This is a genomic window from Pseudomonas sp. AC172, assembly GCF_979258595.1.
The window spans coordinates 4,963,926-5,019,715 of the sequence record NZ_OZ409868.1; the positions used below are offsets into that span (position 1 = coordinate 4,963,926).

At 59.7% G+C, this 55,790-nt stretch carries 53 protein-coding genes (2 of these 53 cut by a window edge); 15 read left to right on the forward strand and 38 right to left on the reverse strand.

The genetic code is table 11. The annotated features are described in order from the left end of the window. From ACZ0A4_RS22455 to ACZ0A4_RS22465, 3 genes are all read right to left on the reverse strand, one after another. Window positions 1–86 carry the 5' portion of a putative 2-aminoethylphosphonate ABC transporter ATP-binding protein gene (locus ACZ0A4_RS22455; protein WP_463576410.1) on the reverse strand. The gene continues 991 nt to the left of window position 1, outside the view, so only the first 86 of its 1,077 coding nucleotides appear in the window; the start codon lies at window positions 84–86; its stop codon lies beyond the left edge, outside the window. A gap of 231 nt (window positions 87–317) precedes the next feature. After that, the gene (locus ACZ0A4_RS22460) at window positions 318–1,181 is read right to left on the reverse strand and encodes a LysR family transcriptional regulator (RefSeq protein ID WP_463576411.1); all 864 of its coding nucleotides are present in this window, start codon (window positions 1,179–1,181) and stop codon (window positions 318–320) included. A 13-nt stretch (window positions 1,182–1,194) separates the two neighbouring features. Beyond that, on the reverse strand, window positions 1,195–3,504 hold the full coding sequence (locus ACZ0A4_RS22465; RefSeq protein ID WP_463576412.1) for a heavy metal translocating P-type ATPase: 2,310 nt from the start codon (window positions 3,502–3,504) through the stop codon (window positions 1,195–1,197). 84 nt (window positions 3,505–3,588) lie between these two features. Between ACZ0A4_RS22465 and cadR the strand changes: the two genes are divergently transcribed. Next, the gene (gene cadR / locus ACZ0A4_RS22470; protein ID WP_463576413.1) at window positions 3,589–4,038 is read left to right on the forward strand and encodes a Cd(II)/Pb(II)-responsive transcriptional regulator; all 450 of its coding nucleotides are present in this window, start codon (window positions 3,589–3,591) and stop codon (window positions 4,036–4,038) included. Between the two features lie 124 nt (window positions 4,039–4,162). On the opposite strand, the gene ACZ0A4_RS22475 is transcribed toward cadR, so the two are convergent. The 3 genes from ACZ0A4_RS22475 to ACZ0A4_RS22485 form a co-directional block, all read right to left on the reverse strand. Next, a complete protein-coding gene (locus ACZ0A4_RS22475) occupies window positions 4,163–5,134 on the reverse strand; it encodes a thymidylate synthase (protein ID WP_034153704.1) in 972 nt (323 codons plus the stop codon). Between the two features lie 50 nt (window positions 5,135–5,184). After that, window positions 5,185–6,000: a prolipoprotein diacylglyceryl transferase gene (gene lgt / locus ACZ0A4_RS22480; RefSeq protein WP_007913003.1), complete on the reverse strand. Its 816-nt coding sequence runs from the start codon at window positions 5,998–6,000 to the stop codon at window positions 5,185–5,187. A 77-nt stretch (window positions 6,001–6,077) separates the two neighbouring features. Further along, a complete protein-coding gene (locus ACZ0A4_RS22485) occupies window positions 6,078–6,860 on the reverse strand; it encodes a sulfite exporter TauE/SafE family protein (RefSeq protein WP_463576414.1) in 783 nt (260 codons plus the stop codon). Window positions 6,861–6,992: 132 nt separating this feature from the next. On the opposite strand from ACZ0A4_RS22485, the gene ACZ0A4_RS22490 reads away from it, so the two are divergent. Continuing rightward, the gene (locus tag ACZ0A4_RS22490) at window positions 6,993–7,739 is read left to right on the forward strand and encodes an NRDE family protein (RefSeq protein ID WP_463576415.1); all 747 of its coding nucleotides are present in this window, start codon (window positions 6,993–6,995) and stop codon (window positions 7,737–7,739) included. 224 nt (window positions 7,740–7,963) lie between these two features. Here ACZ0A4_RS22490 and ptsP read toward each other — a convergent pair whose 3' ends face one another. Then, window positions 7,964–10,243, reverse strand: a complete 2,280-nt coding sequence (ptsP, locus tag ACZ0A4_RS22495; RefSeq protein ID WP_463576416.1) for a phosphoenolpyruvate--protein phosphotransferase — start codon at window positions 10,241–10,243, stop codon at window positions 7,964–7,966. A 22-nt stretch (window positions 10,244–10,265) separates the two neighbouring features. Next, the gene (locus ACZ0A4_RS22500) at window positions 10,266–10,745 is read right to left on the reverse strand and encodes an RNA pyrophosphohydrolase (RefSeq protein WP_003229203.1); all 480 of its coding nucleotides are present in this window, start codon (window positions 10,743–10,745) and stop codon (window positions 10,266–10,268) included. 143 nt (window positions 10,746–10,888) lie between these two features. Between ACZ0A4_RS22500 and ACZ0A4_RS22505 the strand changes: the two genes are divergently transcribed. Then, window positions 10,889–11,545, forward strand: coding sequence for a histidinol-phosphatase (locus ACZ0A4_RS22505; protein WP_463576417.1), 657 nt, complete (start codon window positions 10,889–10,891; stop codon window positions 11,543–11,545). A gap of 120 nt (window positions 11,546–11,665) precedes the next feature. Here the strand turns inward: ACZ0A4_RS22505 and ACZ0A4_RS22510 are convergent, their stop codons facing one another. Beyond that, window positions 11,666–12,079, reverse strand: a complete 414-nt coding sequence (locus tag ACZ0A4_RS22510; protein WP_463576418.1) for a DUF2269 family protein — start codon at window positions 12,077–12,079, stop codon at window positions 11,666–11,668. 40 nt (window positions 12,080–12,119) lie between these two features. After that, a complete protein-coding gene (gene ilvA / locus ACZ0A4_RS22515; RefSeq protein WP_463576419.1) occupies window positions 12,120–13,634 on the reverse strand; it encodes a threonine ammonia-lyase, biosynthetic in 1,515 nt (504 codons plus the stop codon). A gap of 147 nt (window positions 13,635–13,781) precedes the next feature. On the opposite strand from ilvA, the gene rpiA reads away from it, so the two are divergent. Further along, window positions 13,782–14,456 carry a ribose-5-phosphate isomerase RpiA gene (gene rpiA / locus ACZ0A4_RS22520; RefSeq protein ID WP_463576420.1) on the forward strand — a complete coding sequence of 225 codons (675 nt, stop codon included), beginning with the start codon at window positions 13,782–13,784 and terminating at the stop codon, window positions 14,454–14,456. A gap of 146 nt (window positions 14,457–14,602) precedes the next feature. Here the strand turns inward: rpiA and ACZ0A4_RS22525 are convergent, their stop codons facing one another. The 4 genes from ACZ0A4_RS22525 to ACZ0A4_RS22540 form a co-directional block, all read right to left on the reverse strand. After that, a complete protein-coding gene (locus ACZ0A4_RS22525) occupies window positions 14,603–15,520 on the reverse strand; it encodes an SdiA-regulated domain-containing protein (protein WP_463576421.1) in 918 nt (305 codons plus the stop codon). 117 nt (window positions 15,521–15,637) lie between these two features. Then, on the reverse strand, window positions 15,638–16,561 hold the full coding sequence (locus ACZ0A4_RS22530) for an SdiA-regulated domain-containing protein (protein ID WP_463576422.1): 924 nt from the start codon (window positions 16,559–16,561) through the stop codon (window positions 15,638–15,640). Between the two features lie 268 nt (window positions 16,562–16,829). Then, window positions 16,830–17,495 carry a fumarylacetoacetate hydrolase family protein gene (locus ACZ0A4_RS22535; protein WP_008085293.1) on the reverse strand — a complete coding sequence of 222 codons (666 nt, stop codon included), beginning with the start codon at window positions 17,493–17,495 and terminating at the stop codon, window positions 16,830–16,832. Window positions 17,496–17,536: 41 nt separating this feature from the next. Further along, entirely contained in the window at window positions 17,537–18,931 is a 1,395-nt protein-coding gene (locus ACZ0A4_RS22540; RefSeq protein ID WP_463576423.1) for an FAD-binding oxidoreductase, read from the reverse strand. A 204-nt stretch (window positions 18,932–19,135) separates the two neighbouring features. On the opposite strand from ACZ0A4_RS22540, the gene serA reads away from it, so the two are divergent. Further along, window positions 19,136–20,365, forward strand: a complete 1,230-nt coding sequence (gene serA, locus ACZ0A4_RS22545) for a phosphoglycerate dehydrogenase (RefSeq protein ID WP_053124806.1) — start codon at window positions 19,136–19,138, stop codon at window positions 20,363–20,365. 119 nt (window positions 20,366–20,484) lie between these two features. Here serA and ACZ0A4_RS22550 read toward each other — a convergent pair whose 3' ends face one another. Then, window positions 20,485–20,910: a DUF4399 domain-containing protein gene (locus ACZ0A4_RS22550; protein WP_397484414.1), complete on the reverse strand. Its 426-nt coding sequence runs from the start codon at window positions 20,908–20,910 to the stop codon at window positions 20,485–20,487. Between the two features lie 135 nt (window positions 20,911–21,045). Here ACZ0A4_RS22550 and ACZ0A4_RS22555 point away from each other — a divergent pair, with 135 nt between their 5' ends. Further along, window positions 21,046–21,609: a transporter substrate-binding domain-containing protein gene (locus tag ACZ0A4_RS22555; protein ID WP_463576424.1), complete on the forward strand. Its 564-nt coding sequence runs from the start codon at window positions 21,046–21,048 to the stop codon at window positions 21,607–21,609. 256 nt (window positions 21,610–21,865) lie between these two features. Here the strand turns inward: ACZ0A4_RS22555 and ACZ0A4_RS22560 are convergent, their stop codons facing one another. Then, complete coding sequence (locus ACZ0A4_RS22560; protein WP_463576425.1) at window positions 21,866–22,351, reverse strand: 2-thiouracil desulfurase family protein; 486 nt, start codon at window positions 22,349–22,351, stop codon at window positions 21,866–21,868. Between the two features lies 1 nt (window position 22,352). After that, window positions 22,353–22,985, reverse strand: a complete 633-nt coding sequence (locus ACZ0A4_RS22565) for a 2OG-Fe(II) oxygenase (protein ID WP_007913869.1) — start codon at window positions 22,983–22,985, stop codon at window positions 22,353–22,355. A 108-nt stretch (window positions 22,986–23,093) separates the two neighbouring features. On the opposite strand from ACZ0A4_RS22565, the gene ACZ0A4_RS22570 reads away from it, so the two are divergent. After that, window positions 23,094–23,825 (forward strand): DUF2059 domain-containing protein, encoded by a 732-nt coding sequence (locus tag ACZ0A4_RS22570; protein WP_122596629.1) that lies wholly within the window; start codon window positions 23,094–23,096, stop codon window positions 23,823–23,825. A 130-nt stretch (window positions 23,826–23,955) separates the two neighbouring features. On the opposite strand, the gene bipL is transcribed toward ACZ0A4_RS22570, so the two are convergent. Beyond that, window positions 23,956–24,903 carry a phospholipase BipL gene (gene bipL / locus ACZ0A4_RS22575; protein ID WP_463576426.1) on the reverse strand — a complete coding sequence of 316 codons (948 nt, stop codon included), beginning with the start codon at window positions 24,901–24,903 and terminating at the stop codon, window positions 23,956–23,958. Between the two features lie 99 nt (window positions 24,904–25,002). On the opposite strand from bipL, the gene ACZ0A4_RS22580 reads away from it, so the two are divergent. Next, complete coding sequence (locus ACZ0A4_RS22580; RefSeq protein WP_463576427.1) at window positions 25,003–25,581, forward strand: DUF6436 domain-containing protein; 579 nt, start codon at window positions 25,003–25,005, stop codon at window positions 25,579–25,581. Window positions 25,582–25,683: 102 nt separating this feature from the next. Continuing rightward, on the forward strand, window positions 25,684–28,095 hold the full coding sequence (locus ACZ0A4_RS22585) for a penicillin acylase family protein (protein ID WP_463576428.1): 2,412 nt from the start codon (window positions 25,684–25,686) through the stop codon (window positions 28,093–28,095). 181 nt (window positions 28,096–28,276) lie between these two features. On the opposite strand, the gene ACZ0A4_RS22590 is transcribed toward ACZ0A4_RS22585, so the two are convergent. Then, complete coding sequence (locus ACZ0A4_RS22590; RefSeq protein ID WP_463576429.1) at window positions 28,277–29,242, reverse strand: GlxA family transcriptional regulator; 966 nt, start codon at window positions 29,240–29,242, stop codon at window positions 28,277–28,279. A 154-nt stretch (window positions 29,243–29,396) separates the two neighbouring features. Here ACZ0A4_RS22590 and ACZ0A4_RS22595 point away from each other — a divergent pair, with 154 nt between their 5' ends. Next, on the forward strand, window positions 29,397–30,035 hold the full coding sequence (locus tag ACZ0A4_RS22595) for an HD domain-containing protein (protein ID WP_463576430.1): 639 nt from the start codon (window positions 29,397–29,399) through the stop codon (window positions 30,033–30,035). Between the two features lie 148 nt (window positions 30,036–30,183). On the opposite strand, the gene ACZ0A4_RS22600 is transcribed toward ACZ0A4_RS22595, so the two are convergent. The 8 genes from ACZ0A4_RS22600 to ACZ0A4_RS22635 form a co-directional block, all read right to left on the reverse strand. Beyond that, window positions 30,184–31,074, reverse strand: a complete 891-nt coding sequence (locus ACZ0A4_RS22600) for an ABC transporter permease subunit (protein WP_064116327.1) — start codon at window positions 31,072–31,074, stop codon at window positions 30,184–30,186. Next, a complete protein-coding gene (locus ACZ0A4_RS22605; RefSeq protein WP_174823987.1) occupies window positions 31,071–31,952 on the reverse strand; it encodes an ABC transporter permease subunit in 882 nt (293 codons plus the stop codon). Before ACZ0A4_RS22605 ends, ACZ0A4_RS22600 begins: the two co-directional genes overlap by 4 nt. Window positions 31,953–31,987: 35 nt before the next feature. After that, window positions 31,988–33,130, reverse strand: a complete 1,143-nt coding sequence (locus ACZ0A4_RS22610) for an ABC transporter ATP-binding protein (RefSeq protein ID WP_007913856.1) — start codon at window positions 33,128–33,130, stop codon at window positions 31,988–31,990. Window positions 33,131–33,196: 66 nt separating this feature from the next. Continuing rightward, a complete protein-coding gene (locus tag ACZ0A4_RS22615) occupies window positions 33,197–34,294 on the reverse strand; it encodes a polyamine ABC transporter substrate-binding protein (RefSeq protein WP_463576431.1) in 1,098 nt (365 codons plus the stop codon). A gap of 188 nt (window positions 34,295–34,482) precedes the next feature. Next, entirely contained in the window at window positions 34,483–35,595 is a 1,113-nt protein-coding gene (locus ACZ0A4_RS22620) for a polyamine ABC transporter substrate-binding protein (protein WP_463576432.1), read from the reverse strand. A 172-nt stretch (window positions 35,596–35,767) separates the two neighbouring features. Then, entirely contained in the window at window positions 35,768–37,132 is a 1,365-nt protein-coding gene (locus tag ACZ0A4_RS22625; protein WP_034151967.1) for an aspartate aminotransferase family protein, read from the reverse strand. 57 nt (window positions 37,133–37,189) lie between these two features. Beyond that, complete coding sequence (locus tag ACZ0A4_RS22630; protein ID WP_034151968.1) at window positions 37,190–38,548, reverse strand: glutamine synthetase family protein; 1,359 nt, start codon at window positions 38,546–38,548, stop codon at window positions 37,190–37,192. Between the two features lie 94 nt (window positions 38,549–38,642). Continuing rightward, a complete protein-coding gene (locus ACZ0A4_RS22635) occupies window positions 38,643–38,999 on the reverse strand; it encodes a gamma-glutamyl-gamma-aminobutyrate hydrolase family protein (RefSeq protein WP_463576433.1) in 357 nt (118 codons plus the stop codon). Between the two features lie 278 nt (window positions 39,000–39,277). Between ACZ0A4_RS22635 and ACZ0A4_RS22640 the strand changes: the two genes are divergently transcribed. Beyond that, the gene (locus ACZ0A4_RS22640) at window positions 39,278–40,654 is read left to right on the forward strand and encodes a glutamine synthetase family protein (protein ID WP_007913842.1); all 1,377 of its coding nucleotides are present in this window, start codon (window positions 39,278–39,280) and stop codon (window positions 40,652–40,654) included. Window positions 40,655–40,926: 272 nt separating this feature from the next. Beyond that, window positions 40,927–41,565, forward strand: a complete 639-nt coding sequence (locus tag ACZ0A4_RS22645) for a TetR/AcrR family transcriptional regulator (RefSeq protein WP_463576434.1) — start codon at window positions 40,927–40,929, stop codon at window positions 41,563–41,565. Between the two features lie 163 nt (window positions 41,566–41,728). Here the strand turns inward: ACZ0A4_RS22645 and ACZ0A4_RS22650 are convergent, their stop codons facing one another. The 8 genes from ACZ0A4_RS22650 to ACZ0A4_RS22685 form a co-directional block, all read right to left on the reverse strand. Further along, window positions 41,729–41,944, reverse strand: a complete 216-nt coding sequence (locus ACZ0A4_RS22650) for a TOBE domain-containing protein (RefSeq protein WP_003229256.1) — start codon at window positions 41,942–41,944, stop codon at window positions 41,729–41,731. Between the two features lie 106 nt (window positions 41,945–42,050). Continuing rightward, the gene (ssuB, locus tag ACZ0A4_RS22655; RefSeq protein WP_463576435.1) at window positions 42,051–42,857 is read right to left on the reverse strand and encodes an aliphatic sulfonates ABC transporter ATP-binding protein; all 807 of its coding nucleotides are present in this window, start codon (window positions 42,855–42,857) and stop codon (window positions 42,051–42,053) included. Further along, a complete protein-coding gene (gene ssuC, locus ACZ0A4_RS22660; RefSeq protein WP_463576436.1) occupies window positions 42,854–43,636 on the reverse strand; it encodes an aliphatic sulfonate ABC transporter permease SsuC in 783 nt (260 codons plus the stop codon). Before ssuC ends, ssuB begins: the two co-directional genes overlap by 4 nt. Window positions 43,637–43,644: 8 nt before the next feature. Beyond that, complete coding sequence (gene ssuD, locus ACZ0A4_RS22665; protein WP_018928626.1) at window positions 43,645–44,793, reverse strand: FMNH2-dependent alkanesulfonate monooxygenase; 1,149 nt, start codon at window positions 44,791–44,793, stop codon at window positions 43,645–43,647. 25 nt (window positions 44,794–44,818) lie between these two features. After that, entirely contained in the window at window positions 44,819–45,784 is a 966-nt protein-coding gene (locus ACZ0A4_RS22670; protein WP_034151972.1) for a sulfonate ABC transporter substrate-binding protein, read from the reverse strand. Between the two features lie 89 nt (window positions 45,785–45,873). Further along, window positions 45,874–46,467, reverse strand: a complete 594-nt coding sequence (gene ssuE / locus ACZ0A4_RS22675; RefSeq protein ID WP_007913832.1) for an NADPH-dependent FMN reductase — start codon at window positions 46,465–46,467, stop codon at window positions 45,874–45,876. Window positions 46,468–46,796: 329 nt separating this feature from the next. Beyond that, entirely contained in the window at window positions 46,797–47,435 is a 639-nt protein-coding gene (locus ACZ0A4_RS22680) for a peroxiredoxin (RefSeq protein WP_402810953.1), read from the reverse strand. 297 nt (window positions 47,436–47,732) lie between these two features. Further along, the gene (locus ACZ0A4_RS22685; protein WP_463576437.1) at window positions 47,733–49,133 is read right to left on the reverse strand and encodes an OprD family porin; all 1,401 of its coding nucleotides are present in this window, start codon (window positions 49,131–49,133) and stop codon (window positions 47,733–47,735) included. A gap of 364 nt (window positions 49,134–49,497) precedes the next feature. Here ACZ0A4_RS22685 and tauA point away from each other — a divergent pair, with 364 nt between their 5' ends. Next, window positions 49,498–50,487: a taurine ABC transporter substrate-binding protein gene (gene tauA, locus ACZ0A4_RS22690; protein ID WP_463576438.1), complete on the forward strand. Its 990-nt coding sequence runs from the start codon at window positions 49,498–49,500 to the stop codon at window positions 50,485–50,487. A gap of 67 nt (window positions 50,488–50,554) precedes the next feature. Here the strand turns inward: tauA and argA are convergent, their stop codons facing one another. Further along, window positions 50,555–51,853 (reverse strand): amino-acid N-acetyltransferase, encoded by a 1,299-nt coding sequence (gene argA / locus ACZ0A4_RS22695; RefSeq protein ID WP_007913824.1) that lies wholly within the window; start codon window positions 51,851–51,853, stop codon window positions 50,555–50,557. 264 nt (window positions 51,854–52,117) lie between these two features. Then, complete coding sequence (argE, locus tag ACZ0A4_RS22700; protein ID WP_463576439.1) at window positions 52,118–53,272, reverse strand: acetylornithine deacetylase; 1,155 nt, start codon at window positions 53,270–53,272, stop codon at window positions 52,118–52,120. 156 nt (window positions 53,273–53,428) lie between these two features. Between argE and ACZ0A4_RS22705 the strand changes: the two genes are divergently transcribed. Beyond that, window positions 53,429–54,799, forward strand: a complete 1,371-nt coding sequence (locus tag ACZ0A4_RS22705) for a CYTH domain-containing protein (RefSeq protein ID WP_463576440.1) — start codon at window positions 53,429–53,431, stop codon at window positions 54,797–54,799. An 89-nt stretch (window positions 54,800–54,888) separates the two neighbouring features. Here the strand turns inward: ACZ0A4_RS22705 and ACZ0A4_RS22710 are convergent, their stop codons facing one another. After that, a complete protein-coding gene (locus ACZ0A4_RS22710; RefSeq protein ID WP_273877318.1) occupies window positions 54,889–55,353 on the reverse strand; it encodes an Lrp/AsnC family transcriptional regulator in 465 nt (154 codons plus the stop codon). Window positions 55,354–55,479: 126 nt separating this feature from the next. Here ACZ0A4_RS22710 and ACZ0A4_RS22715 point away from each other — a divergent pair, with 126 nt between their 5' ends. Beyond that, window positions 55,480–55,790, forward strand: partial view of a hypothetical protein gene (locus tag ACZ0A4_RS22715; protein WP_463576441.1) — the 5' portion only. 28 nt of this gene lie beyond the right edge of the window; 311 of the gene's 339 nt are visible here — the first part of the coding sequence; it begins with the start codon at window positions 55,480–55,482; its stop codon lies off the right edge, out of view.

Genomic DNA, 55,790 nt, shown 5'->3' on the forward strand with positions numbered 1-55,790 from the left:
GTGAACGCGCCGAAGCGTTTCTGCACGCCGCGCACTTTCATGGGTGCGCCGGGGTTGGTCAGGGCAGTTGCGATGGCAGGATTCATGGACAGACCTCATCAAGCAGATGAGGCCAATCCTAGAGTTGTAATGCGTCCGTCATGTGGCAGTGAGGCAAAAACTGGTGATAGTGGTATTCGGGGATTTTGGTTCAGAAGATTCAGGTCTTGGGTTGTTTGAACCGACGCCTTCGCGAGCAAGCTCGCTCCCACAGGGGAACGCATTCCAATGTGGGAGCGAGCTTGCTCGCGAAGAGGCCCAGACATTCAGCACAAGATTCAGGCCGGGGACATCTCTTGGGCCAAACCGAGAAACGCCGCCGGCAACCGCGCGCCCTTGCGCTCTTTCAGGCAATACAGATACTCAGGAATCTGCGGCGCATTCTCGATCGTCAGCACGCGCAACTGCGGGTCATGCGGCACTTCCTGCCGGGCAATGATGCTGATGCCGATATTGCGCAGCACCGCCTCACGGATCGACTCACGGCTGCCAATCTCCAGCAACGGCCCGAAGCTCACCCCGGCAGTCGCCAGCAACTCTTCCGTCAGCCGCCGCGTGGTCGAACCCGATTCGCGCATCAACAACGTATGCCCGGCCAGCGCGCTCAACGCCACATGCTCCTGCGTCGCCAGCGGATGATTGCGATGCACCGCCAGCACCAGCGGATCCGTCCCGAGCACCCGTCGAATCAACCTCGCGTCATCCAGCAACTGCGACGACGCGGCGATATCCACCCGATAATCCTCCAGCGCTTCGAGCACCTGCTGCGAGTTGCCGATTTCCACCGACACTTCCACTTGCGGCAAGCGCTCGCGAAAGGTCTTCACCAGATCGAGGATGTAATACGGCGCCGTCGCGGCGATGCGCAACGTGCCCTGCACCTGACCGCTGTTGCGCAGGAAAAACTCGATGTCGGCTTCCTGCTGCAACAGCGTCTTGACCATCGGCAGCAACCGCGCGCCTTCGTCGCTGACGCTCAGACGCCGGCCGCCACGGTAGAACAGCTCCACCGAATACTGACTTTCCAGATTGCGGATCTGCGTGGTCACGGTGGGTTGGCTGAGGCCGAGTTTTTTCGCCGCCAGCGTGATGCTGCCCAGGCGGGCGACCATGTAAAACGCTTTCAGCTCGGCACTCAGCACAACCTTTCCTCATCTATTTGCGCAGCAGGCGCAAACCGTTGAACACCACCAACAGGCTCACGCCCATGTCGGCGAACACCGCCATCCACATGGTGGCGAGCCCGGCGAAGGTTACCGCAAGAAAGATAGCCTTGATCACCAGGGCCAGCGCGATGTTCTGTTTCAAGATGCTCGCGGTGTTGCGCGACAGGCTGATGAACGCCGGAATCTTGCGCAGATCGTCGTCCATCAGGGCGACATCGGCGGTTTCGATCGCGGTGTCGGTGCCGGCAGCGGCCATGGCGAAACCGATCTCGGCGCGAGCCAGTGCCGGCGCATCGTTGATCCCGTCACCGACCATGCCGACTCGCCGACCCTGCGCATAAAGGTCTTCGATGGCTTGCAGTTTGTCGGTCGGCAGCAAGTCGCCTCGGGCCTCGTCGATACCGACCTGCGCGGCAATCGCCTGAGCGGTGTGGACGTTATCACCGGTGAGCATCAGGGTTTTCACCCCGAGTTCATGCAGTTGGCGGATCGCTTCGCGGCTGGTTTCCTTGACGGTATCGGCCACGGCGAACAGCGCCAGTGGGCCGGAACTGTCGAGCAGCAGCACCACGGATTTGCCCTGTTTCTCCAGCGCGAAGAGTTTTTCTTCCAGCGCTGGCGAGCACAGGCCCAGTTCTTCGACCAGACGATGGTTGCCCAAATGATAGGTCTGGCCGTTGATTTCGCCTTTGACGCCACGCCCGCCCAGCGCTTCGAAGTTATCCACAATCAGCGCGGCGAAGTTTTTATCCACAGCGGCGTTGGCGATGGCCAGCGACACCGGGTGATCGGAACGACCGGCCAATGCAGCGGCGATTGCCGGTGCGGTGGCATCGGCGGTTGGGTCGAGGGACAGGTAATCGGTCTGCACGGGTTTGCCGTGGGTGATCGTGCCGGTTTTATCCAGCGCCAGATAATCGAGCTTGAAACCGCCCTCCAGGTACACGCCACCCTTGACCAGAATGCCTTTGCGCGCTGCCGCCGCGAGGCCGCTGACGATGGTCACCGGAGTGGAAATCACCAGTGCGCACGGGCACGCGACCACCAGCAACACCAGCGCGCGGTAGATCCAGTCGAACCACACCGCACCCATGAACAGTGGCGGAATGATCGCCACGGCCAAGGCAAAGACAAACACCACGGGCGTGTAGATTTTCGAGAATTGATCGACGAAGCGCTGGGTCGGCGCACGCGCACCTTGGGCCTGTTCGACGGCGTGGATGATCCGCGCCAGGGTCGAGTTATTAGCTGCGGCGGTGACCACGTATTCCAGCGAACCGGCCTGGTTGATGGTGCCAGCGAAAACTTTGTCACCGACGGCTTTCTCTACCGGCAGGCTTTCACCAGTGATCGGTGCTTGATCAATGGTCGAACTGCCGCTGACCACTTCGCCGTCCAGCGCAATGCGCTCGCCCGGCTTCACCCGTACGCGGGCGCCGAGTTCGACGTTTTTTACGTCCTGTTCAATCCACGAACCGTCAGCCTGCAACACCGTGGCTTGCTCCGGCGTCATCTGCATCAGACCACTGATCGCGTTGCGCGCACGGTCCAGCGAGCGCGCTTCGATCAGCTCTGCGACAGTGAACAGGAACATCACCATCGCCGCTTCCGGCCACTGGCCGATCAGGATTGCGCCGGTCACGGCGATGCTCATCAGTGCGTTGATGTTGAGGTTGCGGTTCTTCAGGGCGATCCAGCCCTTTTTATAGGTGGTCAGGCCACCGCTGAGGATCGACACCAGCGCGATGATCGCCACCACCCAAGTCGGTGCGGCGTTGGTGAAGTGGATGACTTCAGCGGCGAGCGCGCCGACACCGGACAACGCCAGCGGCCACCAGTGTTTTTTCACTGGCTCCGGGACTGGCGAATCGACCCCCGCCTCCAGCGGCTCGGCGTGCATGCCGAGGGATTTGATCGCCTCAACGATTGGCTCAGTACCCGGCAAGTTATGGGTCACGCCGAGAACGCGGTTGATCAGGTTGAATTCCAGCTGCTGCACACCGGCGAGTTTGCCGAGTTTGTTCTGGATCAGCGTCTGCTCGGTCGGGCAGTCCATCGCCTCAATGCGGAAACTGCTCAGCCGCGCATCGGCGCTGGTTTTCTCGCTCAGTTGTACCAAGGCAGGCGCAGCGGCTTTCGACGAGCAGCAAGAATCTTCGTGCGCATGCACCGGGGCCGGCGCTGCGACTTTCGACCCGCAGCAAGAATCGCCGCCATGTGAATGCTGATGCACAGGCTGCAATTTGTGACTGTGTTCGTGCCCGTCGCCAGGCTTGTGGGTGTGCTGGGAATCGCTCATTGGTCGCGTCCATGAAGGTGCCTGTTGCCAAGTAAAGACCCTGTAGCCACTATAGGGTCAAGCACCCTTTTGGAGATTGCCGTCATGAAGATCGGAGAACTGGCCAAGTTGACCGACTGCGCCGTGGAAACCATCCGCTATTACGAGCGCGAAAACCTCCTGCCAGAGCCGGCCCGCAGCGACGGCAACTACCGCGTCTACACCCAGGCCCACGCCGAACGCCTGACCTTCATCCGCAACTGCCGCACCCTCGACATGACCCTCGAAGAAATCCGCAGTTTGCTGGCCATGCGTGACAGCCCGCAGGATCAGTGTGAAAGCGTGAATACGCTGATCGACGAACACATTCAGCATGTGAGGGCGCGGATTGATGGGTTGCTGGCGTTGCAGACACAACTGCTCGACCTGCGCCAACGTTGTGGCGAAGGGCCGGATGCGGAGCAGTGCGGGATTTTGCAGCGGCTGGAAGTGAGTGGCGGGGTTGTCGCGACGGAAGTTGAGCATTCCCATGTAGGCCGCAGCCACGGCCATTGAGAACACCACAAACACTGTGGGAGCGAGCTTGCTCGCGAAAGCGGTGGTTCAGTCGACACTTCTATCAACTGACACTCCGCTTTCGCGAGCAAGCTCGCTCCCACAGGGGGGTGCGTACTACTTGTCAGACCGCCATTGGCGCGGTCATTGGCGCGTGATGCTCATAGCCTTCCAGCGAGAAATCGCTCGGCTCGACCAGCTCCAGCCATTCCGGCTGGTACACGCCAGTCTTGGCAAACTCCGGCACACGATCCGAGATCTTCAGCTTCGGCATGGCAAACGGCTCGCGCTTGAGCTGTTCGTTGAGCATGTCCAGATGGTTCTCGTAGACGTGTGCATCGCCGATGAAATAGGTGAACCAGCGCGGCGTGTAGCCAGTCAGGCGACCGATCAGGCTCAGCAGCGCGGCGCCTTCGGTGAGGTTGAACGGCGTGCCCAGACCCAGATCGTTGGAACGGATGTAGAGGGTCAGAGAAATCTCTTTGGTCTCGACATTCGGGTGGAACTGATACAGCAGATGGCATGGCGGCAGGGCCATTTCATCCAGCTGGGCAACGTTCCAGCCGTGGAACAGAATACGGCGGCTGCCCGGATCGTTGATGATCGTGTCAACGCACTGGCGCACCTGGTCGATGGCTTTGTACAGCACCACGTAAGCCTGACCGTCTTCTTCGCCTTGAGCGATCTGCTTGTAGCCGTTGCTCAAGGTTTGTTCAATGGCGGCGGTGTTGCTCAGCGGGATCTGCTTGTACGCCGGCCATTTGCGCCATTGCACGCCGTAGATTTCGCCGAGGTCGTCGTCGCCCTGACGGAACGGGTTGGCCAGCCACTGCGCGTTTTCGTTGGCGTTCTGGTCCCAGACCTTGCAGCCCAGCGCACGGAATTCAGCGGCGTTGTTCACGCCACGGAGAAACCCGCACATCTCGCCGATGGCCGATTTGAAGGCCATTTTGCGCGTGGTGATCGCCGGAAAACCTTCCTGCAGATCGAAACGCAGCATCGCGCCCGGGAAACTGATGGTGTTGATGCCGGTGCGGTTGGCCTGTTTAGTGCCGTTCTGGATGACGTGCGAGACCAGTTCGAGATATTGCTTCATGAGTTACCTGTGTCCTTTGAGCCCCGGCGTCGCGCGCCGGGGTTCGTAGTTTAAGCCGTCGGCGCGAGCGGTGCTGCCGGTGCGCGACGATAGGCCAGCCAGATCAGGAACAGCCCGCCGACGATCATCGGCACGCAGAGCACCTGGCCCATGGTCAGCCAGTTCCACGCCAAGTAGCCCAGCTGCGCATCCGGCACGCGGACGAATTCGACGATGAAACGGAAGATGCCGTAGAACAGCGCGAACATGCCCGATACGGCCATGGTCGGACGCGGTTTGCGCGAGAAAATCCACAGGATCAGGAACAGCGCCACGCCTTCGAGCGCGAACTGATACAGCTGCGACGGGTGACGCGGCAGCTGCGCCGGATCGCTGAACGGCGGAAAGACCATGGCCCACGGCACGTCGGTGGCTTTGCCCCACAACTCGGCGTTGATGAAATTACCGATACGCCCGGCGCCCAGACCGATCGGCACCATCGGTGCGACGAAGTCCATCAACTGGAAGAACGACTTGCCGTTGCGCTTGCCGAACCACAAGGCCGCGAGCATCACGCCGATGAAACCGCCGTGGAACGACATGCCGCCCTTCCACACTTCGAAAATCAGCGTCGGGTTGGCCAGATAAGCGCTCAGATCGTAGAACAGCACATAGCCGAGACGTCCGCCGACGATCACGCCCATCGACATCCAGAAGACCATGTCGGAGAGTTTCTCCTTGGTCCAGGTCGGGTCGAAACGGTTGAGCCGGCGCGACGCCAGCAGCCACGCACCGCCGATGCCGATCAGGTACATCAGACCGTACCAGTGGATTTTCAGCGGACCGATGGCCAGGGCCACCGGGTCGATCTGCGGGTAAGGCAGCATTGCGACTCCTCGTTAGAGTTGAAACCAGAATTCCCGGGCGACGCTGCCACCTCAGGATTAAGCCAGGATTGCGACGGTTAAATCAGGAAGCTCACACCCACGCTGAACAGCAAAGCGGCGAACAGCCGTTTCAGCAACCGCGGCGACAATCGATGCGCCAAACGCGCGCCGATGCGGGCGAAAACCATGCTGGTCAGGGCGATGCCCAACAACGCCGGCAAATAAACAAAACCGAGACTATGCGGCGGCAACAACGGATCGTGCCAGCCCAGAATCATGAAACTTAATGCACTGACCAAGGCAATCGGCAGACCGCAGGCCGACGAAGTCGCCACGGCTTGCTGCATCGGCACGCTGCGCCAGGTCAGGAACGGCACGGTCAAAGAGCCGCCGCCGACGCCAAAAATCGCCGAAGCCCAACCGATGATGCTGCCGGCCACGGTCAGACCGAATTTGCCCGGCACCGTTCGGCTGGCCTTGGGTTTGATGTCCAGCGCCAGTTGCACCGAGATGATCAAGGCAAACACGCCGATGATCTTTTGCAGGTGCGGCCCAGAGATCGCTTCAGCGGTCAGCGCACCGAAACCGGCGCCGAGCAGAATGCCAACGGCCATCCACATGAAGATCGGCCAGCGCACCGCGCCTCGTCGATGATGCTCACGCACGGCGTTGACCGAGGTGAAGATGATCGTCGCCAGCGACGTCCCGACCGCCAGATGGGTGAGGATCGACTGATCAAAGCCCTGCAGGGTGAAACTGAACACCAGCACCGGGACAATAATGATCCCGCCACCGACGCCAAAAAGCCCGGCCAGCACGCCCGCACAGGCGCCCAGCGCCAGATAGAGCAGAAATTCCATGACCGTCTCCCCAGACCGCATCCGCAAAACCGGAGCGGCATGGTAACGGATGCACCCCCTCAGGCGGAACTGGCGATGGATGCACGGACGCCGGATGCGTACAGTGGACAAAAAACACACAAGGACCACCTTATGTGCCTGATTGTTTTCGCCTGGCGCCCGGGTCATGCCCAGCCGCTGATCGTCGCAGCCAACCGTGACGAGTTTTACGCCCGGCCGAGCCTGCCCTTGGCGCAATGGCCGGAGGCGCCACATGTGCATGCCGGGCGCGATCTTGAGGCCGGTGGGACCTGGCTGGGCATCGGTGCTAACGGCCGTTTTGCGGCGTTGACCAATATCCGTGATCCGCAACAGCCGCCAGCGCGCAAGTCGCGGGGGGAACTGGTGGCGCGGTTTCTCACGGGTGATGCGTCGATTGATGATTATTTGAGCGATGTGGTCGGGCGTTCGGCGGAATATGCCGGGTTCAATCTGCTGCTCGGCAACAGCCATGAGCTGTGGCATTTCAACGCGCGGATGTCGGAGCCGGTGATGCTGGAATCGGGGATTTATGGATTATCCAATGCAGGTCTGGATACGCCGTGGCCGAAACTGCTCAAGGCCAGGGCGGCGTTGAATGCGGTGCTGGATGATCCGCAGCCTGCGCGGTTGTTGGGGTTGTTGAGTGATGCGCAGGTTGCGCCGTCGGCTGAGTTGCCGGATACCGGGGTGGGCTTGGCGACGGAGACGTTGTTGTCCAGTGTGTTTATTGCCAGCCAGAGTTATGGGACGCGGGCGAGTACGGCGCTGGTGGTGCAGGCGGATGGGACGCGGCGGATGGTCGAGCGGAGTTTTGGGCCGTATGGCGGGCATCTTGGGGAAGTTGAGGTTTGTGTCTAAGAGCAAACCCTCACCCCAGCCCTCTCCCAGAGGGAGAGGGGGCCGACCGAGGTGTCTTGCGCCATACACCGACCTGAAAGACCGAATCGACTATGGATTCGGTAAAGCACTTTCAGGTCGAGTGGATTCAGCAAAGCACTTTCAGGTCGGCGTATCTCTGCAGCATCCCCCAATCAGTCCCCTCTCCCTCTGGGAGAGGGTTAGGGTGAGGGGGCTTTTGATCTTCACAGGGCCTTGATAACCGCCGGCGGATGCATTTTCGACAACCCAAGGTTCTTCAGCGCCAATTGCAGCGAACTGTGGATCACTTGCGGGTTATCAATCGTCATCAGCTCCGCCAACAACTCCTTGGACTTGCTCAGATTGACCTGACGCAACATCCACTTCACCTTCGGCAAGTTGGTGGCGTTCATCGACAAACTATCGAAACCCATCGCCATCAACAGCACTGCCGCCGCCGGATCGCCGGCCATCTCGCCGCAGATACTCACCGGTTTGCCTTCGGCATGGGCATCGCGCACCACGGTTTGCAGGGCTTGCAGCACCGCCGGGTGCAAATAATCGTAAAGATCGGCAACACGCGGGTTGTTACGGTCGACCGCCAGCAAATACTGGGTCAAGTCGTTGGAGCCGACGGAGAGGAAGTCGACCATCCGCGCCAGTTCCTTGGTCTGGTACACCGCCGCCGGAATTTCGATCATCACGCCGATCGGAGGCATCGGCACGTCGGTGCCTTCGTCGCGCACTTCGCCCCAGGCCCGGTGGATCAGGTGCAGGGCTTCTTCGAGTTCGTGAGTGCCGGAGATCATCGGCAGCAGAATCCGCAGGTTGTTCAGGCCTTCGCTGGCCTTGAGCATTGCGCGGGTCTGCACCAGGAAGATTTCCGGGTGGTCGAGGGTGACGCGAATGCCGCGCCAGCCGAGGAACGGGTTATCTTCCTTGATCGGGAAATACGACAGCGACTTGTCACCGCCGATGTCGAGGCTGCGCATGGTCACCGGTTGCGGGTGGAACGCAGCGAGCTGCTCGCGGTAGATCGCCAGTTGTTCCTTCTCGCTCGGGAAGCGCTGGTTGATCATGAACGGCACTTCGGTGCGGTACAGGCCGACACCTTCGGCGCCACGCTTCTGCGCCCGCGCCACATCGGCCAGCAGGCCGGTGTTGACCCACAACGGCATGCGGTGGCCATCGAGGGTCACGCACGGCAGGTCGCGCAGGGTGTCGAGGCCCAGCGCCAGTTGTTTCTCTTCTTCGACGATTTCGGCGAACTGCTTGCGCAGCACTTCGCTCGGGTTGGTGTAGACCTCGCCACGCGTGCCGTCGACGATCATCTCGATGCCGTCGACCTTGGCGTACGGCAGGTCGACCAGACCCATCACCGTCGGAATGCCCATGGCCCGGGCAAGAATCGCCACGTGCGAGTTACCCGAACCGAGTACCGAAACCAGACCGACCAGCGTGCCTTCCGGCACCTCGCCGAGCATCGCCGGCGTCAGCTCTTCGCTGACCAGAATGGTTTTTTCCGGGTAAACCAGGTTCTGCTGGCGCTCTTCCTGCAAATAGGCGAGCAGGCGGCGACCGAGGTCTTTGACGTCCGAGGCACGCTCACGCAGGTAGGCGTCGTCCATCAGTTCGAAACGATTGACGTGTTCCGTGACCACCTGACGCAGCGCGCCCTGGGCCCACTGGCCGGTCTTGATCACCGTGGTGATTTCGCTGCCCAGCGAGGCATCGTCGAGCATCATCAGGTAGACGTCGAACAGTGCGCGCTCTTCCGGGCGCAACTGGGTCGCAAGTTTGGCGGACAATGCGCGCATGTCGGCGCGCACGCCTTCGATGGCGGTCTTGAACAGCGCCAGCTCGGCGTTGATGTCGGTGATGGTCTTGTCCGGCACCACGTCCAGATCGGCAGGTGGCAGCATGACCACCGCAGTACCAACCGCCGCACCCGGCGAACCCGGTACGCCGACGAACTTGGCTTCCTGAATGCCCTTGCCCTGACGGCCCAGACCACGGATCGAACCGGTGGCCTCGGCGTGGGCGATAACGCCGGCGAGCTGCGCGCTCATGGTCACGAGGAAGGCTTCTTCACCTTCATCAAACTGGCGGCGTTCTTTTTGCTGGATGACCAACACGCCGACGACGCGGCGATGGTGAATGATCGGTGCGCCGAGGAACGAGGCGTAGCGCTCTTCACCGGTTTCGGCGAAGTAACGGTAGCGCGGGTGATCCGCAGCGTTTTCGAGGTTCAGGGGTTCTTCACGCGTGCCGACCAGACCGACCAGACCTTCGTTGGGTGCCATGCTGACCTTGCCGATCGAGCGCTTGTTCAAGCCCTCGGTGGCCATCAGGACGAAACGGTTGGTCTCGGGATCAAGCAGGTAGACCGAGCAGACCTGGCTGCCCATGGCCTCTTTGACGCGCAACACAATAATCCCCAACGCCGCCTTGAGATCCTTGGCGGAGTTAACTTCCTGGACGATCTTGCGCAGCGTATTGAGCATGGCTCGGGGTCGAACTCCGTCGTCAGTCGCGCGCTAAAAGGCGCGGGGCAAGCTCTTTGAGGGCGCGGCGATACACCTCGCGCTTGAATGTCACCACCTGGCCCAACGGATACCAATAGCTGACCCAGCGCCAGCCATCGAACTCCGGTTTACCGGTCAAATCCATCCGCACCCGCTGCTCGTTGGAGATCAGGCGCAGGAGAAACCATTTCTGTTTCTGGCCGATGCACAGCGGTTGGCTGTGGGTACGCACCAGACGTTGCGGCAAACGATAGCGCAACCAGCCCCGAGTACAGGCCAGTATTTCAACATCTTCACGTTCCAGGCCAACTTCTTCGTTCAGCTCGCGGTACAAGGCGTCTTCCGGCGTCTCTTCAGGGTTGATTCCCCCTTGCGGAAACTGCCAGGCATCTTGATTGATACGGCGAGCCCATAGCACCTGGCCGGCGTCATTCGTCAGAATGATCCCGACATTGGGGCGGAAACCATCGGGGTCGATCACGGCAACAACCTCGCAAACGCATGTCGCCGCATTGTTCCACAAAGGTTGATAAGGCGGCAACGAAGCTTCCTACCTTATGTGCACTCTTGTGAAAAGACCGTATTCTTGTCGCCTTTTTACAGACTTATCAGCGGGTAACTGCAATGCGCCTGGCACTCTTCGATTTGGACAACACCCTTTTGGGCGGCGACAGCGATCACGCCTGGGGCGACTATCTGTGTGAACGCGGCTTCCTTGACCCGATTGCGTACAAAGCGCGCAACGACGAGTTCTATCAGGATTACCTGGCCGGCAAACTGGATAACGCCGCGTACCTGAACTTCTGCCTGGAAATCCTCGGCCGCACCGAAATGGCCGTGCTCGATCAATGGCACAACGATTACATGCGCGACTGTATCGAACCGATTGTGCTGCCCAAGGCGCTGGAGCTGCTGAAAAAGCACCGCGACGCCGGCGACAAACTGGTGATCATCACCGCGACCAACCGCTTCGTCACCGCGCCGATTGCTGTGCGTCTGGGTGTTGAAACCCTGATCGCCACCGAGTGCGAAATGGTTGACGGCCGTTACAGCGGGCGCAGCACGGATATTCCGTGCTTCCGTGAGGGCAAGGTGACGCGCCTGAACCGCTGGCTGGAGGAGACCGGGTATTCGCTGGACGACAGTTATTTCTATAGCGATTCGATGAACGACTTGCCGTTGCTGGAGCAGGTGGCGAATCCGGTGGCGGTTGATCCGGATCCGAATTTGCGTGCCGAAGCCGAGAAGCGTGGCTGGCCGGTGATTTCGTTGCGCGGCTGATTACGCCATCGCTGGCAAGCCAGCTCCCACAGGTTTTTCGGCTGCCCACAATATCCGTGTTCGCTGAAGATCCCTGTGGGAGCTGGCTTGCCAGCGATTGGCTCGACTCGGTATATAGCCTTAAACAGGCTTGGCACCCATCAACCCGGCAATGGCGAGAAATCCGATGCCGCTGACAATCGCCAGCGCCAACGTGAATTTCCAGTTACCAACCCCGCTAGTCCATTGCCGATTAAGCCGCACCAGCAACCACACTGCACTCAACGTGGCCACGGCATAGATCACGCTGGACCCCAGAATCCAGAACTGCCCCAGTGGCCAGCCGATCAGGTGTACCAACCACCAGCCGGTGAAAGGCATGCTCAGCATACCGATCAGCATCAAACACCAGATAAACAGCCAGGGACGCTGCATCGTGCTGGCCGGCCCTTCACTGCGATTACGCCAGGTCAGAGCGGCGAGCCCCAGCCCGCTCGCGAGTATGACCACGGTCGCCGCGACGTGAAGTACTTTCAGGGTGGTCAGGGTTTCCATGAATTTCTCTTCCTTGGGCCATGCCCATCAGCGTAGCCGTTCAGCCAAGAAACAGCTGATAGGCCGGGTTCTCGCTTTCGTCCCAGTACGGGTAGCCGATTTCCTCAAGCGCCGCCGGCACCAGATGACGCTCGTCGTGCGGTACTTGCAGGCCCGCGACCACGCGGCCATCGGCGGCGCCGTGGTTGCGGTAATGGAACATCGAGATATTCCAGCGCCCGCCCAGCTTATTAAGGAAGTTGAACAGCGCGCCCGGACGCTCCGGGAACTCGAAGCGGAACACCACTTCATCAATCACGTGCGCCGCGTGACCGCCGACCATATGACGGATATGCAGCTTGGCCAGCTCGTTGTCGGTCAGATCGGTGACCGGGAAACCCTGCTCGGTCAGGCTCGCCAGCAATGCGCTACGCGGGTCGTTTTCCGGATGCGTCTGCACGCCAACGAAGATGTGCGCTTCGCTGCCGGTGTTGTAGCGGTAGTTGAATTCGGTGATCTGGCGCTTGCCGATGGCTTCGCAGAAGTTTTTGAAGCTACCGGCCTTTTCGGGAATGGTCACGGCAATGATTGCTTCGCGGCCTTCGCCCAACTCGGCGCGCTCGGCGACGTGGCGCAGGCGGTCGAAGTTGACGTTGGCACCGGAATCGATGGCGACGAAGGTCTTGCCACTGACGCCGCGCTGTTCGACGTACTTCTTGATGCCCGCCACGCCCAACGCGCCAGCAGGTTCGGTGATCGAGCGGGTATCGTCGTAGATATCCTTGATTGCCGCACAGATCTCGTCAGTGCTGACGGTGATCACTTCGTCGACGTAGTCTTTGCAGATATCGAAGGTGTGCTGGCCAATCTGCGCCACCGCCACGCCATCGGCGAAGATGCCCACGGTCGGCAGCACCACGCGCTCGCCGGCAGCCATCGCGGCTTGCAGGCAGTTGGAGTCGTCCGGCTCGACGCCGATGACTTTGATGTCCGGACGCAGGTATTTCACGTACGCAGCGATACCGGCAATCAGACCGCCGCCGCCGACCGGAACAAAAATTGCGTCCAGCGGCTGCGGGTGCTGACGCAAAATCTCCATGGCCACGGTGCCCTGCCCGGCGATGGTGTGCGGATCGTCGTACGGGTGGATGTAAACGTAGCCTTTTTCATCGACCAGTTTCAGCGAGTAGGCCAGGGCTTCCGGGAACGAATCACCGTGCAGCACCACTTTGCCGCCGCGCGACCGCACGCCTTCGACTTTGATCTCGGGGGTGGTCTTGGGCATGACGATGGTGGCTTTCACGCCCAGCACTTTCGCCGCCAGGGCCAGACCTTGCGCGTGGTTGCCCGCCGACGCGGTGACTACGCCACGGGCGCGCTCTTCATCGCTCAGTTGCGTCAGTTTGTTGTAGGCGCCACGAATCTTGAACGAGAAGACCGGTTGCAAGTCTTCACGCTTGAGCCAAATGTCGTTGCCCAGCCGCTCGGAGAGCTGGCGAGCGTTCTGCAGCGGAGTTTCTACGGCAACGTCATAAACGCGCGAGGTGAGGATCTTTTTGACGTACTGTTCGAGCATCGGAAAGCATCACTGAGCGGTTGAGCGGGACCGAGGAGTCTAACCCGGCTTTTGCCCGCACGACCACACGAATCCAGAGGTTTTAGCCACGCTTGCGGCTATAATGCCGGCCTTTCCGTACTCACCTTGCCCGCTTCCGGAGCCCGCATGACCCAGGATCAACTCAAACAGGCAGTGGCTCAGGCCGCCGTCGACTTCATCCTTCCGAAACTCGACGACAAAAGCATCGTCGGGGTCGGCACCGGCTCCACCGCCAATTGCTTCATCGACGCTCTGGCCCAGCACAAGGGCGCGTTCGATGGCGCGGTCGCCAGTTCCGAAGCCACCGCCGCGCGCCTCAAGGGCCACGGAATTCCGGTGTATGAACTGAACACCGTCAGCGACCTGGAGTTCTACGTCGACGGCGCCGATGAAAGCGACGCGCACCTGAACCTGATCAAGGGCGGCGGCGCAGCCCTGACCCGCGAGAAGATCGTCGCGGCCGTGGCCCAGACCTTCATCTGCATCGCCGACGCCAGCAAACTGGTGCCGGTATTGGGCGAATTCCCGCTGCCAGTCGAAGTGATCCCGATGGCCCGCAGCCACGTCGCGCGCCAATTGGTAAAACTGGGCGGCGACCCGGTGTACCGCGAAGGCGTTTTGACCGATAACGGCAACATCATTCTCGATGTGTTCAACCTGCAGATCACCAACCCGGTGGAGCTGGAAGCGCAGATCAATGCGATTGTCGGCGTGGTCACCAATGGCCTGTTCGCGGCGCGTCCGGCGGACTTGCTATTGCTGGGGACTAGCGAAGGCGTGAAAACCCTCAAGGCTGAGTAAATCCAGACTGCCCGAAATTTATGGGCAGACAAATAAACCTGTGGGAGCGAGCTTGCTCGCGAATGCGGTGGATCAGCCAACATCTTCATTGGCTGACCCGAAGCCTTCGCGAGCAAGCTCGCTCCCACATTGTTTTGTGGTGTTGATTAGTTCGGCGTTGGCTTTTTGAAGACGTAAAACAGGTTCGGTTCGCTCACCAGGTACAGCGTGCCGTCATCATCCATCGCAATGCCTTCCGCCTGCGGCACGGTCTTCTTCAAACCCTGCCGGCCACCACTGATGAACATGGTGCTCAACGGTCGTCCATCGACATCCAGCTCCAGAATCAATCTCGACTCATCCGACAGCGCCAATAAATGGCCGCTGCGCTCGTCGTATTGCAGGCTCGACAGATCGCGCACAAACATCCCGGCGTCACGCTTGGGATCGTTGATCACATGCACCGCGTAGGACTTCTCCGGGTTGAAATGCGGAAAGCCATGCACTTCGTAGATCAACATCGGATTGCGCTCTTTCGCGACAAACAGACGCTTACCCACCGAGTCGTAAGCCAGCCCTTCGAAACCCTTGTTGCCAGCCATATGCACGCCAAGGGTCATCTGCTCGGCGTCGGCCGAGTCGAGGAAGGTGGTGTCTGCCTCCAGGTGAATCTTGATCAGCCGCTGCTGGCGCTCGTCGGTGATCACGTAGGTGTCGGCGCTGATGAACTCGACGGCTTCCGGATCGCCAAAACCAATCAGGGCAATGCGCCGCAGGATCTTGCCTTCCAGCGACAGTTCGACCAGTTCGGAATTCTTGTTGGTCACGGTAAACAGGCTTTTGCGCACCGGATCGAAGGTCAGCGCCGAGACATCATCGTCCAGCCCGTCAATCACCCGCGCTTCAATTTCGACGCGATACTGATCCAGCCCGATCGACTCGCTACTCTGCGGTTGCCACAGGGTGTGCAGGTTGAACCAGGCGCGCTCGAACAGGCGCATGTATTGGCCGATCGCGATCAACGCGATCAGGGCAATCACCGACAGGATGATAATCAGAGGTTTGGGACGGGCAAGTCGACGCATTCGGAGGAGCTCGGGATCAAAACAGGCAGATGAAATATCACGCCCGTCTGAACTGAAGCTTAATGGCCACTTGCCTGTCAGGACAATCAGACTTGTCTGAAATTGCCGCGAGGACGGTTATTGCTGTTTTTCGAAGCGGTAGAACAGGTTCGGCTCGCTGACCATGTACAGCGTACCCGCCTCATCCATGGTCACGCCTTCGGCGCGGGGGATGGTGTTTTTCAGGCCATTGAAACCGCCGAGCAGGGTCATGAAGCTGACCTGCTCGCCCTTCTCGTCCAGCTCCAGCAGCAGATGTGAGTCGGCGGACAGCACCAGTGTGTGCTGGGTGCGCGGGTCAATCGCCAAGGCAGAGAGGTTGCGAATATCCAGTTCATCACTGGCGAGTTTTTGCTTGTCGCCCTTGAGGGTCTGGCTGCCATCGCTTTTCCAGATGAACAGCGCCGGTGGCCGCTCCTCACCCAAGAGCAATTGCTGGTTGTGCGCATCCCAGGTGATGGCTTCGAAGGCTTTGTTCTGGTCTTTCGACGGACCGAGGTCGTATTTCGGGAAATCGGCGATGTTCAATTCGCGGGTCCCGGCGTCGACCTTGACGATCGACAGCATGTGCTGGCGCTCATCGACGATGGCCATCAGGCCGTTTTCCATCATCGTCAGGCCTTCCGGATTGCTCCAGCCCACCAGCGGCATCTTGCGCAGTACATCACCTTGTAAAGTCAGTTCAGCGAGAAACGGGTTTTTGCCCATCACCGAGAATAGCGTTTTGGTCTGCGGGTTGTACGCCAGATCCGAAGCTTCGTCCTTCTCCATCCCCTTGAGCGGCTTGGCATCTATCACCACTCGATAATCCGGCAGCCAGACGCTTTCTTTCTGCTCAGCCTGGCTCTCAAAGCGCTCCTGCACCCACAGCACACCGCGATCATCCCAATGCATGGCAAACGCCAAGGCATAAGCGGCGGCAACCACCAGCAAGAGCCAGACATACCAACGCAGGGCGAAACGTGAACGACGAGTGGGTTTGAGCTGAGTTTGAGATGACATCGAGGGACGCGTTCCGAAAATTCAGGCTAAGGGTAATAGCACAAAGAGGCCGGCTCAGACGCCAGAATGAGAGGAATTATCCGTACAGGATGTGAAAAAAACGGCAAATGGCGGGATTGTCGTGTGTTGTCAGCGATCTTCAGGACACTACAAAACAAAGTGGGAGCGAGCTTGCTCGCGAAGGCGGAGTGTCAGTCGACATTTTCGTTGACTGAAAAAATGCTTTCGCGAGCAAGCTCGCTCCCACAGGGGATTAGCGATGTGGCGGTTAGCGCACGCTGCTGGTGAAGCTGCTCGCGCCGACCAGTTCGAGGACAATGTCATCGCCCACGTTCAGCGGGCCAACGCCCACCGGCGTACCGGTGAGGATCACGTCACCGGCCTGCAGCGAGAAGCAGCCGGCCATGTGCTGGATCATCGGCACGATCGGGTTGAGCATCGCGCTGCTGTTGCCGTCCTGGCGGACTTCGCCGTTGATGGTCAGGCGAATGCCGATGTCGGTCAGGTCAGCAAAGGTGCTGCCGACCACGAACGGCGCGATCACCGCCGCGCCGTCGAACGACTTGGCGATTTCCCAAGGCAGGCCTTTGGCTTTCAGCTCGGCCTGTTTGTCGCGCAGGGTCAGGTCCAGCGCCGGGGCAAAACCGGAGATCGCGTCGAGCACTTCTTCACGGCTCGGTTTGGTCGACAACGGCTTGCCGATCAACACAGCGATTTCCGCTTCGTAGTGCACCGAACCGCGTTCGGTCGGAATGGCGAAACCGCCCTCCAGCTCGACCACGCAACTGCCCGGCTTGATGAACAGCAACGGCTCGGTAGGTACCGGGTTGTCCAGTTCCTTGGCGTGTTCGGCGTAATTACGGCCAATGCACACGACTTTCCCGATCGGGAAGTGGATGCGCGTGCCGTCGACATACTGGTGCTGATAGCTCATTTACCGACTCCTGCCTTCATTGATTCATCAAAGATTGCCGCTCAAACCGCGAAGATCTTGCCCGGGTTCATGATGCCGTTCGGGTCGAACACCGCTTTCACCGCTTTCATGTACTCGATCTCAACCGGCGAGCGGCTGTAGGTCAAGTAATCGCGCTTGGTCATGCCGACGCCGTGTTCGGCAGAGATCGAGCCGTTGTACTTCTCGACGGTTTCGAACACCCACTTGTTGACGGTCGCGCACTTGGCGAAGAACTCGTCCTTGCTGAGGTTATCCGGCTTGAGGATGTTCAAGTGCAGGTTGCCGTCGCCGATGTGGCCGAACCAGACGATTTCGAAGTCCGGGTAGTGTTCGCCGACGATCGCGTCGATTTCCTTCAAAAACGCTGGCACTTTCGACACGGTAACCGAGATGTCGTTTTTGTACGGTGTCCAGTGCGAGATGGTTTCGGAGATGTACTCGCGCAGCTTCCACAGGTTCTGCAACTGGGTTTCGCTCTGGCTCATCACGCCGTCCAGCACCCAGCCCTGCTCGACGCAGTGCTCGAAGGTTTCCAGCGCGCTGTTGGCCACCTCTTCAGTGGTCGCTTCAAATTCCAGCAACGCATAGAACGGGCAATCGGTTTCGAACGGCGCCGGCACGTCGCCACGGCCCATGACTTTCGCCAGGGCCTTGTCGGAGAAGAATTCAAACGCGGTCAGATCGAGCTTGCCCTGGAAGGCGTGCAGCACCGGCATGATCGAGTCGAAATCGGCAGTGCCTAGGACCATTGCGGTAAGGTTTTTCGGCGCGCGATCAAGGCGCATGGTCGCTTCTACGACGAAACCGAGGGTGCCTTCAGCGCCAATGAACAGCTGGCGCAGGTCATAACCGGTGGCGTTCTTGATCAGGTCCTTGTTCAGTTCCAGCACATCGCCCTTGCCGGTGACGACTTTCATGCCCGCGACCCAGTTGCGGGTCATACCGTAGCGAATCACCTTGATCCCGCCGGCATTGGTGCCGATGTTGCCGCCAATCTGGCTGGAACCTGCCGAGGCGAAGTCGACCGGGTAGTACAGGCCTTTGTCTTCGGCAACGTTCTGCAAATGCTCAGTGACCACGCCCGGCTGACAAACGGCGGTGCGGTCGGTGAGGTTCACATCGAGAATCTGATTCATGTAGTCGAACGAGACGACCACTTCGCCATTCGCCGCCACGGCAGCGGCGGACAGCCCGGTGCGCCCGCCCGATGGCACCAGTGCCACTTTGTGAGTATTGGCCCAGCGGACCACGGCCTGCACCTGCTCGATGGTCTTGGGAAACACGATGGCGCTGGGCGCCGGGGCGAAGTGCTTGGTCCAATCCTTGCCGTACGCATTCAGGGAGTCGGCGTCGGTCAGGACCTTGCCGGGCTCGACCAGGGTCTTCAGTTCATCAATCAGGGCAGGATTGGTCATCGACAGAACTCTCGAACAATTCATGGTCATCCTGAGAACGCTTCACGTCGCAGGAATGAGTGTTTAGCGGGGAGGCTATGCTAGCATATCGACCCCGCAGGACAGTGCCCAAGGCCAGATCCGCGGAGACGACTTTCTTGTCGTCCGGGTCAGCGTCTGTTGACCATTTCCTGCCATTTTTCTCCGGGATACAGGTTTACGCAGATGAGCAAGACTTCTCTCGATAAGAGCAAGATCAAGTTCCTTCTTCTCGAAGGCGTCCACCAATCGGCTGTCGACGTCCTCAAGGCGGCGGGCTACACCAGCATCGAATACCTGACAGGTTCCTTGCCGGAAGCCCAGCTCAAGGAAAAGATCGCTGACGCTCACTTCATCGGCATTCGTTCGCGCACCCAACTGACCGAAGAGATCTTCGATCACGCGAAGAAGCTGGTCGCAGTCGGCTGTTTCTGCATCGGCACCAACCAGGTTGACCTGAGTGCTGCCCGTGAGCGCGGTATTGCCGTGTTCAACGCGCCGTACTCCAACACCCGCTCCGTTGCCGAGCTGGTGCTGGCCGAAGCGATCCTGCTGCTGCGCGGCATCCCGGAGAAAAACGCTTCCTGCCACCGTGGCGGCTGGATCAAGTCCGCAGCCAACTCCTTCGAGATCCGTGGCAAGAAACTGGGCATCGTCGGCTACGGCTCGATCGGTACGCAGCTGTCGGTTCTGGCTGAAGGTCTGGGCATGCAGGTGTACTTCTACGACACCGTGACCAAACTGCCGCTGGGCAACGCCACTCAGGTCGGTAACCTCACCGAGCTGCTGGGCATGTCCGACATCGTCACCCTGCACGTTCCGGAAACCGCTGCGACCCAGTGGATGATCGGCGAGAAGGAAATCCGCGCAATCAAGAAGGGCGGCATCCTGATCAACGCTGCTCGTGGCACCGTGGTCGAGCTGGACGCCCTGGCGGACGCGATCAAGGACAAGCACCTGATCGGCGCGGCCATCGACGTGTTCCCGGTGGAGCCACGCTCCAACGACGAAGAGTTCGAAAGCCCGCTGCGTGGCCTCGACAACGTGATCCTGACCCCGCACATCGGTGGCTCGACCGCCGAAGCGCAAGCCAACATCGGTCTGGAAGTGGCAGAGAAACTGGTCAAGTACAGCGACAACGGTACGTCGGTTTCGTCGGTGAACTTCCCGGAAGTGGCCCTGCCGGCTCACCCTGGCAAGCACCGCCTGCTGCACATCCACGAAAACATTCCGGGTGTGATGAGCGAGATCAACAAGGTCTTCGCCGAAAACGGCATCAACATCTCCGGTCAGTTCCTGCAGACCAACGAGAAAGTTGGCTACGTGGTGATCGACGTCGACGCCGAATACTCGGATCTGGCGCAAGAGAAGCTGCAGCACATCAACGGCACTATCCGTAGCCGGGTTCTTTTCTAAGAACAGCTACAAGCCTCAAGTTGCAAGCGGCAAGTGATGTTCGCTTTTGCTTTGACTTGAGGCTTTCAGCTTGAAGCTTGCAGCTGTAAAAAAAGGGAGCCCCGAAGGGCTCCCTTTTTTTATTCGACGTTGACGGTGATTTTCTTCGAGACGATGGGCGGGTCGAATGCCATATGACCGCTGTCGCCAAGTTCCAGCTGCAAGGTGTGTTTGCCCGGGGCGAGCTTGATGTCAGCCTGGGTCTGCGCCTTGCCGAAGTGCATATGGTTGGCATCGGTAGGGACGACCGAACCGGCAGGAACAATTTCCTTGGCGTCGATCAGCAAGTGATGGTGACCGGTGTTCTTGGTGACGTCACCGGCCGGTGCCAGCGCGACGTCCTTGGTGCCGAACTTGACGGTAAAAGTCTGCGAAACCGTGGCCCCGTCCTCGGGAGAAACGATGAACACTTCAGCGCCTTTGGGGGCCGGTGTCGCCGCACTGGCCAGCACCGAAACGCCCATCAGCACACCCGCGAACGCTGCACGTGACATAAAGCTTTTCATTTTCTTCTCCAGTTTTTCCGTAAAATCCGCACGGTCATGACAACTTCATGACCATTCGTTGTCGAAGGCACTCGACAACCATAGCAAAGCGAGCCTGAATCAGAGGGTCGCGATAATGATTTCAAAGGAGTGACCATGCGCTTTCTGCCTGGCCTGATCTGCCTGCTACCCCTTTTGAGCCCTTTGGCTCACGCCGAACTGATTGATGACGTCAACGACCGTGGCGAGCTGCGCATTGCCCTTGAGGCTAATACACCGCCCTTCAATTTCAAGGAAGGCGACACACTCACGGGGTTCGAGGTCGAGCTTGGGCAACTGTTGGCCAACGAACTGGATGTGCGCGCTGACTTCATCGTCACTGACGAGGCCGATCTGCTCCAGGGCGTTGAGAGCGGCAAGTACGACGTTGCGCTCAACCACATAGCACTGACACCCGAACTCAAGGATCGTTTCGACTTCAGCGAGTCTTACGGCAAGGTCGATTCGCAGTTGCTGGCAAAGAAGGATGAGCAGCCACGGCCGATGGTGCTGGTGCAGGCGCTGACTGAAGAGAAGCCGAAAGCGGCGGAGCCGGTCGAATTGGCGATTCCGTTTCAGAAAGGTAATCCGGCGTTTCAGGCCAGCCTTGCGAGCGCGATGCAGCGGATCAAGGCGGATGGGCGTTTGGCGGCGCTGACTGAGAAGTGGTTGAAGCCTTAAAAGCCCCTCACCCTAGCCCTCTCCCAGAGGGAGAAGGGACTGATTGGGGGGATGCTTGAGAGGTACGCCGACTTGGGATTGCTATACCGAATCAAAAATCGACTGGTTATGGCTGTGTCGAATCCATAATCGATCAGTCATGACTGTGTTGAATCCATAATCGCCAAGGTCTTTCAGGTCGATGAATAGCGCCAGACACTTCGGTCGGCCCCCTCTCCCTTCGGGAGAGGGCTGGGGTGAGGGCAACGATTGCGGATCAGTCCAAACCCGCCAAAGCCACCGCAGCCTCAACCAATTCAAGCTCGCTGAACACCTGCACACCGTGGCGCTTGAGCAGCGCAGCCGTCACGCCCTCGCCACTGACTTTGACACCACTGAACGTGCCGTCATAGGTCAGTAAGTTGCCACAGGAGGGACTGTTGGCTTTCAGCACTGCCACACGAATCCCGTGCTTCTGCACCAGCTCCAGCGCCTGCCGCGCACCATCGAGAAATTGCGCACTGACATCCTCGCCCTCAGTGGTGATCACCGCCGCGACACCATCCAGCACTTCACCACCCTGCCCGCCCGGTATCTCCGCCGCTGCCCGTGGCGTCGGCAAACCACCGGCGACTTCCGGACACAACGGCACCACCCGCCCTTCTGCAATCCACTGCTCCAGCAGATCAAACGGCCCACTCGCGCCACCGTCATAACGCACGCGGTGGCCCAACAGGCAGCGGCTGACCAGAATCCTGTCCATGTCAGAACGGCTCGTTGCCACGGCGACGAAACCAGCCGGTCAGCGACAGGCGCTCGCGGTTCGCCGGCAGCACTTCATGAGGTACTTCACCGGAGAGAAACACCACCAGACAACCGCCCGTAGGCTGCACGTCGTGAACACGCTCATCATTCAGATACATGCGCAACTGACCGCCATCCTCCGGCAGCCATGCGTCATTGAGGTAGACCACCACCGAGACCATGCGCTTGTCATCGTCACGAAAACGGTCGACATGCCGGCGATAAAACGCACCCGGCGGGTACAGCGCGAAATGGCATTCGAAGTCTTCAAGACCGAGGAACAAGCCACGGTTGAGCGCCTCGCGCAGGCTCTCCATCAGGTTCAGATAGCGGTCGCTGGCCTCAGCCTGCCCCGGGTCGATCCATTGAATGTGGTCGCCGCGTATCCCTTCGCGGATCTCTGAAAAAGGCCCACGCCCCACCGCCGCCGGCGCCAGCTCACCCTCGGCTTCACGTTTGCGGCACTCAGCCGCCAGCTCGCGGGTCAAACCGGCGGGCAGGAATATGTTCTGCTGCGACCAGCCGTGTTCGGCCAGGTCATCGACAATGCGTAACAGCAGTGGGTGTTCAGAGGATATTTGCATGGCGCGCATAGTATGTCGGCGACAAGAAATCCGACAGAGCCGCGCGGCGGCTTGCTACGAATTCTCGACAAGTACCGGCACCGCACGGAGAATAGTCCGCTGCTGACAGGAGTCCCTATGCGCCGTTTGCTTTTTTCACTGTTGATGTTCTGCGTGTTGCCCGCTTGGGCGGACGGCCACGATCAGTTGTACAAGGTCGCCGGCTGGCCAGATCAACGTGCGCATTTCAATGACGCCCTGAGTGCCGCGCAGCAGCGCTATCAGAACAGCCTGCCGCCCGCCGTGTTCCAGGCGCTGGTGAACAACAGCAACCAGCGCTTTGCCCCGCAGGCTGTGGATCAACGCGCTGAAGCGCAACTGCGGCAGAAGCTTGCCGACCCGAAACCGGCGCTGACCTTCTTTCAATCGCCACTGGGCAAGAAAATCGTCGCCGCCGAACTGCTCGCGACCCGCCGTGATCAATTGGCGAAAAATGCCAAGGGTCTGCCAAAGATGCAGGCCAGCGACAGCCGTCTGCTGATCATTGGTCACCTCGCTCAGGCGCTGCCAGCGCGTGAAGCGGGCGCCGAAGTGAGCCTGGCGATTGCCGGCGTCGCGGCGGACAGCCTGAGTTCGATGATTCCGGGGCTGCTCGGTGGCGGTCAGGCGCAGGGCATGCTCAATGGTCAGCGCCAGCGATTGATGGATCAGATTGGCGCGGACATGAACAACACGTTGCTCTACGTTTATCGTGATTTGTCGGATGAAGAGCTGGAAGAGTTTGCGACGTTTGCCGAATCGGCTGAGGGCAAGGCTTATTACCAGGCGGCGCTGGCGGCGATTCGGGCTGGGTTGGCGGTCGGGCAATAATCTTCAGAGCCTGATAGGCCGCCATCGCTGGCAAGCCAGCTCCCACAGTTTTCTTGGGTGTTCACAATATTCGTGATCGACACTTAACCCTGTGGGAGCTGGCTTGCCAGCGATAGAGCCCTCACCAACGCTACAGATTCCGGCCCCTGATGCGCTTGCTCAGAAACTCGAAATACTCCTCACGCATCTCCACCGTCTCATTCGCCAGATGATGCCGCGCCTCGGCCAGCAGCAGAATCTGCGGTCGATCGAACTTCCACTTCAACACCTGCAAATTGTGCTGCCAGTCCACCGTCATGTCCGCCTGGCCCTGAATGATGAGTGGCCGTCGCGGACTTTTTTTCGCGTGCTCGACGCGGATGATCCAGCGCGACAATGCCCCGACCCATTTCGTCGGCAAGCGTCGCGGCTGTAACGGATCGGTCTGGAGAAACGGTAGAAAATCCGGATCGTTGGAATTCTCACTGAAGCGTCGCGCGACACCTCGAACGAAAGGCCGGAGCAAGTAATAACTCAGTTGCGACCAGCCCCACGCCCGTGGCCGCACCAGCGGCGCAAGCAAAATCACCTGCCCCTGCGCGGGGCTGTTTTGCGCGTGGTTGAGCAAATGATCGACGACAATCGCGCCGCCGGTGCTCTGCCCAAACAAATGCCACGGCTGCGGCAGCGCGATCGATTGCGCCTCGGCGAACAAGGCTTGCAGAACGTCCTGATATTCCGAGAAGTCGCGAATGCTCGCGCGCGGCCCGCTCGACAGGCCATGACCCGGCAGGTCGCAGGCGATCACGGCAAAGTCCTGATCCAGCGCCCACTCGATCACATGCCGATAGAGCCCGGTGTGATCGTAATACCCGTGCAGCAGAAACAGCGTCGCCTTGACCTTCTCCGGCCACCAGCAATGGCTGACCAGTTCGTAGCCATCGACCTCGAAACGGCCCATGCCACGCCAGACATCACGCTCGGGAAAATCGGTCTGATAAAAGCGCTGATACGCCTTGGCCTCGTCCGACAACGGCTGCCACTCGGCCAAAGGCTTGAGGCTGGCGCGGATCTGATCGGGGTCGAAAGTGGCAGGCATGCGGGAATTCCAAAACGGTAAACAGACTTTATCGGCCTGCGATATTCATCTGTCGTGGCAGACATGGCAAGCTAGCCCACCTTTTCGGGATCGAAAACCATGCGTTCGCCCTACCGCACCGCACTGTTTGCCAGCCTGCTCGCGCTGATCTGCGCCGGGGTGCTGTGGGCGGCATACGACTGGTTTCAGGGGCGTTACCTGCGCGCATTCAGCGAACACACAGCGGTTTTTTCCGGCGATCCACTGCGCCTGCCGGAGGATCTCGCCGGGCCCGGGCCGATTCGTCTGGTGCACTTCTGGGATCCGGCCTGCCCCTGTAACGTCGGCAATCAACAACACCTGACCGAGATGGTCGAGCTGTTCAGCGCCAAGGGTGTCGAGTTTTTCGCGGTGCAGAAAACCGGCAGCCACGGCCAGTTACCCGCGACCCTCAGCAGCCTGAAAACCATCACCGTATTGCCCGGCTCCGAACAGGTTCCGGCCAGCCCCGCCGTGGCGATCTGGGACCGCAGCGGCAAGCTGGCGTACTTCGGCCCGTATAGCGAAGGCCTGACCTGCAACTCCAGCAACAGCTTTATCGAACCGATTTTGAATGCCCTGACGCAAGATCGTCCGGTCAATGCCACGCACACCCTGGCGGTCGGTTGCTACTGCCCGTGGCCGGTGGAGGCGCAGTAAGGCATTCCGGACTTTTCAAGGACAGCGCTGCACGGCACAGAAGGTCTGTGCTAATTGTTTGCAGCCCGACGGGCGGCAATTCCGCCTGCACAAGGAGTCACCATGAAGCGCGTGTTCACCGTTCTTGCCTTGCTCATCGTTGTTCTGCTCGCCGGCGCCGGCTGGTATGTCTACAGCAAACAACCCACGCGCCAGGGCCAGGTCGAACTGCGCAACCTGCAAGGCTCGGTGACCGTGCGCTACGACGAACGCGGTGTGCCGCACATCCGTGCCGAGAACGAAACCGACCTCTACCGCGCCCTCGGCTATGTGCATGCCCAGGATCGGCTGTTCCAGATGGAAGCCATGCGCCGCCTCGCCCGGGGCGAACTGGCTGAAGTGCTCGGGCCGAAGCTGCTCGACACCGACAAACTGTTCCGCAGCCTGCGCATCCGTGAACGCGCGACCAGTTACGTCGCCAGTCTCGATAAACAGTCGCCGGCGTGGAAGGGCCTGCAAGCCTACCTGGATGGCATCAACCAATATCAGGATACTCGCGCTGCGCCGATCGAGTTTGACGTGCTGGGCATCCCCAAACGCCCGTTCACAGCCGAAGACAGCATCAGCGTCGCCGGCTACATGGCCTACAGCTTTGCCGCGGCGTTTCGAACCGAGCCGCTGCTGACTTATGTACGTGATCAACTGGGCGCCGATTACCTCAACGTCTTCGACCTCGAGTGGCAGCCCAAAGGCGTGCTGGTCAACGGTCACGCCAAGCCAGCGCCGGCCCTCGCCGCTGGCGACTGGAAAGACCTCAACGCCCTCGCCCGCCTCAGCGAACAGGCGCTGATCGACAACGGTCTGCCACAGTTCGAAGGCAGCAACGCCTGGGTCATCGCGGGCAGCCGCAGCCAGAGCGGCAAACCGCTGCTGGCCGGTGATCCGCACATTCGCTTCTCGGTGCCGTCGGTGTGGTACGAGGCGCAACTGTCGGCGCCGGGTTTTGAGCTGTACGGCCATCATCAGGCGCTGGTGCCGTTTGCGTTTCTGGGGCACAACCTCGACTTCGGCTGGAGTCTGACCATGTTCCAGAACGACGATCTCGATCTGATCGCCGAGAAGGTCAACCCGGACAACCCGAATCAGGTCTGGTATCGCGGCCAGTGGACCGACATGCTCGTCACCCAACAGCAGATCAACGTGAAGGGCCAGTCACCGGTGACCCTCACCCTGCGCCAATCGCCTCATGGCCCGATCGTCAACGATGCACTGGGAACCGCTGCCGGCAAGACGCCGATCGCCATGTGGTGGGCTTTCCTCGAAACGCCGAACCCGATCCTCGAAGGCTTCTACCAGCTCAACCGCGCCGACACGTTGGCCAAGGCCCGCACCGCAGCGGCCAAGGTGCAGGCGCCGGGGCTGAATCTGGTTTACGCCAACGCCAAGGGTGATATCGCCTGGTGGGCCTCGGCGTTGCTGCCCAAGCGTCCGGCTGGAGTACGTCCGGAATTCATCCTCGACGGCAGCAGCAATCAAGCGGACAAGGACGGCTTCTACCCGTTCAGCGCCAATCCGCAGGAAGAGAACCCGGCGCGCGGTTACATCGTCTCGGCCAACTTCCAGCCGCTGTCACCGACCGGCATGGAGATTCCCGGTTACTACAACCTCGCCGATCGCGGTCAACAGCTCAACCGCCAGCTCAGCGACAAGAGCGTGAAGTGGACCAACGAGGCCAACCAGAAACTGCAATTGGGCACCGCCACCGATTATGGCCCGCGTCTGCTGGCGCCATTGCTGCCGGTATTGCGTGAGGTGGTCAGCGATCCGGCGCAACTGAAACTGGTCGAGCAACTGGCGCAATGGCCGGGCGACTATCCGCTGGATTCGGTCAGTGCGACGGTGTTCAACCAGTTTCTCTACGACCTGGCCGATGCAGCGATGCGCGATGAGTTGGGCAATGACTTTTTCGACACCTTGCTGTCGACGCGGGTGATCGACGCGGCGCTGCCGAAGCTGGCGGCAAACGCCGACTCACCGTGGTGGGATAACCGCAACACGCCGAACAAGGAGACCCGCGCCGATGTCGTGCGCACAGCGTGGCAGGCGAGCATGCAGCACTTGAAGCTGACCCTGGGCGATAACTCTGCCGAGTGGAAATGGGGCGCGGCGCATACGCTGACTCACGGCCATCCGTTGGGACAGCAGAAGCCGCTGGATCGGATTTTCAATGTCGGGCCGTTTGCGGCGCCGGGCAGTCATGAAGTGCCGAACAACCTTTCCGCACGGATCGGTCCTGCGCCTTGGCCGGTGACCTACGGGCCTTCGACGCGGCGCTTGGTGGATTTTGCCGATCCGGCGCATGGGTTGACGATTAACCCGGTCGGGCAGAGCGGTGTGCCGTTCGACAGCCACTATGACGATCAGGCTGAGGCGTATGTCGACGGGATCTATGTGCAGGCGCATTTCAATGCCGAAGAGGTGACGGCGAATACGCGCAGTACCTTGAAGTTGTTGCCTGCGCGGGCGGCGCCTTAAAAGCCCCTCACCCTAACCCTCTCCCAGAGGGAGAGGGGACTGACCGAGGTGTCTTTTGTCATACATCGACCTGGAAGAGCGGTGTCGATTATGGATTCACAACCGATCGCTCAGGTCGGTGTATCTCGTCAGTATCCCCCAATCGGCCCCCTCTCCCTCTGGGAGAGGGCTGGGGTGAGGGTCAAACCATCACCGCAAAATTCAGCCGAAACTGCTGCGGCGTAACCCCCAGCCGCCGGTTGAACACCCCGCGCATATGCTGCGCATCGCGAAACCCACACTGATACGCCACGGTCTTCAACGGCGCTGCAGTACTTTCCAGCATCACCCGCGCCGCATCCACCCGTGCCCGTTCGACGAACTCTGCCGGGGTGATTTTCGCTTCCCGGGCGAATACCCGGGAGAAATTACGCGCACTCATGTTCGCCGCATTGGCCAGGTCGGCAATCGTCAGGTCGCCAGTGAGATTGGCCAACACATACAGCTGCACCATCGCCACCGCCGATGTCGGCTCTGCGTGCGGCGTGAGGAACGGGCTGAACTGCGACTGGCCACCAGACCGCTGGGTGAACACCACTAGCCGTTTAGCCACGCTCAGCGCCACTTCAGCACCGTGATCACGCGCCAGCAGATACAGCGACAGATCAATTCCCGCCGTGACCCCGGCCGAGGTGTAGAGCGCGCCGTCCTCGACATACAAGCGATCGGCTTCGACCTGCGTCGCCGGACACAACTGCGCCAACGCCTCGGCATCGTTCCAATGGGTGGTGACAGTGCGCCCCTCCAGCAATCCCGCCCGTGCCAGCATGAACGCACCGTTGCAAATCGAGCCGAAACGCTGCGCCCGTGAGCAGGCCTCGCGCAGCCAACCGTCGAACGTCGCGCCGAAATCCATGAACGGCAATTGCGGCCCACCGGCGACCAGCAGCAGATCGTAGGCGCCGAGCGCTTCGCTGAAATGCCGATGGGCATTCAGGTTCAAACCACTGGAACAGGCCATCGGGCCGTGTTCGACGCCGATCACTTCGAGCCGATAGTGATCCTCGGGCGCCAGGAACCGGTTGGCCTCGGCGAACACATCCATCGGGCCGCTGACATCCAGCGACTGCACGCCGGCGAACACGACGATGGCGACGGTTTTGGTCATGGCGGCAAAGCTCCTTTGTGTCTGTGAGCCGAGTTGGCACGATTTGCAGGTCGATTGGCAAGGATCGCAGCCATGCATCGATTGTCCCCTTTCAGCGTCGGGAACAGACTTTCCCCATCAGCGCCACAACGGCGTTTCAGTGAGGAAACTTGCCATGACCACCGCCATCGCCGGCATCAAAATCCCCGACAGCGCCCTCGCCCGGGCCACCACCGAATACATCCGCGACATCGAATCCGACCTGCTCTACCACCACTCGCGCCGGGTCTTTCTGTTCGGTGCATTGAGCGGCGAGCGCCAGCAACTGGCCTACGATCCGGAACTGCTTTACGTCGGCGCGATGTTCCACGACCTCGGTCTGGTCGAAGGTCACCGCAGCGATGACGAGCGTTTCGAAGTGGACGGTGCCAACGCGGCGGCGGCGTTTCTCAAACCGTACGGTCTGAGTGATGACGACATCGAGCAAGTCTGGCTGTCGATTGCCCTGCACACCACGCCAGGTGTACCAAAGCATCTACGCCCGACCGTGGCGCTTGTGACCGCCGGTGTGGAAATGGACGTGCTGGGTATGGATTACGCAGCCTTCAGCACCGTGCAGCGTGAGGCGGTGGTGCATGCGCACCCGCGTGGGGAAGGTTTCAAGGAGTGCATTATCTGCGCGTTTGCCGATGGCTTGCGCCATCGTCCGCAGACCACGTTCGGCAATGTGAAGACTGACGTGCTGAAGGATCAGGAGCCGGGGTTCAAGCCGATGAACTTTGTTGAGGTCATCCGCCAATCTCCCTGGACTTGAATACCAACAAAAAACCTGTGGGAGCGAGCTTGCTCGCGAATGCGGTGGGTCAGCCGACATTTCAGTCGACTGACACGCCCTCTTCGCGAGCAAGCTCGCTCCCACAGGGATTGGGGTTGATCACAGATTTGTGATCAACCCCATTGGCTTACGCCGCTTCCGGCGCCGGTGCGCGACGCACGTCCGGCTGTTTCCACGAATCGGCTGCGCTTTCTTCGATGGCTTGCTGGATGGCTTTCTTGCGCGCTTCTTCGGCACGGCGGCTGAAGAACCAGACCATGAAGGTCACGATCGATACCGCCAGCAGAATCAGACTGGCCACGGCGTTGATCTCGGGCTTCACGCCCAGACGCACCGCCGAGAACACTTCCATCGGCAGGGTCGTCGAACCCGGGCCGGAAACGAAGCTTGCCAGTACCAGGTCATCCAGCGACAACGCGAACGACATCATGCCGCCCGCTGCCAGCGATGGCGCGATCATCGGGATGGTGATCAGGAAGAACACCTTCCATGGCCGCGCACCGAGGTCCATCGCCGCTTCTTCGATCGACAGATCGAGCTCACGCAGACGCGCCGACACCACCACCGCCACATACGCCGCACAGAACGTCGTGTGAGCGATCCAGATGGTGACGATGCCACGTTCCTGCGGCCAGCCGATCATCTGCGCCATGGCCACGAACAGCAGCAACAGCGACAGACCGGTAATCACTTCCGGCATCACCAACGGCGCCGTCACCAGACCGCCGAACAGCGTGCGGCCCTTGAAGCGGGTGATGCGCGTCAGCACGAACGCTGCGAGCGTGCCCAGCGCCACTGCCGCAACGGCGGTGTAGCAGGCGATTTCCAGCGAGCGCAACACCGAGCCCATCAGTTGCGTGTTGTCGAGCAGGCCGACGTACCACTTGATCGACCAGCCGCCCCACACCGTCACCAGCTTAGAGGCGTTGAACGAATAGATCACCAGGATCAGCATCGGCAGGTAGATGAACAACAAACCGATGACCAGCATCAGGCTGGAGAAACGGAAGCGCTTCATTCTTTGCCCTCCATCTCTTTGGCCTGACTGCGGTTGAACAGGATGATCGGCACAATCAGGATCGCCAGCATCACCACCGCCAGCGCGGACGCCACCGGCCAGTCACGGTTGTTGAAGAACTCTTGCCAGAGCACTTTACCGATCATCAGGGTTTCCGGACCGCCGAGCAGTTCCGGGATCACGAACTCACCGACCACCGGGATGAACACCAGCATGCAGCCGGCAATAATGCCGTTCTTGGACAGCGGAATGGTGATTTTCCAGAAGCTGTTGAAGGTGCTCGAACCGAGGTCGGAGGCTGCTTCGAGCAAGCTTTGATCGTGCTTCACCAGGTTGGCGTACAGTGGCAGGATCATGAACGGCAGGTACGAATAGACAACACCGATGTACACCGCCAGGTTGGTGTTGAGGATCTGCAAAGGCTCATCGATGAAACCCATGCTCATCAGGAAACCGTTGAGCAGACCGTTATTGCTGAGAATGCCCATCCACGCGTAAACGCGGATCAGGATCGCGGTCCAGGTCGGCATCATGATCAGCAGCACCAGCACCGTTTGCATCTCTTTACGGGCGGTGGCGATGGCGTAGGCCATCGGGTAGCCGATCACCAGACAAAGAATGGTGCTGATCAGCGCCATCTTCAACGAGCCGAGGTAGGCGGCGATGTACAACTCGTCGCCGGCCAGCATCGAGTAGTTGCCCAGATTCAGCAGCAGTTGCAGCTTCTGCTCGGCGTACGTGTAGATCTCGGTGTACGGCGGGATGGCCACGTCGGCTTCAGCGAAGCTTATCTTCAAAACGATGAAGAACGGCAGCATGAAGAACAGAAACAGCCAGATGAACGGAACCCCGATGACCAACTGCCGGCCATTGGGGATTATTCGGTTGATGCGGCGTTTGAATTTGCGCATGTTCATGAACGAAGTACCACGCCGCTGTCGTCTTCCCACCACACGTAGACCTGATCGCCCCAGGTCGGACGTGCGCCACGTCGCTCGGCGTTGGCGACGAATGACTGCACCAGTTTGCCGCTCGGCAGTTCAACGTAGAACACCGAGTGACCGCCGAGGTAGGCGATGTCATGCACCTTGCCGCTCGACCAGTTGTACTCGCAGGTTGGTTGATCGGCGGTGACCAGCAGCTTCTCCGGACGAATTGCGTAGGTGACCGACTTGTCCTGCACCGAGGTGCTGATGCCGTGGCCAACGTAGATCTGCCGGTCGAGATCCTTGCAGGTGATGGTCGCGTGGCCTTCGGCGTCGTCGATCACTTCGCCTTCGAAGATGTTGACGTTGCCGATGAATTCACAGACCAGACGGCTGGTCGGGGTTTCGTAGATGTCGATCGGGCTGCCGATCTGGGCGATCCAGCCCAGGTGCATGATCGCGATGCGCTCGGCCATGGTCATGGCCTCTTCCTGGTCGTGCGTCACCATTACGCAGGTCACACCCACGCGCTCGATGATTTCGACCAGCTCCAGCTGCATTTGCGAACGCAGTTTTTTATCCAGTGCACCCATCGGTTCGTCGAGCAGCAACAGCTTCGGCCGCTTGGCCAGCGAACGCGCCAGTGCCACACGCTGACGCTGACCGCCAGACAGTTGATGCGGCTTGCGCTTGGCGTACTGGCTCATCTGCACCAGCTTGAGCATCTCGGCCACGCGGGCGTCGACTTCAGCCGCCGGAATCTTGTCCTGCTTGAGGCCGAAGGCAATGTTCTGCGCCACGGTCATGTGCGGGAACAAGGCGTACGACTGGAACATCATGTTGATCGGTCGCTCGTACGGCGGCATGTCGGTGATGTCGACGCCGTCGAGGAAAATGCGCCCCTCCGTGGGCCGTTCGAACCCTGCCAGCATCCGCAGCAGAGTGGATTTGCCCGATCCCGAACCGCCGAGCAGGGCGAAGATCTCGCCCTTCTTGATTTCCAGGGACACATCGTCCACGGCAATCGTCTCGTCGAACTTCTTCGTGACCCGGTCGATTTTGACCAACACCTGTTTCGGTGTCTGGTCGCCCTCGAGGGCTTTCTTATAGGCGCCGGAGGCAACTGCCATTTACGAAACTCCCAGAAAAAAACAATGCAGTCCGCCCCGCAAGGCGAACCCAGGATAGTGTGTGCCTTACATCCCCGACTTGACCTTGGTCCAGCTGCGGGTCATCAGGCGCTGAATGTTCGGTGGCAACTCGGTCGATACGTAGGCCTTGTCGATAACGGCCTGCGGTGGATACACCGACGCATCGGTACGGATGGATTGTTCCATCAGCTTGTCCGACCCCGGGTTCGGGTTGGCGTAACCGACGTAATCACTGACCTGAGCGATCACCTCAGGTTTCAACAGATAGTTGATGAAGGCATGGGCCTGCTTCACGTTCGACGAATCCTTGGGGATTGCCAGCATGTCGAACCACAAGGCGCCGCCCTCTTTCGGTACCGCGTAGGCGATGTTCACGCCTTTCTTGGCTTCGGCTGCGCGGTTCTTCGCCTGGAAGATATCGCCGGAGAAACCAATGGCCACGCAGATGTCGCCGTTGGCCAGGTCGCCGATGTATTTCGAGGAATGGAAGTAGGTCACGTAAGGGCGCACCGCGAGCAACTTGTCGGTGGCCTTTTCGTAGTCCTTGGGATTGGTGCTGTTGGCATTCAGGCCCAGATAGTTGAGCACGGTCGGCATCATTTCATCCGCCGAATCGAGGAACGCCACGCCGCAGCTTTGCAGCTTCTTGATGTTCTCTGGTTCGAACAGCACGCCCCACGAATCGATCTTGTCGACACCCAGAACGGCCTTCACTTTATCGACGTTGTAACCGATGCCGTTGGTGCCCCACAGATACGGCACGGCGTACAGGTTGCCCGGATCGTTCTGCTCCAGACGCTTGAGCAGCGCCGGGTCGAGGTTGGCATAGTTCGGCAGCTGCGACTTGTCGAGCTTCTGGAACGCGCCGGCCTTGATCTGCTTGCCGAGGAAGTGGTTTGACGGCACGACCACGTCGTAGCCGGTACGCCCGGCCAGCAGCTTGCCTTCCAGGGTTTCGTTGGAATCGAAGACGTCGTAGACCGGTTTGATTCCGGTGGCTTTCTGGAAGTCGGCCAGGGTGGTCTCGCCGATGTAATCGGACCAGTTATAAATATGCACCGTACCGGCGGCCTGGGCTCCGACAGCAATCGTCAGGCCGGCAGTGGCCAGCAGGGCTTTGCGCAAAGAAGAAAAAATAGGCAAGTGGAGGTCCTCTAAATTAGTTGGGCCCAAGTTGCCCCGCGCTGCATGACAGCCATGGCTGCCCGGCAACAAAACCGGCGCGCAACTTACCCTCGAAAAACCGTTCCAGCAAAACTTTCTGTCATTTAATTAATCCGCTGGCCGCCCGCGCGGAGCATGACGGCCAACGGTTGTTGCTTCAAACCGGCTTATTTACCCGATTTGATCTTGGTCCAGCTGCGGGTCAGGATGCGCTGGGTCGCGGCCGGCAAGTCGGCAATCGCGTACAGCTTGGCCAGCACGTCAGCCGGTGGATAGACGCCCGGGTCGCTGGTGATGTCTTTATCAACCAGTGGCGTGGCAGCGGCGTTACCGTTCGGGAAGCGCACGGCATTGGTGATTTCAGCCATGATTTCCGGCTTCTGCAGGAAGGTCATGAACTTGTAGGCGCCTTCGACGTTTTCGGCATCTTTAGGGATGGCGACCATGTCGTAGAAGCTGCCAGCACCTTCTTTGGGAATGTTGTAGCTGACTTTCACCTTGTCACCGGCTTCAGCCGCGCGGGACTTGGCCTGGTAGATGTCACCCGAGTAGCCGACCGCTACGCAGATGTTGCCGTTGGCCAGGTCGGAGATGTATTTGGACGAGTGGAAGTAGGCGATCGAAGGACGCACCTTCATGATCAGCGCTTCAGCCTTGTCGATGTCTTCTTTCTTCTGGCTGTCGGTTGGCAGGCCCAGGTAATGCAGCGCCACCGGGATCATCTCGGTTGGCGAGTCGAGCAGGCTGATGCCGCAGGATTTCAGCTTGGCCGCGTTTTCCGGCTTGAAGATCAGATCCCACGAATCGACCGGCGCGTCGGCGCCCAGTGCAGCCTTGACCTTCTCGGCGTTGAAGCCGATGCCGATCGAGCCCCACATGTACGGGAAAGCGTGCTCGTTGCCCGGGTCGCTGACCGACACGGCTTTGAGCAAATCAGTGTTGAGGTTCTTCCAGTTAGGCAGCTTGGACTTATCCAGCTTCTGGTAGACACCGGCCTTGATCTGCTTGGCGAGGAAGTTGTTCGAAGGCACGACGATGTCGTAGCCGGACTTGCCTGCGAGCAGTTTGGCTTCGAGGGTTTCGTTGCTGTCGAAGACGTCGTAGACGACTTTGATGCCCGACTCGTCTTCAAACTTCTTGATGGTGTCCGGGGCGATGTAGTCGGACCAGTTGTAGACGTGCAACACCTTGTCGTCCGCCTGAGCCGCAGCCGCCATGACTCCCATCAGGGACATGGCGAGCAGAGTCTTGCCAGCGAGCTTTTTGCCTAATGCCTTCATGCGTTAATGCTCCAAATTTTTCTTTTTTGAACCACTTTGTTCAGCGGCCGAACCCGGACAACTGGAACCGCGGCTAGTCTGGCAAGATCCGAGGCGGTCTTTCAAGAAAAGACCAGCCTTTCTGACAGCTTTGAGCGAGCGCGCCGCGGCTCCCCCGCTCAAAGCCTAGCACTTAGCCCTGCAACGCACTGAGGGTCAGGTCCAGGCATTTACGTGCCTTTGTCACCAGCTCATCGATCTCCGCTTTGCTGATCACCAGCGGCGGCGCGATGATCATGGTGTCGCCCACAGCGCGCATGATCAGGCCGTTGTCGAAGCAGAACTGGCGGCAGATCATGCCGACACCCTTGCCTTCGTAACGCTTGCGAGTGGCCTTGTCCTGCACCAGCTCGATCGCGCCCAACAGACCGACACCGCGAACTTCACCCACCAACGGGTGATCGTTCAGTTCCCGCAGACGTTTCTGCAAATACGGTGCCGTTTCGTTGTGCGCGTTCTCGATAATTTTTTCATCGCGCAGGATGCGGATGTTTTCCAGGCCCACTGCGGCTGCCACCGGGTGACCGGAGTAGGTGAAGCCGTGGTTGAAATCGCCGCCTTCGTTGAGCACCGCTACCACCGAGTCGCGGACGATCAAGCCACCCATCGGGATGTAGCCGGAGGTCAGGCCTTTGGCGATGGTCATCATGTCGGGTTTGAGGTCGTAGAAATCGCTACCGAACCACTCACCGGTACGGCCGAAACCGCAGATCACTTCGTCGGCGACGAAGAGGATGTCGTACTTGGCGAGGATTTCCTTGATGCGCGGCCAGTAGCTGTCGGGGGGAATGATCACGCCGCCGGCGCCCTGAATCGGCTCGGCAATAAAGGCACCGACGTTGTCGACGCCAACTTCGAGAATCTTCTCTTCCAGCTGATTGGCCGCCCAGATGCCGAACTCTTCCGGGGACATGTCGCCACCTTCAGCGAACCAGTACGGCTGCGCGATGTGCACGATGCCCGGGATCGGCAAGTCGCCTTGTTCATGCATATACGTCATGCCACCGAGGCTCGCGCCGGCCACGGTCGAACCGTGGTAACCGTTCTTGCGGCTGATGATGACTTTCTTGTTCGGCTGGCCCTTGATCGCCCAGTAGTGGCGAACCATGCGCAGCATGGTGTCGTTGCCTTCGGAGCCGGAACCGGTGAAGAACACGTGGTTCATGCCTTCCGGCGCCACGTCGGCAATCGCCTTGGCCAGTTCCAGTGCCGGCGGGTGCGCGGTCTGGAAGAACAGGTTGTAGTACGGCAGTTCGCGCATCTGTTTGGCGGCCGCGTCGGCCAGCTCATCGCGACCGTAACCGATGGCCACGCACCACAGACCGGCCATGCCGTCGAGGATCTTGTTGCCTTCACTGTCCCACAGGTAAACGCCCTTGGCGTTGGTGATGATCCGCGGGCCTTTCTCTTTCAGTTGCTTGAAGTCGCTGAACGGGGCCAGGTGGTGATCATTGCTGAGTGCTTGCCACTCGCGGGTTTGCGGGTTGTTGCTGGTCATGCCAATTCTCCTTGTTATCGGTGAAGGCGCGGCGTTTTCAGGGCCGCGCCTGGCGTATCAGACGGCGAAGAGCAGGTATTCACGCTCCCAGGAACTGATCACGCGCTTGAAGTTTTCATGCTCGGCCCGTTTTACCGCGACGTAGCCAGTGATGAAGGTTTTGCCCAGGTACTTCTCGATGGTGGCGCTGTTTTCCATGCGTTCCAGCGCGTCTTCGATGGTCAACGGCAGGCGCAGGTTGCGGCGTTCATAACCACGGCCCACCACTGGCGCGCTCGGGTTGAGGCCTTCGACCATGCCGATGTAACCGCAGAGCAGGCTCGCGGCAATCGCCAGGTACGGGTTGGCGTCAGCGCCCGGCAGGCGGTTTTCCACGCGACGGTTCTGCGGGCCGGCATCCGGAACGCGCAGGCCGACGGTACGGTTTTCTTCGCCCCACTCGACGTTCACCGGTGCCGAGGTGTCCGGCAGGAAGCGGCGGAACGAGTTGACGTTCGGTGCGAACAGCGGCAGCAATTCAGGAATCAGTTTCTGCAGACCACCGATGTGGTGCAGGAACAATTGGCTCATTGTCCCGTCTTCATTAGAGAAGACGTTCTTGCCTGTCTCGATGTCGATGATGCTCTGGTGCAAGTGCATCGCGCTGCCAGGCTCGCCGGTCATCGGTTTGGCCATAAAGGTCGCGGCCACGTCGTGCTTGAGCGCGGCTTCGCGCATGGTGCGTTTGAACACCAAGATCTGGTCGGCCAGCGACAGTGCGTCGCCGTGACGGAAGTTGATTTCCATCTGCGCCGTGCCGTCTTCGTGGATCAGCGTATCGAGGTCCAGCTCCTGCAGTTCGCACCAGTCGTAGACGTCTTCGAACAGCGGGTCGAATTCGTTCGCCGCTTCAATGGAGAACGACTGACGACCGATTTCCGGACGGCCCGAGCGGCCGATCGGCGGCTGCAACGGATAGTCAGGGTCGTCGCTGCGCTTGGTCAGGTAGAACTCCATTTCCGGCGCCACGATCGGCTGCCAGCCTTTGTCGGCATAGAGTTTGAGGACTTTCTTGAGGACGTTGCGCGGCGACAGCTCGATCGGATTGCCTTGCTTGTCGTAGGTGTCGTGAATCACCTGCGCGGTCGGCTCGATGGCCCACGGCACCAGGTACACGGCGTTCTGGTCGGGGCGGCAGATCATGTCGATGTCGGCCGGGTCGAGCAGTTCGTAATAGATGTCGTCTTCGACGTAATCGCCGGTCACGGTCTGCAACAGCACGCTTTCCGGCAGGCGCATGCCTTTTTCGGCGATGAACTTGTTGGTCGGCGAAATCTTGCCCCGGGTGATCCCGGTCAAGTCGGCGATCATGCATTCGACTTCTGTGATCTTGTGGTCTTTCAACCAATCGGTGAGCTGGTCGAGGTTGTTACTCATAAATGCCTCTGGGCTGAGTCTCCTGACGTGATGTCAGGCAAAGTTTGACGCTTGGAGCGTCGCGTTAAAGGGGGCTTGCTCGCGCAGTACCGGCTTATGCCTGGCACCGCGCATAGACAATGAAAGAGGAGCTTACCTGCCCTTTACGCTGGCGTTGCATTTCCTGTGCACAGTCCAGGCGTGCAGAATCATGAGCACGGCTTGAGAAGCGGCACAGGCTTTGAGGGTGAAAGCGATCTATATTGGAAGGGGACGCCATAAACAGGATGCTTTCCCGTACGTCCAGAATATCGGACGCTGACGCTTGAACGGTCATGGACAGGAACATCGTCGGCAAGCGGCAAGCCATGCTGGCTGCGCTACGGACGGATTTGTCGCCACTGATGTGATGAGCATGCAGACCGGACTGTTGCGAGCAGTCGGTGATGCCGATTAACGGCAGGCGAGACATGAAGCACCCCGGTATTATTGCTGTTATGGGTTTGATCGGAGCTTAGCCTTGTTCATTTTTTTACACAACACCCCCGTAAAAAATACAACACGGCCTGCTCAAGCCCGCGGGTGCACAGTCTTCCAAGGACAAAAAAACGCCCGAAAGTGCCCCATAAATGCCCTCACAGCGCTTTTTTAGGGCAAAAAAGGCCTCGCTTGACTTCGGCAGGCCGTTCGGGTTGACTGAAACCAGAAAAGATCAATGATTGATATTTTTAACAACAAAGGTGTTGCATCATGTCGGTACCCCCGCGTGCCGTTCAGCTTAACGAAGCGAACGCGTTCCTTAAGGAACATCCTGAGGTTCTGTACGTTGACCTTCTGATTGCGGATATGAATGGTGTGGTGCGCGGCAAGCGCATTGAACGCACCAGCCTCCACAAGGTTTACGAGAAAGGCATCAACCTGCCGGCCTCTCTATTTGCTCTGGATATCAATGGCTCTACGGTGGAAAGCACCGGCCTGGGCCTGGACATCGGCGACGCCGATCGTATCTGCTATCCAATCCCCGATACCCTGTGCAACGAGCCATGGCAGAAGCGCCCGACCGCGCAACTGTTGATGACCATGCACGAGCTCGAAGGCGACCCATTCTTCGCCGATCCACGCGAGGTGCTCCGTCAAGTTGTTGCAAAGTTTGACGAGCTGGGCCTGACCATCTGCGCCGCATTCGAACTCGAGTTTTACCTGATCGACCAGGAAAACGTGAACGGCCGTCCTCAGCCGCCACGCTCGCCGATCTCTGGCAAACGCCCGCACTCGACTCAGGTTTACCTGATCGACGACCTCGACGAATACGTCGACTGCCTCCAGGACATTCTGGAAGGTGCCAAAGAGCAAGGCATCCCTGCTGACGCGATCGTCAAGGAAAGTGCCCCGGCGCAGTTCGAAGTGAACCTGCACCACGTCGCTGACCCGATCAAGGCGTGCGACTACGCGGTACTGCTCAAGCGTCTGATCAAGAACATCGCCTACGACCATGAAATGGACACCACCTTCATGGCCAAGCCGTACCCGGGCCAGGCTGGTAATGGTCTGCACGTACACATTTCGATTCTGGATAAAGAAGGCAAAAACATTTTTGCCAGCGAGGATCCCGAGCAGAACGCCGCGCTGCGTCACGCGATCGGCGGTGTGCTCGAGACCCTGCCCGCGCAGATGGCTTTCCTCTGCCCGAACGTCAACTCCTACCGTCGTTTCGGCGCACAGTTCTACGTGCCGAACTCGCCGTGCTGGGGCCTGGACAACCGCACCGTGGCGATTCGCGTACCGACCGGCTCGTCCGATGCCGTGCGTATCGAACACCGCGTTGCCGGTGCCGATGCCAACCCGTATCTGTTGATGGCTTCGGTACTGGCCGGCGTGCACCACGGTCTGACCAACAAGATCGAGCCGGGCGCGCCAGTCGAAGGCAACAGCTACGAGCAGAACGAGCAAAGCCTGCCGAACAACTTGCGCGATGCCCTGCGCGAGCTGGACGACAGCGAGGTGATGGCCAAGTACATCGATCCGAAGTACATCGATATCTTCGTCGCCTGCAAGGAAAGTGAGCTGGAGGAGTTCGAACACTCCATCTCCGACCTTGAGTACAACTGGTATCTGCATACCGTTTAAGCGGTTGTAGCTTCAGGAAAAACGCCGTTGGCTGATTCAGCCAACGGCGTTTTTTTATGGCCAGACTCAGATCCCTAGGGTGTGAATGGCCGCCTGCGGCGGTTCGCGAGCAGGCTCGCTCCCACAGTTAATCTCCAGTGAACATGAATGCTGCGTCCACAGAGCCTCCCTGTGGGAGCGAGCCGGCTCCGGGCGGCGTTCCGACGAAGGCGTACCGGCAGACAACACCGAGGCTGGCTCGTACAATGCCCGCTGCCCCGCAGGAGAGTTCCATGACGCGACCCGCCCCCGTCCGCAAACCCCGTGCCCGCAGCCAGGCGCGCATCGACTCGATACTCGACGCCGCGCGCACATTGCTGGCGGCCGAGGGTGTGGCGAGTCTGTCGATCTACAGCGTCGCCGAGCGCGCGCAGATTCCGCCCTCCTCCGTGTACCACTTTTTCGCCAGCGTCCCGGCATTGCTCGAAGCACTGACGGCGGATGTACACGCCGCGTTCCGTGCCTGCCTGCAAGCGTCGATCGACCATGAGGCGCTGCGTGACTGGCGCGACCTGTCGCGGTTGGTCGAACAACGGATGCTGGAGATCTACGACGAAGACGCCGCCGCACGGCAGTTGATCCTCGCGCAGCATGGTCTGACCGAAGTGACTCAGGCTGACCGTCAGCACGACATAGAACTGGGCGACCTGATGCACAAGCTGTTCGATCATCACTTCGAATTGCCGAGGCTGCCGGAAGATGTCGATGTGTTTGCCCTGGCGATGGAGCTGGGTGACCGGGTGTATGCGCGCTCGGTGCAGCAGCATGGGCAGATCACGCCGCGCATGGCCGAGGAAGGGATGCGCGTGTTTGATGCTTATATCGGCCTGTATCTGCCGCCGTATCTACCCAAGAGATCATTGGTGATCTGACTGGCCTCATCGCTGGCAAGCCAGCTCCCACAAGGGTTTTGTGACCGACAAATAACCCTGTGGGAGCTGGCTTGCCAGCGATGGCCGCGCCGCCGATTTCAATCCAGGCACAAAAAAACCCCGAAGGGCTCACGCCCTCCGGGGTTGTTTTTTACTCACTGGCTTACAACTTGGCGATCGACACCTCGGTGGATTTCACAAAGGCAATCACTTCGCTGCCCACGACCAGTTCCAGCTCTTTGACCGAGCGGGTGGTGATCACCGAAGTAACGATGCCAGAAGCGGTCTGCACGTCGATTTCCGACAGCACGTCACCGAGGACGATTTCCTTGATCGAGCCTTTGAACTGGTTACGGACGTTGATGGCTTTGATAGTCATGATATGTCTCCTGAGGTCGAAATAAGCGGCAAGTGGCAAGCTTCAAGCGGCAAGCAAAAGCACAGCGCTTCTACTTGTAGCTTGCAGCTTGAAGCTCGCAGCTGCTTCATTGCGCCCAACGCAGTTGCGTAGGCAGTGGTGAAACAGGTTCCGGCTCCGGCGGTTCGCCGGGCAGGGAGAGAACACGGTTAAGCACTTCGGTTTCCAGCGCTGCCAGCCTGTGCGAACCACGCACTCGCGGCCGCGCCAGTTCGACATGCAGATCGAGGCCGACTTCGCCGTCCTCGATCAGAATCACCCGGTCGGCAATCGCTACCGCTTCGCTGACGTCGTGGGTCACCAGCAGCACGGTGAAGCCGTGTTGCTGCCAGAGACGCTCGATCAATTGCTGCATTTCAATGCGGGTCAGCGCATCCAGCGCGCCGAGCGGTTCGTCGAGCAACAGCAGACGCGGTTGATGGATCAGAGCGCGGGCTAGTGCAACCCGCTGCTTCTGCCCACCGGACAACGCCGCCGGCCACTCATTGGCGCGATCCGCCAGACCCACCGCATCCAGTGCTTCGAGAGCTTTCGGCCGCCAGTTGCCTTTAAGGCCCAAGCCAACGTTGTCGATGATCTTTTTCCACGGCAGCAGCCGCGCTTCTTGGAACATCAATCGGGTGTCTTCCCGCGCATCGCTGAGCGGCGCGGCACCGGCCAGCAAGTCGCCGCCAGTCGGCTGATCAAGCCCGGCGAGCAAGCGCAGCAAAGTACTTTTGCCGCAGCCACTGCGCCCGACCACAGCGACGAATTGCCCCGCTGGAATATGCAGATCGATGTCACGCAGCACCTGCCGCGCGCCGAAGGTTTTCTGCAGGTTGCGCACCGCCAGCGGGATCCCGCGCAGCAGGCGTGGAGGTTGTTGAGCAGTCATGCCCCACCTCCTTTGGCAACCTGATAAGCCGGGTGCCAGCGCAACCAGACACGCTCAAGTCCACGCGCCGCGAGGTCGGCGAGTTTGCCGAGTACCGCGTAAAGCAGGATCGCCAGCACCACCACGTCGGTCTGCAAGAACTCACGGGCGTTCATCGCCAGATAGCCGATGCCCGAGCTGGCCGAGATGGTTTCGGCAACGATTAGCGTCAGCCACATAAAGCCCAGGGCGAAACGCACGCCGACCAGAATCGAAGGCAACGCGCCCGGCAGAATCACCTGCCAGAACAGGCTGAAACCGCTCAAGCCGTAACTGCGCGCCATCTCCACCAGCGCCGGATCGACGTTGCGGATGCCGTGATAGGTGTTGAGGTAAATCGGAAACAACGTACCCAGCGCCACCAGAAAAATCTTCGCCGACTCATCGATTCCGAACCAGAGGATCACCAGCGGAATCAGCGCCAGGTGCGGCACGTTGCGGATCATCTGCACCGAGCTGTCGAGCAGGCGTTCGCCCCACTTCGACAGGCCGGTGATGAAACCCAGCACCAGACCGATGCTGCCGCCAATGGTGAAACCGAGTGCCGCGCGCCAGCCGCTGATCGCCAGATGCGTCCAGATTTCGCCGCTGCGCACCAGGCTCACGCCGGCTTCGATCACCGCCACCGGTGCCGGCAGAATCCGTGTCGACAACCAACCCGCCGACACCGACAGCTGCCACACCGCCAGCAGCAACACCGGCAACGCCCAGGGCGCGAGGCTGTGGATGATTTTCTTCATGGCGCGCCTCAGCTCTGCGACGCGGCTTTGGGAAGAATGTCGTTGGCGACCATCTCGCCGAACGGGCTGACATAACCGGCGCTTTTCGGCAGTTCCGGGCGCTCGATGTCGAGGTGCGGGAACAGCAGTTCGGCGACGCGATACGACTCTTCAAGGTGTGGATAACCAGAGAAGATGAACGTGTCGATGCCCAGATCCGCGTATTCCTTAACCCGTGCGGCCACGGTCGGGCCATCGCCGACCAGCGCCGTACCGGCACCGCCGCGCACCAGACCGACGCCGGCCCACAGGTTCGGGCTGACTTCGAGGTTGTCGCGGCTGCCGCCATGCAGTGCGGCCATGCGTTGCTGGCCGACCGAATCGAAACGCGCCAGCGAAGCCTGAGCGCGAGCGATGGTGTCGTCATCCAGATGCGAGATCAAACGATCCGCCGCTTGCCACGCTTCAGCGTTGGTTTCACGGACGATAACGTGCAGTCGAATACCGAAGCGTACGGTGCGGCCAAGCTTGGCGGCTTTGGCGCGCACCTGGGCAATCTTCTCGGCCACTGCTGCTGGCGGCTCGCCCCAGGTCAGGACCATTTCTACTTGTTCGGCAGCCAAGTCCTGCGCCGCTTCCGACGAGCCACCGAAATACAGCGGCGGACGCGGTTGCTGGATCGGCGGATAGAGCAACTTCGCGCCCTTCACGCTGATGTGCTGACCGTCGTAATCAACGGTTTCGCCTTCCAGCACACGACGCCAGATGCGGGTGAATTCCACCGAAGCCTGATAGCGCTCTTCGTGGCTGAGGAACAGACCGTCGCCAGCCAATTCTTCGGGGTCGCCACCGGTGACCAGATTGAACAGAGCACGACCGCCGGACAGACGATCCAGCGTGGCTGCCTGCCGCGCCGCGACCGTCGGGGAAATGATCCCGGGACGCAGGGCAACGAGAAACTTCAGGCGCTGGGTCACCGGGATCAGCGACGCCGCCACCAGCCACGAATCTTCGCAAGAGCGGCCGGTCGGAATCAGCACGCCGCCGAAACCCAGACGATCCGCCGCTTGCGCGACCTGTTGCAGATAACCGTGGTCGACGGCGCGCGCGCCTTCGGCGGTGCCAAGGTAATGGCCGTCACCGTGGGTGGGCAGGAACCAGAAGATATTGAGGCTCATGGAGTGGTCTCCTTAGGAATTCGAATTACTGCGCTTTAGCCACAGCGGCCGGTGGTGTCCAGATCACGTCCTTGATGCTCAGCGGCTTGGGAATCAGCTTGAGCTGGAAGAACGTGTCAGCGATTTTCTGCTGCGCGGCGACCACTTCCGGGGTCAGGAACAGCGCGCCGTAACCCTGGCGTTTCACCGAGGTCAGGGTGATGTCCGCCGGCAGGCCGAGCAGTGGCGCGACTTGTTGGGTGACGTCTTCAGGGTTGGCTTTCGACCATTCGCCGACTGCGCGAACTTCCTCAACGAGGGTCTTGATCACCTGAGGATTTTTCTCTGCGTATGGCTTGGTCGCGAGATAGAACTGGTGGTTGTCGACGATGCCTTTGCCGTCGCGCAGGGTGTGCGCTTGCAGTTGCTTCTCGGCGGCCGCCTGGTACGGATCCCAGATGACCCAAGCGTCGACGCTGCCACGCTCGAACGCGGCGCGGGCATCGGCCGGCGGCAGGAATACGGTTTGAATGTCGGTGTATTTGAGGCCGGCATCTTCCAGCGCACGCACCAGCAGGTAGTGAACGTTGGAGCCTTTGTTCAGGGCGACTTTCTTGCCCTTGAGATCGGCCACCGATTTGATCGGCGAGTCTTTCGGCACGAGGATCGCTTCGCTGTTCGGCGCAGGTGGTTCGTAGGCGACGTAGAGCAGATCGGCGCCGGCAGCTTGAGCAAACACTGGCGGGGTTTCGCCGGTGACGCCGAAGTCGATCGAGCCGACGTTCAGGCCTTCCAGCAGCTGCGGGCCGCCTGGGAATTCAGTCCATTGCACGTCAACGCCTTGGGCGGCCAGACGTTTCTCCAGCGTGCCCTTGGCTTTGAGCAGCACCAGCGTGCCGTACTTCTGATAACCGATCCGAAGAGTCTCGGCTTGAGCTTGAGTGATGGCGCCGAAGGTGACAGCCGCAGCAAACAGAGCGACCAGACCACGACGCAAAAATACAGTGCGCATAGCGCTCTCCTTTTTGCTGTTGGGTTTTGGCTGCACCTGCTTGCCCGTTAGCGGGCGAGTAAGGCGAGTACTTCAAATTTCGATGAGGCTTAAATGCTCCAGCGAGCACTCAATAAACGTTCGTTCAACAGGCCCGGTTCCAGCGGTTTCGGCCGGCGCGCCATGGCGCCGACAAACTGATCCAGCGCTTCATGCAGACGCTGCTCGAGCGCCGGAGCCAGTTGCGCCGCAGCACTGCCTTCGCCGTAAGCGATCTGGCTGTCCTCGGCGAAAATCCCCTGGAGCATTTCCTGGGCCTTCAATGCCGACAGCACCGGTTTGAGGGCGTAATCGACCACCAGCATGTGGGCGATGCTGCCGCCCGTGGCCATCGGCAAGACAATCTTGTGGTTCAAGGCGCGCTCCGGGAGCAGATCGAGCAGGGTCTTCAACGCGCCGGAAAACGACGCTTTGTAAACCGGTGTGGCGATCAGCAGGCCGTCGGCGTTTTCAATCTGTTGCAGCAGGTCGAGCACCTTCGGGCTGTCGAAGCGGGCGTGGAGCAGGTCTTCAGCGGGAAAGTCGCGCACCTGATAACTCACCACTTCCACGCCTTGCGCCTGCAACCAGCGTTGCGAGCGTTCCAGCAGCACCCCGGAACGGGAGCGCAGGCTGGGACTGCCACCGAGTGAGACGACCAGCATCGAGACAATTCCTTAAGCGTTACAGGCGATTCGCGGGTTGCGATCTCGCTTCGATGGAGTGACCTTACCAGCTGATTTATATATCCATAAATCATATTTATTCATTTGGTTATGCATTTTAGAGATATGCGATTCAGGTTATTCAAGGCGAAAAAAAAGGCCGTCGAAACGGCCTGAAATCCCCTGCTTTGTGGTTCTGAATTCTGTGTTGCCCGGACTGACGCCTTCGCGAGCAGGCTCGCTCCCACATTTGGAATGCGATCACCTGTGGGAGCGAGCCGGCTCCGGGCGGCGTTCCGACGAAAGCGGTGGCGATTACACCGCAAACTTTACTTATTCGGCTGCGGCGTCAGGCGCAGGTACGGCTTCACCGCGCGATAGCCCTTCGGAAAGCGCTGCTTGATCTCGTCCTCGTCCTTCAACGAAGGCACGATCACCACCTCATCACCGTCCTGCCAGTTGGCCGGGGTGGCAACCTTGTAGTTGTCGGTGAGCTGCAGCGAATCGATCACCCGCAGAATCTCGTGAAAATTACGCCCGGTGCTCGCCGGATACGTGATGGTCAGACGAATCTTCTTGTTCGGATCGATCACGAACAGCGAACGCACGGTCAGCGTGTCGTTGGCATTCGGGTGGATCAGGTCATACAGATCCGAGACTTTGCGATCGGCATCGGCGAGGATCGGGAAGTTGACGATGGTGTTCTGGGTTTCGTTGATGTCTTCGATCCACTTGTGGTGCGAATCCACCGGGTCGACCGACAGCGCGATGGCTTTGACGCCGCGTTTGCTGAACTCATCCTTGAGCTTGGCAGTGAAGCCCAGTTCGGTGGTGCACACCGGGGTAAAGTCCGCCGGGTGGGAGAACAGCACGCCCCAGCTATCGCCCAGCCATTCGTGGAAACGAATCTTGCCGGCGCTGGAATCCTGTTCGAAATCGGGGGCGATGTCGCCGAGTCTGAGGCTCATGATGCTGCTCCTGATGAGTTGTTCGAGACCTCAACTGTAGCCCGGGATTTGCCATCGTGAAAAAGAATAAATAACTAGATATCTAGATCATAAGTGAATATTAAACATCTGTTCACTGGACGCTGGCAGGCAACCCGACGAACATCGTTCGCAAGGTTCGAGAAGGCCTTGAGTTGCTGTAAAGAGGGGAATTTCGGGGAAGGCTTACGGGGGTGGGCCTGACTCGAAAACGCAAAAGCCCCGTCCGGCGCGATGCCGGACGGGGCTTTTTTTACATCAACGAATCGAAACGCGCTATTACAGCAGCGGGATCGAGTAGCTGACGATCAGGCGGTTTTCATCTTGGTCACGCTGACCTGGGATGTCGTTGCGCCAGGTAGCGTTTTTCCACATCAGGCCCAGGTTTTTCAGTGGGCCTTCCGGTACAACATAACCAACGGTCAGGTCGCGTTCCCACTCGGAACGGCCGGTGGCGTTGACGCTGACCTGGTTGAAACCGACGCGGCCGGTAGTGTCGATATTATCGCCACGCAGGTAAACCAGGCCAGCAGTCAGGCCTGGGATACCGACTTTGGCGAAGTCATACGAGTAGCGAGCCTGCCAGGTACGCTCGCCAGCACGGCCGAACTTCTGGATTTGCATGTCAGTGATGGTGTAGTTCGAAGAACCGTCACCCTGGTTCAGCCACGGGAAGTCGCTGTTGCCATTGCTGACCTGGTAACCGCCACCGAAGGTGTGACCTGCAACGGTGTACAGGAACAAGCCGCTGTACAGGTTGTTGTCGACTTTACCTTTGGTGATGCCAGTGCCGTAGTCACCGGTGGTGAAATAGTTGGCATCGTGACCGTTAGCACCGTCGTCACGGCTGTTGAAGTAACGGAAGTCCGACTTCAACACGCCCGGGCCGATTGCCCAGTTGTGAACCAGGCCAAGGAAGTGTTGCTTGTAGAACTGATCCAGATTGCCGTAGTAGTACTGAGCAGTCAGATCCTTGTTGATCTTGTAGTCACCACCGGCATAGATGAACTTGTTGCTGTCGCGGCCAGTCGCAGTACGACCGTTGGCGCCTGCAATCGACAGTTCTTCGTTGTTGCTGGAGTTACGACCTTTGACGTGCTCGATCTGGCCACCGACAAGGGTCAAATCCTTGATTTCCGCCGAAGTGATCTGGCCACCCTGGAAGGTTTGTGGCAGCAGACGACCATCGTTAGTGATGATGACCGGGTTTTTAGGCTGCAGAGTACCCAGCTTCAGTTCGGTCTGGGAGATCTTGGCCTTGGCAGTCAGACCCAGGCTGGAGAAGTTATCAACCGCTTCACCATTGGATTTGCTTGGGAAAACAGTGCCGCCATAAGAACCGTAGTTGGTTGCGGTCGCTGGCGAAGCACCGTTAGTGCCGCCACCGGAATCCAGGCGCACGCCCAACAGGCCGATAGCATCGATACCGAAGCCTACGGTGCCTTGGGTGTAACCGGAGATGAAGCGCAGATCGAAGCCTTGGCCCCATTCTTCTTGCTTGCTCTGAACGCCGCCGCGCTTGTTGGCAGGAGCGTTGACGTCGCCGTCACGGTTATCTGTGTTGATGTAGAAGTTACGCAGCCCCAAAGTAGCTTTGCTGTCTTCGATGAAACCGGCGGCGCCTGCCTGCTGCGCCATAACCCCTACGGCCACAGCCAGGGCCAAGGTGGACTTGTTCATGTAAAGCTCCTCTCGTTTCTAATTCTTGTGTTCCTGGCCCGGGGTCTGATGCCCTGGGTCCTAAGATGCGCGATTAGCGCCAGACCGTGACTGACAAGTCAATCGTAACCTTGTGTGTCTACGACCAAGGTCTAATCGCAGTGATTTGGTCCGTGCAGAGTAAAGACTTCCTGATAAACCCAAAAAGAATTTATTCATTCTTTTTCATATCATTTCGGAATATGGCCAGTATCTTGCCACCTCCGCCGGGAAACAGCGTATCGGCGACTAAGCTCATTCCTAAATGGTATTTGTTAGCCTTTTTTTATATCGATTAGCTTTGGCGCAACCGAAATTCGTCAAACCCTATCGAAAAGGCGACGCCATGATGGCCAAACGCGCACTATCTAGTCAATTTGTTACAGTTTGTGTGTCAGCACTGATTTCTCTTTCCGCTCATGCCGCCAACCTCACCGTCGGCTATCAAACCGGTATCGACCCGAGCAAGGTCCCCCAGGCCGACGGCGTCTACGAGAAAACCATCGGCGAGAAAATCGACTGGCGCCGCTTCAACAGTGGCCCGGAAGTTGTGACAGCCATTGCTTCGGGTGACGTGCAGATCGGCAACCTCGGCTCCAGCCCGTTAGCTGCTGCCGCTTCGCGCAATCTGCCCATCGTGGCCTTCATTGTTTCGGCACAGATCAATGCCGCCGAAGCTCTGGTGGTGCGCAACGGCAGCGGCATCAACACACCGCAGGACCTTGTGGGCAAAACCATCGCCACGCCCTTCGTTTCCACTTCCCACTACAGTCTGCTCGGCGCACTCAAGCACTGGGGTCTGGACGCCTCGAAAGTCAAAGTGGTGAACCTGCAACCCGCAGAAATCGCCGCCGCCTGGAAACGCGGCGATATCGATGGTGCGTTTGTCTGGTCGCCGGCGTTGGGCGAAATCCGCAAGACCGGCAAGACCCTGACCGATGCCGCACAGGTCGGTCAGTGGGGCGCGCCGACCTTCGAAGTCTGGGTCGCGCGCAAGGATTTCGCTGAGAAGCATCCAGACGTCGTAGCGAAGTTCGCGAAGGTCACGCTGGATTCATTTGCCGATTACGCGGCGCATAAAGACAACTGGACGGCTGACTCGGTGCCGGTACAGAAAATCGCCAAACTGACCGGTGCCAATGCCGCTGATGTACCGGAATTGCTCGCAGGTTCAGCGTTCCCGGATGCCAAGGCGCAGCAAACCACGACGCTGCTGGATGGCGGCACCGCAAAGGCGATTGGCGAGACGGCGAAGTTTTTGAAGGAACAGGGCAAGGTTGAAACCGTGCTGCCGGACTACTCACCGTACGTCAGCGCGAAATTCGTGGCGCAATAAAAGCTTCGCGAGCAGGCTCGCTTCCACAGGAGTGGGAGCGAGCCTGCTCGCGAATGGAGTGCCTCGGTTACAGGGTCTTTTCGAAGATCTTCGAATTACGCTGAAAGTTGTACAGCGAAGCCCGCGCTGCCGGCAGGCGTTCAACGCTGCTCGGTTCGAAACCACGCTCGCGGAACCAGTGGGCGGTGCGCGTGGTGAGGACGAACAAGGTCTTCAAACCCTGCGCGCGTGCGCGGGTTTCGATGCGCTCCAACAGTTCATCACCGCGACCGCCATGGCGATACTCCGGATTCACCGCCAGACACGCCAGCTCACCGGCATCGGAATCAGCAATCTGATACAGCGCCGCACAGGCGATGATCATGCCTTCACGCTCGACCACGCTGAACTGCTCGATCTCGCGCTCCAGCACTTCGCGCGAACGACGCACCAGTATCCCCTGCTCTTCCAGCGGGCTGATCAAGTCGAGCAAGCCGCCGACGTCTTCAATCGCCGCCTCGCGGACCAGTTCGAACTGCTCTTGAGCGACCAGCGTACCGCCGCCGTCACGGGTGAAAAGCTCGGTCAGCAGCGCGCCGTCTTCGGCGTAACTGACGATATGGCTGCGCGCCACGCCGCCACGGCAGGCTTCGGCAGCGGCATCGAGCAGTTCCGCCTGATAGTTGCTGCCCAGACGCTGCAAATGCGCCGGCACTTGTTGCGGACGCAGTTCGCGAACCAGCTTGCCGTTCTCATCGATCAGGCCGAGGTCGGCGCCGAACAGCAGCAACTTGTCAGCACCCAGATCGATGGCGGCGCGGGTGGCGACGTCTTCGCAGGCGAGGTTGAAGATTTCACCAGTCGGCGAGTAGCCCAGCGGCGATAGCAGCACGATCGAACGCTCATCGAGCAGACGATTGATACCCTTGCGGTCGACCCGGCGTACTTCGCCGGTGTGGTGATAGTCGACGCCTTCGAGCACGCCGATCGGCCGCGCCGTGACGAGGTTGCCGCTGGCCACGCGCAGACGCGAGCCCTGCATTGGTGACGAAGCCATGTCCATCGACAGCCGCGCTTCGATGGCAATGCGCAACTGGCCAACGGCATCGATCACACATTCCAGCGTCGCCGCATCGGTGATGCGCATGCCGTGGTGGTAATGCGGGGTCAGGCCACGGGCGGCGAGACGGGTTTCGATCTGCGGACGCGAACCGTGTACCAACACCAGCCGCACGCCAAGGCTGTGCAGCAGGACGATGTCGTGGACGATGTTGCCAAAATTCGGATGCTCCACGCCATCGCCGGGCAGCATGACGACGAAGGTGCAGTCGCGGTGGGCATTGATGTAAGGGGACGCGTGACGAAGCCAGTTAACGTATTCGGGCATGAACCTGGGCCTGTAATAAATAGCAGCCTAAAAAGGGGCGAAACGGAAACGCACAGCGGGCTGATGGTTATCGTCGGAACAGGCTTGGCGACACGCGCGCTCTCCTCATGAATACGGGTTGGGTTGCTGGCAATTTACAGCGTTTGATCGAGCAAAACACAGATCCCTTGTGGGAGCGAGCTTGCTCGCGAAAGCGTTGTGTCAGATACATCAATGTCGATTGAGCCGACGCATTCGCGAGCAAGCTCGCTCCCACAGGGTGCATCAGGGTTTGTCCGGGGTCAGGCAGTAATGTTCAATCAGTTGCCGTAATAGATGCACGGTAGGCTGCAAACGTGACATTTCAAGGTACTCGCCGGGCTGATGCGCACAGGCGATGTCGCCAGGGCCGAGGACGATGGTTTCGCAGCCGAGGCGCTGAAGATAAGGCGCTTCGGTGCCGAACGCTACTGCTTCGGCGCTATGACCGGTGAGCTTTTCGGCGATGCGCACCAGTTCGGCGTCTTCAGACTGCTCGAATGGCGGCACTTCCGGGAACAACGGTTTGTAATCGATCTTCACTTGATGCCGCTCGGCGACCGGGTTGAGCTTGCGCAGAATCTCCGCGCGCAGGACTTTCGGGTCCATTCCCGGCAATGGTCGCAGGTCGAATTCCAGCGAACACTGGCCGCAGATACGGTTGGGATTATCGCCACCATGAATGCAGCCAAAGTTCATCGTCGGCTGCGGCACGCTGAACTGCGGATTATTGAATTCACGCTGCCACAACAGGCGCAGACCGCGCAGTTCGCCGATCGCATCGTGCATCGCTTCGAGTGCGCTGTGGCCCAGACGCGGATCCGACGAATGGCCGCTCTGCCCGAGGATGTCGATGCGCTCCATCATGATGCCTTTGTGCATGCGGATCGGTTTGAGCCCGGTCGGCTCGCCGATCACCGCCGCACGGCCCAGCGGACGCCCGGCCTCGGCCAGCGCGCGGGCGCCGGACATCGAACTTTCTTCATCGCAGGTGGCGAGGATCAACAGCGGCTGCTTGAACGGCTGATCGAGCAGCGGCAGCACCGCTTCGATGATCAGGGCGAAAAAGCCCTTCATGTCGCAACTGCCCAGCCCGACCCAGCGGCCATCGACTTCAGTCAGCTTCAGCGGATCGGTCTGCCACAACGCATCGTCGTACGGCACCGTGTCGCTGTGGCCGGCCAGCACCAGCCCGCCGGGGCCGCTGCCGAAACTGGCGAGCAGATTGAATTTGCCGGGGCTGACCTGCTGGATATCACAGTTGAAGCCCAGATCACCCAGCCAACCGGCAAGCAAATCGATCACCGCGCGGTTGGACTGATCGAGGTTCGGTTGGGTACAGCTGACCGATGGCGCGGCGATCAGCGCAGCGAACTGGTCTTGCATGGACGGCAAAGGCATCGCTGACTCCAACTCCCGATTTGAAGTCCATCATAGAACCATCCGGCGTCAGGAATAAACCGCCGCAGGGCGTAGGACGAATCAGTCCTGTACACTGCACGGCCTTGGCAGCCACACATTCCCCCGGCTGCGCTCCCGATCCTGGATTTTCCGGCCATGCAGAAAGAAACCGAAATCAAACTCCGCGTCAGCCGCGAAACCCTCGCTGCGCTGCGCGAGCACCCGTTACTGAAAAAACGCAACAAAAGTGGCTGGGAACGCCGTGAGTTGATGAACCAGTACTTCGACACCCCCGAGCGCGACCTGGCTCAGGCCAAGGTTGCCCTGCGCCTGCGCAAGGACGGTGACGAAGTGATTCAGACCCTCAAGACCCGTGGCCAGAGCGTCGCCGGTCTGTCCGAGCGTAACGAGTACGACTGGAAATTGCCGAAAGCCAAGCTCGACGTGAAGAAACTCGACGGCGAATGCTGGCCCGAGTCGCTGGCCGAGCTGGACAAGAAAACCCTCAAGCCGATCTTCACCACCGATTTCGTCCGAGAACGTGCGGAAATTGCCTGGGGCCGTGGCAAGAGCAAAGTGGTCATCGAAGCCGCGCTGGACCTCGGTCACGTGGTAGTCGGCAAGCAGAAAGAAGAAATCTGCGAGCTGGAACTGGAACTGCGCGAAGGCGAGCCTGCCGCGCTGCTGGAACTGGCCGCTGAACTGGCTGAAACCCTGGCCCTGATGCCGTGCGACATCAGCAAGGCTGAGCGCGGCTATCGTCTGTACGATGCCAACAGCTACTCGCTGAGCCTGCCGGCGCCGGAGCTGACTCCGGAAACTCAACTCGACGACGCTTTCGCCGCACTGAGCTGGCACTTGCTCGGCAGCAGTCAGCGTCTGGCTGAACAGTACCGTTTCAACGGTCACTGGCGCCTGTTGCTCGACTGGGTCGAGAACCTCGCAGAAATGCGTGCCCTGCTCAGCAGCCTCGGCCAAGCCGCACCGCGTCAGTCGACCCACGACTTGCGCGTTGCCCTAGATGCATTGCTGGAAGACTGGCGCCCGCTGGTGCAGGCCGGCATCGAAGACGAAGACGTGCGCAAAGCCGCACCGGAGCAGTTCCTCGAAGAACTCGAAGACCCGCGCTGGGGCCTGTTCTCGCTGAACACTTCGCGCTGGTTGCTGGCGCGCACCTGGACCGCTGAGCGTAACGTACGTGGCAACCGTCAGGGCGGCGCGCAGTTGCACAGCTGGTTGCCGCGCACATTGGGCGAAGAAGCGACGGCCCTGCAATTGCAGCGTTATCAGCAGCAGCCGGAAGATCTGGCTGAGCAACTGCCGCGTATCGAACGCATTCAGGTCTGGCTGCACCATGCTCGTAACGTGCTGGAGATCCCGGAAATGGATCGCCTGTATGGCGAACTGAACAAGCTGGCGCAACTGGCCAACGAGCCGACGATCACTGATGAACTGCTCGATGCGCGTAAGCAGCAGGCGATTGCGGTTTACCAGAATCGCGCGTGGAAAATGCTGCTGCGTATGTGACACCGCTTTCGCGAGCAGGCTCGCTCCCACTTTGGAATGCAATCCCCTGTGGGAGCGAGCCTGCTCGCGAAGAGGCCAGCCGCCTTACCTCAGACCGGCAAGCTTGTGGTGGACTTGATCTCCGATAACGCCACAATCGAATTCACTTCCTGAATCCCCGGCACCAGCGACAGCTTCTCGAAGAAGAACCGCTCATACGCCTCGATGTCCGCCGCGACAATCCGCAGTAAAAAGTCCACTGCCCCCATCAGCACGTAACACTCCAGCACCTCCGGAAAACCGCGAATCGCCTCGGTGAATTCCGTAAAATTCGAACGCCCGTGCGCGTTGAGTTTGATCTCGGCAAAGATCTGCGTATTCAGGCCGATTTTCTTGCGATCGAGCAAGGTCACCTGGCCGCGAATGATCCCCTCCTCCTTCATCCGCTGAATCCGCCGCCAGCATGGCGATTGCGACAGGCCGACCTGCTCGGCGATCTGCGCACTCGACAGAGAAGCGTCCTCCTGCAGCAAGGCAAGAATCTTGCGGTCGTAGCTGTCCAGCTCGCCGTGCATAAAAAAACCTCCAATCTAATTCCTTGCGAATTGATTTAGTCGATCAATCGCCAATAACGCCGATCATAGCCAAGAAATGCCCGCCGCCAAATGTAAAAATTCCTCCAGAGATTTTGGAGACCCACCATGCCGCATCTTGAAGCCGTGAACAGCGCCCCGCACCGCGCCGACGTCTGGAACGTCAGCAACGCCCACTGCCTGGCGCAATATCAGATCCTCGCCGAGGCCGAGCCGGACTTGCTGGTGCGCGTGCTCAACCTGTTCGCGTTGCAGTTCCTCACGCCCGAACAGGTCAACGTGCAGCGGATGGACGACTTGCTGTCGATCGACATTGTCATGGGCGGTCTCAGCTGGCATCGCGCGCAAGTGATCGCGGAAAAACTTCGTAACCTGATCAGCGTCTGCTCGGTGAACCTGCAAAACGCCGACAGCGCTTG

Bases quoted from the DNA above. Each gene is read 5' to 3' on its own strand.
- ACZ0A4_RS22600 (WP_064116327.1), bottom strand. From the start codon at position 31,074: ATGAAGCGCTTCCGTTTCTCCAGCCTGATGCTGGTCATCGGTTTGTTG.
- ACZ0A4_RS22680 (WP_402810953.1), bottom strand. From the start codon at position 47,435: ATGAGCCTCAGACTCGGCGACATCGCCCCCGATTTCGAACAGGATTCC.
- ACZ0A4_RS22585 (WP_463576428.1), top strand. From the start codon at position 25,684: ATGAAGCGCGTGTTCACCGTTCTTGCCTTGCTCATCGTTGTTCTGCTC.
- ACZ0A4_RS22475 (WP_034153704.1), bottom strand. From the start codon at position 5,134: ATGAAGCAATATCTCGAACTGGTCTCGCACGTCATCCAGAACGGCACT.
- ilvA (WP_463576419.1), bottom strand. From the start codon at position 13,634: ATGCTCGAACAGTACGTCAAAAAGATCCTCACCTCGCGCGTTTATGAC.
- cadR (WP_463576413.1), top strand. From the start codon at position 3,589: ATGAAGATCGGAGAACTGGCCAAGTTGACCGACTGCGCCGTGGAAACC.
- ACZ0A4_RS22570 (WP_122596629.1), top strand. From the start codon at position 23,094: ATGCGCCGTTTGCTTTTTTCACTGTTGATGTTCTGCGTGTTGCCCGCT.
- ACZ0A4_RS22685 (WP_463576437.1), bottom strand. From the start codon at position 49,133: ATGAACAAGTCCACCTTGGCCCTGGCTGTGGCCGTAGGGGTTATGGCG.
- ACZ0A4_RS22525 (WP_463576421.1), bottom strand. From the start codon at position 15,520: ATGCGTCGACTTGCCCGTCCCAAACCTCTGATTATCATCCTGTCGGTG.
- lgt (WP_007913003.1), bottom strand. From the start codon at position 6,000: ATGCTGCCTTACCCGCAGATCGACCCGGTGGCCCTGGCCATCGGTCCG.
- ACZ0A4_RS22640 (WP_007913842.1), top strand. From the start codon at position 39,278: ATGTCGGTACCCCCGCGTGCCGTTCAGCTTAACGAAGCGAACGCGTTC.
- argA (WP_007913824.1), bottom strand. From the start codon at position 51,853: ATGCCCGAATACGTTAACTGGCTTCGTCACGCGTCCCCTTACATCAAT.
- ACZ0A4_RS22705 (WP_463576440.1), top strand. From the start codon at position 53,429: ATGCAGAAAGAAACCGAAATCAAACTCCGCGTCAGCCGCGAAACCCTC.
- ACZ0A4_RS22485 (WP_463576414.1), bottom strand. From the start codon at position 6,860: ATGGAATTTCTGCTCTATCTGGCGCTGGGCGCCTGTGCGGGCGTGCTG.
- ACZ0A4_RS22535 (WP_008085293.1), bottom strand. From the start codon at position 17,495: ATGAGCTATCAGCACCAGTATGTCGACGGCACGCGCATCCACTTCCCG.
- ssuE (WP_007913832.1), bottom strand. From the start codon at position 46,467: ATGCTGGTCGTCTCACTCGGTGGCAGTCCCAGCCTGCGCTCCCGTTCC.
- ACZ0A4_RS22510 (WP_463576418.1), bottom strand. From the start codon at position 12,079: ATGGAAACCCTGACCACCCTGAAAGTACTTCACGTCGCGGCGACCGTG.
- ACZ0A4_RS22490 (WP_463576415.1), top strand. From the start codon at position 6,993: ATGTGCCTGATTGTTTTCGCCTGGCGCCCGGGTCATGCCCAGCCGCTG.
- ACZ0A4_RS22645 (WP_463576434.1), top strand. From the start codon at position 40,927: ATGACGCGACCCGCCCCCGTCCGCAAACCCCGTGCCCGCAGCCAGGCG.
- ACZ0A4_RS22635 (WP_463576433.1), bottom strand. From the start codon at position 38,999: ATGTCTCGCCTGCCGTTAATCGGCATCACCGACTGCTCGCAACAGTCC.
- ACZ0A4_RS22610 (WP_007913856.1), bottom strand. From the start codon at position 33,130: ATGGCAGTTGCCTCCGGCGCCTATAAGAAAGCCCTCGAGGGCGACCAG.
- argE (WP_463576439.1), bottom strand. From the start codon at position 53,272: ATGCCTTTGCCGTCCATGCAAGACCAGTTCGCTGCGCTGATCGCCGCG.
- tauA (WP_463576438.1), top strand. From the start codon at position 49,498: ATGATGGCCAAACGCGCACTATCTAGTCAATTTGTTACAGTTTGTGTG.
- ssuC (WP_463576436.1), bottom strand. From the start codon at position 43,636: ATGAAGAAAATCATCCACAGCCTCGCGCCCTGGGCGTTGCCGGTGTTG.
- ptsP (WP_463576416.1), bottom strand. From the start codon at position 10,243: ATGCTCAATACGCTGCGCAAGATCGTCCAGGAAGTTAACTCCGCCAAG.
- ACZ0A4_RS22560 (WP_463576425.1), bottom strand. From the start codon at position 22,351: ATGGACAGGATTCTGGTCAGCCGCTGCCTGTTGGGCCACCGCGTGCGT.
- ACZ0A4_RS22555 (WP_463576424.1), top strand. From the start codon at position 21,046: ATGCGCTTTCTGCCTGGCCTGATCTGCCTGCTACCCCTTTTGAGCCCT.
- bipL (WP_463576426.1), bottom strand. From the start codon at position 24,903: ATGCCTGCCACTTTCGACCCCGATCAGATCCGCGCCAGCCTCAAGCCT.
- ACZ0A4_RS22530 (WP_463576422.1), bottom strand. From the start codon at position 16,561: ATGTCATCTCAAACTCAGCTCAAACCCACTCGTCGTTCACGTTTCGCC.
- ACZ0A4_RS22590 (WP_463576429.1), bottom strand. From the start codon at position 29,242: ATGACCAAAACCGTCGCCATCGTCGTGTTCGCCGGCGTGCAGTCGCTG.
- ACZ0A4_RS22630 (WP_034151968.1), bottom strand. From the start codon at position 38,548: ATGAGTAACAACCTCGACCAGCTCACCGATTGGTTGAAAGACCACAAG.
- ACZ0A4_RS22505 (WP_463576417.1), top strand. From the start codon at position 10,889: ATGCGCCTGGCACTCTTCGATTTGGACAACACCCTTTTGGGCGGCGAC.
- ssuB (WP_463576435.1), bottom strand. From the start codon at position 42,857: ATGACTGCTCAACAACCTCCACGCCTGCTGCGCGGGATCCCGCTGGCG.
- ACZ0A4_RS22620 (WP_463576432.1), bottom strand. From the start codon at position 35,595: ATGAAGGCATTAGGCAAAAAGCTCGCTGGCAAGACTCTGCTCGCCATG.
- ACZ0A4_RS22550 (WP_397484414.1), bottom strand. From the start codon at position 20,910: ATGAAAAGCTTTATGTCACGTGCAGCGTTCGCGGGTGTGCTGATGGGC.
- ACZ0A4_RS22465 (WP_463576412.1), bottom strand. From the start codon at position 3,504: ATGAGCGATTCCCAGCACACCCACAAGCCTGGCGACGGGCACGAACAC.
- ACZ0A4_RS22710 (WP_273877318.1), bottom strand. From the start codon at position 55,353: ATGCACGGCGAGCTGGACAGCTACGACCGCAAGATTCTTGCCTTGCTG.
- ACZ0A4_RS22595 (WP_463576430.1), top strand. From the start codon at position 29,397: ATGACCACCGCCATCGCCGGCATCAAAATCCCCGACAGCGCCCTCGCC.
- ACZ0A4_RS22650 (WP_003229256.1), bottom strand. From the start codon at position 41,944: ATGACTATCAAAGCCATCAACGTCCGTAACCAGTTCAAAGGCTCGATC.
- ACZ0A4_RS22580 (WP_463576427.1), top strand. From the start codon at position 25,003: ATGCGTTCGCCCTACCGCACCGCACTGTTTGCCAGCCTGCTCGCGCTG.
- ACZ0A4_RS22540 (WP_463576423.1), bottom strand. From the start codon at position 18,931: ATGACCAATCCTGCCCTGATTGATGAACTGAAGACCCTGGTCGAGCCC.
- ssuD (WP_018928626.1), bottom strand. From the start codon at position 44,793: ATGAGCCTCAATATCTTCTGGTTCCTGCCCACCCACGGTGACGGCCAT.
- ACZ0A4_RS22670 (WP_034151972.1), bottom strand. From the start codon at position 45,784: ATGCGCACTGTATTTTTGCGTCGTGGTCTGGTCGCTCTGTTTGCTGCG.
- rpiA (WP_463576420.1), top strand. From the start codon at position 13,782: ATGACCCAGGATCAACTCAAACAGGCAGTGGCTCAGGCCGCCGTCGAC.
- ACZ0A4_RS22625 (WP_034151967.1), bottom strand. From the start codon at position 37,132: ATGACCAGCAACAACCCGCAAACCCGCGAGTGGCAAGCACTCAGCAAT.
- serA (WP_053124806.1), top strand. From the start codon at position 19,136: ATGAGCAAGACTTCTCTCGATAAGAGCAAGATCAAGTTCCTTCTTCTC.
- ACZ0A4_RS22565 (WP_007913869.1), bottom strand. From the start codon at position 22,985: ATGCGCGCCATGCAAATATCCTCTGAACACCCACTGCTGTTACGCATT.